49 protein-coding genes are annotated in these 52,756 nt (G+C 26.6%); 40 read left to right on the top strand and 9 right to left on the bottom strand.

The window, feature by feature from the left end:
* The first annotated feature begins 220 nt into the window (after positions 1–220).
* From nfo to CRU93_RS09520, 3 genes are all read left to right on the top strand, one after another.
* On the top strand, positions 221–1,066 hold the full coding sequence (gene nfo, locus CRU93_RS09510) for a deoxyribonuclease IV (protein WP_129103971.1): 846 nt from the start codon (positions 221–223) through the stop codon (positions 1,064–1,066).
* 371 nt (positions 1,067–1,437) lie between these two features.
* On the top strand, positions 1,438–3,267 hold the full coding sequence (locus CRU93_RS09515; RefSeq protein WP_129103972.1) for an ABC-F family ATP-binding cassette domain-containing protein: 1,830 nt from the start codon (positions 1,438–1,440) through the stop codon (positions 3,265–3,267).
* Between the two features lie 117 nt (positions 3,268–3,384).
* Complete coding sequence (locus tag CRU93_RS09520; protein WP_129103973.1) at positions 3,385–4,314, top strand: AEC family transporter; 930 nt, start codon at positions 3,385–3,387, stop codon at positions 4,312–4,314.
* Here CRU93_RS09520 and CRU93_RS09525 read toward each other — a convergent pair.
* From CRU93_RS09525 to CRU93_RS09535, 3 genes are all read right to left on the bottom strand, one after another.
* The gene (locus CRU93_RS09525) at positions 4,311–6,629 is read right to left on the bottom strand and encodes a tetratricopeptide repeat protein (protein ID WP_129103974.1); all 2,319 of its coding nucleotides are present in this window, start codon (positions 6,627–6,629) and stop codon (positions 4,311–4,313) included. The two genes, CRU93_RS09520 and CRU93_RS09525, sit on opposite strands and share 4 nt — an antisense overlap.
* Before the next feature lie 77 nt (positions 6,630–6,706).
* Entirely contained in the window at positions 6,707–8,236 is a 1,530-nt protein-coding gene (locus CRU93_RS09530; protein ID WP_129103975.1) for a hypothetical protein, read from the bottom strand.
* On the bottom strand, positions 8,233–10,650 hold the full coding sequence (locus CRU93_RS09535; protein ID WP_129103976.1) for a tetratricopeptide repeat protein: 2,418 nt from the start codon (positions 10,648–10,650) through the stop codon (positions 8,233–8,235). Before CRU93_RS09535 ends, CRU93_RS09530 begins: the two co-directional genes overlap by 4 nt.
* Before the next feature lie 236 nt (positions 10,651–10,886).
* On the opposite strand from CRU93_RS09535, the gene CRU93_RS09540 reads away from it, so the two are divergent.
* From CRU93_RS09540 to CRU93_RS09650, 23 genes are all read left to right on the top strand, one after another.
* On the top strand, positions 10,887–11,249 hold the full coding sequence (locus CRU93_RS09540; RefSeq protein ID WP_129103977.1) for a hypothetical protein: 363 nt from the start codon (positions 10,887–10,889) through the stop codon (positions 11,247–11,249).
* Positions 11,233–12,969 carry an ATP-binding protein gene (locus tag CRU93_RS09545; protein WP_129103978.1) on the top strand — a complete coding sequence of 579 codons (1,737 nt, stop codon included), beginning with the start codon at positions 11,233–11,235 and terminating at the stop codon, positions 12,967–12,969. Before CRU93_RS09540 ends, CRU93_RS09545 begins: the two co-directional genes overlap by 17 nt.
* A 419-nt stretch (positions 12,970–13,388) precedes the next feature.
* On the top strand, positions 13,389–13,778 hold the full coding sequence (locus CRU93_RS09550; RefSeq protein WP_129103979.1) for an NAD(P)H-quinone oxidoreductase subunit 3: 390 nt from the start codon (positions 13,389–13,391) through the stop codon (positions 13,776–13,778).
* Complete coding sequence (locus CRU93_RS09555; RefSeq protein ID WP_129103980.1) at positions 13,760–14,269, top strand: NADH-quinone oxidoreductase subunit B family protein; 510 nt, start codon at positions 13,760–13,762, stop codon at positions 14,267–14,269. The genes CRU93_RS09550 and CRU93_RS09555 overlap by 19 nt, the downstream gene beginning before the upstream one ends.
* Positions 14,266–15,072 carry an NADH-quinone oxidoreductase subunit C gene (locus tag CRU93_RS09560; protein ID WP_129103981.1) on the top strand — a complete coding sequence of 269 codons (807 nt, stop codon included), beginning with the start codon at positions 14,266–14,268 and terminating at the stop codon, positions 15,070–15,072. Before CRU93_RS09555 ends, CRU93_RS09560 begins: the two co-directional genes overlap by 4 nt.
* Positions 15,073–15,075: 3 nt before the next feature.
* Positions 15,076–16,308, top strand: coding sequence for an NADH dehydrogenase (quinone) subunit D (nuoD, locus tag CRU93_RS09565; RefSeq protein WP_129103982.1), 1,233 nt, complete (start codon positions 15,076–15,078; stop codon positions 16,306–16,308).
* Between the two features lie 24 nt (positions 16,309–16,332).
* Positions 16,333–16,590: an NADH-ubiquinone oxidoreductase subunit E family protein gene (locus CRU93_RS09570; RefSeq protein ID WP_129103983.1), complete on the top strand. Its 258-nt coding sequence runs from the start codon at positions 16,333–16,335 to the stop codon at positions 16,588–16,590.
* A 7-nt stretch (positions 16,591–16,597) separates the two neighbouring features.
* Positions 16,598–17,395, top strand: a complete 798-nt coding sequence (locus CRU93_RS09575) for a hypothetical protein (protein WP_258238884.1) — start codon at positions 16,598–16,600, stop codon at positions 17,393–17,395.
* A gap of 8 nt (positions 17,396–17,403) precedes the next feature.
* Positions 17,404–19,872 (top strand): NADH-quinone oxidoreductase subunit G, encoded by a 2,469-nt coding sequence (locus tag CRU93_RS09580; RefSeq protein ID WP_258238886.1) that lies wholly within the window; start codon positions 17,404–17,406, stop codon positions 19,870–19,872.
* A 1-nt stretch (position 19,873) separates the two neighbouring features.
* Positions 19,874–20,866: an NADH-quinone oxidoreductase subunit NuoH gene (gene nuoH, locus CRU93_RS09585; RefSeq protein ID WP_129103986.1), complete on the top strand. Its 993-nt coding sequence runs from the start codon at positions 19,874–19,876 to the stop codon at positions 20,864–20,866.
* Positions 20,867–20,875: 9 nt separating this feature from the next.
* Positions 20,876–21,499 carry an NADH-quinone oxidoreductase subunit NuoI gene (gene nuoI / locus CRU93_RS09590; RefSeq protein WP_129103987.1) on the top strand — a complete coding sequence of 208 codons (624 nt, stop codon included), beginning with the start codon at positions 20,876–20,878 and terminating at the stop codon, positions 21,497–21,499.
* 8 nt (positions 21,500–21,507) lie between these two features.
* Positions 21,508–22,068: an NADH-quinone oxidoreductase subunit J gene (locus tag CRU93_RS09595; protein ID WP_129103988.1), complete on the top strand. Its 561-nt coding sequence runs from the start codon at positions 21,508–21,510 to the stop codon at positions 22,066–22,068.
* Entirely contained in the window at positions 22,065–22,364 is a 300-nt protein-coding gene (gene nuoK / locus CRU93_RS09600) for an NADH-quinone oxidoreductase subunit NuoK (protein WP_129103989.1), read from the top strand. Before CRU93_RS09595 ends, nuoK begins: the two co-directional genes overlap by 4 nt.
* Before the next feature lie 3 nt (positions 22,365–22,367).
* On the top strand, positions 22,368–24,230 hold the full coding sequence (gene nuoL / locus CRU93_RS09605) for an NADH-quinone oxidoreductase subunit L (RefSeq protein WP_129103990.1): 1,863 nt from the start codon (positions 22,368–22,370) through the stop codon (positions 24,228–24,230).
* A gap of 11 nt (positions 24,231–24,241) precedes the next feature.
* Positions 24,242–25,768, top strand: coding sequence for an NADH-quinone oxidoreductase subunit M (locus CRU93_RS09610; RefSeq protein ID WP_129103991.1), 1,527 nt, complete (start codon positions 24,242–24,244; stop codon positions 25,766–25,768).
* Positions 25,765–27,246: an NADH-quinone oxidoreductase subunit NuoN gene (gene nuoN / locus CRU93_RS09615; protein ID WP_129103992.1), complete on the top strand. Its 1,482-nt coding sequence runs from the start codon at positions 25,765–25,767 to the stop codon at positions 27,244–27,246. Before CRU93_RS09610 ends, nuoN begins: the two co-directional genes overlap by 4 nt.
* Positions 27,247–27,319: 73 nt before the next feature.
* Entirely contained in the window at positions 27,320–28,501 is a 1,182-nt protein-coding gene (locus tag CRU93_RS09620) for a glucosaminidase domain-containing protein (protein ID WP_129103993.1), read from the top strand.
* 89 nt (positions 28,502–28,590) lie between these two features.
* The gene (locus tag CRU93_RS09625) at positions 28,591–29,457 is read left to right on the top strand and encodes a menaquinone biosynthesis family protein (RefSeq protein WP_129103994.1); all 867 of its coding nucleotides are present in this window, start codon (positions 28,591–28,593) and stop codon (positions 29,455–29,457) included.
* Positions 29,454–30,224: a UDP-N-acetylmuramate dehydrogenase gene (locus CRU93_RS09630; protein ID WP_129103995.1), complete on the top strand. Its 771-nt coding sequence runs from the start codon at positions 29,454–29,456 to the stop codon at positions 30,222–30,224. The genes CRU93_RS09625 and CRU93_RS09630 overlap by 4 nt, the downstream gene beginning before the upstream one ends.
* Positions 30,225–30,293: 69 nt before the next feature.
* The gene (gene topA / locus CRU93_RS09635) at positions 30,294–32,672 is read left to right on the top strand and encodes a type I DNA topoisomerase (protein WP_129103996.1); all 2,379 of its coding nucleotides are present in this window, start codon (positions 30,294–30,296) and stop codon (positions 32,670–32,672) included.
* Positions 32,673–33,185 carry a metallophosphoesterase gene (locus CRU93_RS09640; protein ID WP_129103997.1) on the top strand — a complete coding sequence of 171 codons (513 nt, stop codon included), beginning with the start codon at positions 32,673–32,675 and terminating at the stop codon, positions 33,183–33,185.
* A complete protein-coding gene (locus CRU93_RS09645; RefSeq protein ID WP_129103998.1) occupies positions 33,175–34,038 on the top strand; it encodes a biotin synthase in 864 nt (287 codons plus the stop codon). Before CRU93_RS09640 ends, CRU93_RS09645 begins: the two co-directional genes overlap by 11 nt.
* 14 nt (positions 34,039–34,052) lie before the next feature.
* On the top strand, positions 34,053–35,219 hold the full coding sequence (locus CRU93_RS09650) for a cation:proton antiporter (RefSeq protein WP_129103999.1): 1,167 nt from the start codon (positions 34,053–34,055) through the stop codon (positions 35,217–35,219).
* A gap of 12 nt (positions 35,220–35,231) precedes the next feature.
* Here the strand turns inward: CRU93_RS09650 and CRU93_RS09655 are convergent, their stop codons facing one another.
* From CRU93_RS09655 to recA, 4 genes are all read right to left on the bottom strand, one after another.
* Positions 35,232–35,936, bottom strand: coding sequence for an AMIN domain-containing protein (locus CRU93_RS09655; RefSeq protein ID WP_129104000.1), 705 nt, complete (start codon positions 35,934–35,936; stop codon positions 35,232–35,234).
* Positions 35,933–36,175: a septum formation initiator gene (locus CRU93_RS09660; RefSeq protein ID WP_129104001.1), complete on the bottom strand. Its 243-nt coding sequence runs from the start codon at positions 36,173–36,175 to the stop codon at positions 35,933–35,935. Before CRU93_RS09660 ends, CRU93_RS09655 begins: the two co-directional genes overlap by 4 nt.
* Positions 36,176–36,180: 5 nt before the next feature.
* On the bottom strand, positions 36,181–37,455 hold the full coding sequence (eno, locus tag CRU93_RS09665; protein WP_129104002.1) for a phosphopyruvate hydratase: 1,275 nt from the start codon (positions 37,453–37,455) through the stop codon (positions 36,181–36,183).
* A 146-nt stretch (positions 37,456–37,601) separates the two neighbouring features.
* The gene (gene recA, locus CRU93_RS09670; RefSeq protein ID WP_129104003.1) at positions 37,602–38,630 is read right to left on the bottom strand and encodes a recombinase RecA; all 1,029 of its coding nucleotides are present in this window, start codon (positions 38,628–38,630) and stop codon (positions 37,602–37,604) included.
* A 183-nt stretch (positions 38,631–38,813) separates the two neighbouring features.
* Here recA and pseB point away from each other — a divergent pair, with 183 nt between their 5' ends.
* The 14 genes from pseB (at position 38,814) to CRU93_RS09740 (ending at position 49,993) form a co-directional block, all read left to right on the top strand.
* Positions 38,814–39,809 carry a UDP-N-acetylglucosamine 4,6-dehydratase (inverting) gene (pseB, locus tag CRU93_RS09675; protein WP_129104004.1) on the top strand — a complete coding sequence of 332 codons (996 nt, stop codon included), beginning with the start codon at positions 38,814–38,816 and terminating at the stop codon, positions 39,807–39,809.
* Positions 39,806–40,939: a UDP-4-amino-4,6-dideoxy-N-acetyl-beta-L-altrosamine transaminase gene (gene pseC / locus CRU93_RS09680; RefSeq protein ID WP_129104005.1), complete on the top strand. Its 1,134-nt coding sequence runs from the start codon at positions 39,806–39,808 to the stop codon at positions 40,937–40,939. Before pseB ends, pseC begins: the two co-directional genes overlap by 4 nt.
* Before the next feature lie 3 nt (positions 40,940–40,942).
* Entirely contained in the window at positions 40,943–41,554 is a 612-nt protein-coding gene (locus CRU93_RS09685) for a pseudaminic acid biosynthesis-associated methylase (protein WP_258238885.1), read from the top strand.
* Positions 41,551–42,279, top strand: coding sequence for a cytidylyltransferase domain-containing protein (locus CRU93_RS09690; protein ID WP_129104007.1), 729 nt, complete (start codon positions 41,551–41,553; stop codon positions 42,277–42,279). Before CRU93_RS09685 ends, CRU93_RS09690 begins: the two co-directional genes overlap by 4 nt.
* 2 nt (positions 42,280–42,281) lie before the next feature.
* A complete protein-coding gene (gene pseG, locus CRU93_RS09695; protein ID WP_129104008.1) occupies positions 42,282–43,190 on the top strand; it encodes a UDP-2,4-diacetamido-2,4,6-trideoxy-beta-L-altropyranose hydrolase in 909 nt (302 codons plus the stop codon).
* A 3-nt stretch (positions 43,191–43,193) separates the two neighbouring features.
* A complete protein-coding gene (locus CRU93_RS09700) occupies positions 43,194–43,823 on the top strand; it encodes a formyltransferase family protein (RefSeq protein ID WP_099343234.1) in 630 nt (209 codons plus the stop codon).
* A gap of 38 nt (positions 43,824–43,861) precedes the next feature.
* Entirely contained in the window at positions 43,862–44,146 is a 285-nt protein-coding gene (locus CRU93_RS09705) for a methyltransferase domain-containing protein (RefSeq protein ID WP_129104009.1), read from the top strand.
* Positions 44,147–44,224: 78 nt separating this feature from the next.
* Positions 44,225–44,389, top strand: a complete 165-nt coding sequence (locus tag CRU93_RS09710; RefSeq protein ID WP_129104010.1) for a WbqC family protein — start codon at positions 44,225–44,227, stop codon at positions 44,387–44,389.
* A 51-nt stretch (positions 44,390–44,440) separates the two neighbouring features.
* Positions 44,441–45,469 carry a pseudaminic acid synthase gene (pseI, locus tag CRU93_RS09715; RefSeq protein ID WP_129104011.1) on the top strand — a complete coding sequence of 343 codons (1,029 nt, stop codon included), beginning with the start codon at positions 44,441–44,443 and terminating at the stop codon, positions 45,467–45,469.
* 105 nt (positions 45,470–45,574) lie between these two features.
* Positions 45,575–46,300 (top strand): cytidylyltransferase domain-containing protein, encoded by a 726-nt coding sequence (locus CRU93_RS09720; protein ID WP_129104012.1) that lies wholly within the window; start codon positions 45,575–45,577, stop codon positions 46,298–46,300.
* Positions 46,300–47,274, top strand: a complete 975-nt coding sequence (locus CRU93_RS09725; RefSeq protein WP_129104013.1) for a Gfo/Idh/MocA family protein — start codon at positions 46,300–46,302, stop codon at positions 47,272–47,274. Before CRU93_RS09720 ends, CRU93_RS09725 begins: the two co-directional genes overlap by 1 nt.
* 2 nt (positions 47,275–47,276) lie before the next feature.
* The gene (locus CRU93_RS09730; RefSeq protein ID WP_129104014.1) at positions 47,277–48,563 is read left to right on the top strand and encodes a DegT/DnrJ/EryC1/StrS aminotransferase family protein; all 1,287 of its coding nucleotides are present in this window, start codon (positions 47,277–47,279) and stop codon (positions 48,561–48,563) included.
* Positions 48,550–49,470 carry a hypothetical protein gene (locus tag CRU93_RS09735; RefSeq protein ID WP_129104015.1) on the top strand — a complete coding sequence of 307 codons (921 nt, stop codon included), beginning with the start codon at positions 48,550–48,552 and terminating at the stop codon, positions 49,468–49,470. Before CRU93_RS09730 ends, CRU93_RS09735 begins: the two co-directional genes overlap by 14 nt.
* On the top strand, positions 49,463–49,993 hold the full coding sequence (locus CRU93_RS09740; protein ID WP_129104016.1) for a GNAT family N-acetyltransferase: 531 nt from the start codon (positions 49,463–49,465) through the stop codon (positions 49,991–49,993). The genes CRU93_RS09735 and CRU93_RS09740 overlap by 8 nt, the downstream gene beginning before the upstream one ends.
* Before the next feature lie 2 nt (positions 49,994–49,995).
* Here the strand turns inward: CRU93_RS09740 and CRU93_RS09745 are convergent, their stop codons facing one another.
* Both CRU93_RS09745 and CRU93_RS09750 read right to left on the bottom strand, forming a co-directional pair.
* The gene (locus CRU93_RS09745) at positions 49,996–51,975 is read right to left on the bottom strand and encodes a 6-hydroxymethylpterin diphosphokinase MptE-like protein (RefSeq protein WP_129104017.1); all 1,980 of its coding nucleotides are present in this window, start codon (positions 51,973–51,975) and stop codon (positions 49,996–49,998) included.
* Positions 51,976–52,094: 119 nt separating this feature from the next.
* Positions 52,095–52,756: flagellin (locus tag CRU93_RS09750; RefSeq protein WP_129104018.1), on the bottom strand; the 662-nt coding region annotated here is incomplete at its 5' end.

Consider the following 52,756-nt stretch of genomic DNA (forward strand, 5'->3'; position numbering starts at 1 on the left):
TATATTAATAAAGTAATGAAAAAACATTTCAGATATTTATAAATTATGTAAAATAGCTATAATTTTAATGCTTCTTTAGATTAAGCTTGTATTTAAAGTATAATATTAAAACTTTAAGTGTAAAACTTTGATAAAATTTATAGATTTTTTCTTTGGTGAAAGTAAATTTACTTTAAAGATGCATTTTTGTATCATCACAAAAATTAAAATAGGAAATAAAATGAAATATGTTGGAGCTCATGTAAGTGCAAGTGGAGGTGTTTATAATGCCCCAATAAATGCAACACAAATAGGTGCAAAAGCTTTTGCTCTTTTTACAAAAAATCAAAGACAATGGAAAGCAAAAGAGTTAGATTCAAAAACTATTGATAAATGGTTTGAAGAATTAGAAAAAAGTGGTATTCAAACAAAACATATTTTACCACATGATAGTTACCTTATAAACTTAGGTCATCCAGAAGAAGAGAAAAGACAAAAATCACTAGATGGTTTTATTCATGAATTACAAAGATGTGAGATTCTTAAACTTGATAGATTGAATTTTCATCCAGGAAGTCACCTTAGAAAAATAAGTGAAGAAGAGTGCTTAGATAGAATTGCACTTTCAATGAATCAAGCAATTGATGCTACAAATGATGTAAAACTTGTAATAGAAAATACAGCAGGTCAAGGAAGTAACCTTGGATATAAATTTGAACATTTAGCTTATATCATTGATAAAATTGAAGATAAAAGTAGAGTGGGAGTATGTATTGATACATGTCATATGTTCACAGCAGGTTATGACATAAGAACAAAAGAAGCTTATGATAAAACTTGGGGTGAATTTGATGATATAGTTGGAAGACAATATCTTATGGGAATGCATATAAATGATTCAAAACCAGAACTTGGAAGTAGAGTAGATAGACATGATAGTTTAGGTCAAGGTAAAATAGGTTGGGATGCATTTAAATTCATTATGAATGATGAAAGAATGGATGATATTCCACTTGTACTTGAGACAATCGATGAGACAATTTGGGCTGAAGAGATACAAGCACTTTATGATTTAGTTGAGAAGTAAGAATTAGAAAAAGTTCAAAGTATACATTAATAGGAAAACTATGAAAATAAATGAAAAATATTTAGAAACATTAAAAAGTTTTGATGATTTTGTAACTGTTTCAGAATGGGCAGAAGAAGTTGTTAGAAAATATCCAGAAATTCTAAAAAAAAGCTGAAAAGAATGTTATTAATCAATTTAAAAGGCCATTGAATTACAAAGTTTAGTAGCTTCACGATTAGATATAGAAATTGATAAAGTTATATTAACCTCAATTCTTTCAAGATTAAAAGCAATTTACTAAAATTAAACTTGTAAAAGCACCATTTAGATAGAATACTATTTCTATTGATAAAAGCAATAAATATAAAAATATGAAAAAGAATATATAGATGATACAACTGTCAAACATAACAAAACATTTTGGAACAAAAGAGCTTTTTTCTGATTTGAGTTTTAGATTAAATGCTGGGAATAGGGTAGGTTTAGTAGGTAGAAATGGTTCTGGTAAATCTACTTTATTTAAACTTATTTTAGAAGAAGAGTCTTGTGATGCAGGGGAAATATCAATTCCTAAAGGCTATAAAATTGGTGCATTAAAGCAACATTTAGAATTTAGTGAAAAGACTTTAAGAGATGAAACAGCACTTGCTTTAAGTGAAGAGGATAAATATAGTATTTATAAGGTTGAAAAGATACTTTTTGGTTTAGGTTTTTCCAAAGAGGATTTAGAAAAAGATCCTTTATCTTTTTCGGGTGGTTATCAAATTAGAATAAATTTAGCAAAATTATTAATAACTGAACCAAATCTTTTACTTTTAGATGAACCTACTAACTACTTAGATATTTTGTCTTTAAGATGGTTAAAAAACTTTTTAAAAAACTTTGATGGTGAAGTTATTCTTATTACACATGATAGAGATTTTATGGATGCTATTACTACTCATACTATGGGTATTATTAGGAAAAGTCTTTTTATATTAGAAGGTAATACCCATAAGTTTTATGAACAATTAGAAGCAAATGATGAACACCATGAAAAGCAAAAAATTGCACAAGATAAAAAAAGAAAAGAGTTAGAAGAGTTTATTGCTAAAAATAAAGCAAGAGCTTCAACAGCAGCACAAGCACAATCAAAAGTAAAACTATTAGAAAAAATGGATGAGATGGATGATATAGTTAATGAAGGAACTATAGATTTTGATTTTAATTTTAAAGACACACCTGCAAAAGTATTATTAGATGTAAAAAACCTTAGTTTTGGATATACGCAAGATAATATATTATTTAAAGACATCTCTTTTACTTTAAATAAGTCAGAAACATTAGGGATTATAGGAAAAAATGGTAAAGGTAAATCAACTTTACTAAATACAATTGCACAAGAATTAAAACAATTAGAAGGAACAGTAAATTATCATACTTCTACTTCTTTTGCCCATTTTGGACAAACAAATATCTCGCAATTAAACCCTAAAAATACAATAATGGATGAGGTGTATCTTGGGAACTCAAAGTTACCAGAATCTACTGTTAGAAGTATTTGTGGTTCTATGCTATTTAGTGGAGATGATGTAAAGAAAAAAATATCATTACTTTCAGGTGGAGAAAAAAGTAGAGTTATGTTAGCTCAAATTTTAGCAAGAGATGTAAATCTTCTTTTTTTAGATGAACCAACAAACCACTTAGATATGCAATCAATTGACTCTTTGACAAAAGCAATTAAAAACTTTAAAGGTTCTTGTATTATTGTTACACATAGTGAAGAACTATTACGTCAAGTTTGTGATAGATTGATTGTATTTTCTAAAGACCAAGCTACATATTTTGATGGTACATATGATGAGTTCTTGGAAAAAATTGGCTGGGAAGATGAAGAAGTTGATGAAAAAGTAAAAAAAGCTCCTAAAATAAATAAAAAAGAGAATAAAAAAATAAGAGCAGCGCTTATTCAAGAAAGAAATAAGCAAACTAATCCTTTGAAAAAAGAAGTTGATAAATATGAGCAAAGAATTATTCAATTAGAAGACTTGATACAAAAAGAACAAGCAGAACTTATTCAAGCTTCTAATGTTGCAGATAATAGTAAGATAATTGAACTATCACAAATAATTTCAAAATATGAAAAAGAAGTTGAAGAAAAGTTTGAAAAACTTGAAGAATCGCAACTAAAACTTGATGAAATAATTCATGAATATGATATAAAACTAGAGGAAATTTAACTTTTTTATTTTCTCATAAATTAAATTTTCTTTATAAGAATATTGCTTAATTAAAAATAAAAATAAAGGTTGTATAATCAACTTATATTTTTATTTTTAATTATTTTGGGGAAACAAATGCAGACAATTCTATATGCACTATTACCAATCTCATTTTTGATTTTTTTAGGATATACTTTTAAAAGAATTGAATTTCCAAGTTTAGAGTTTTGGCATCATGCTGATAAGTTTACTTATTATGTACTGTTCCCTAGTTTACTTATATATAAGTTATCAACTGCTTCTTTAGATGATATTAATGGTTTTGCTTTTGTTTCTGCTGGTGTTATTACACTTCTTATTTTGACTTTATTATCTATGTTTTTATCAAAATTTATATTTTTATTTGAGGGAAAGGCTTTTACTTCTGTTTATCAAGGTGCAATTAGATTTAATTCATATGTATTTTTAGCATTAACTGCAACAATTTTAGGTGATAATGGACTTGTTCTTGCTGCTTTATTAATGACTTTTATGATTCCTGTGATAAATATTTTATGTATTCTTATTTTTTCAATGTATACATCAAATCAAAAAATTGATATTGTCTCTTTTTTTAAATCAATAATAAAAAATCCATTAATTATTGGATGTGTAGTTGGTGGTTTTCTTAACTATTTTGGAATTAGACTTTTTTTACCATTAGAAAAAACATTGGGAATTTTAAGTTCAGCAACTCTTCCTCTAGGTCTTTTATCCGTTGGCGTTGGATTGCATATTAAACATATAAATGAAGTTAAGATGGAACTATTTAGCTCTTTATTTATAAAACTTGCAATTTTCCCAGCATTTATATTTTTTATTGCAAGAGCTTTAAATGTAGAAGGTGATGCTTTAGCTGTATTAGTTATTTTTGGTTCAATGCCTACGGCTTCAAGTGCTTATATTTTAGCAAAGCAATTAGGAGGAGATACGAAACTAATGTCTGCAATTATTACTACAGAAACATTAGTTTCGATTCTTTCAATTTCAGCTATTTTAATGCTTTTTAATAGCTATTTTCATTAATTGTTTTCTAGTATTTTTAGTTGTTTTTTTGCTTCTTTTGTTCCAACAACTTTATACCATTGTTTAGCAAGATCTACTCTTTTAGGTACATTTCCCTTACCATAATGTAAGATTTCAGCTATTTTAAAAGCTGCTTGCTTATCTTTTGCAAGTGAATATGCTTTATCATAAAATTGAACTGCTTGTAAAACATCTTGTTTTACACCAAGACCATTTTCATATAAATATGCTAATTCAAAGTAACCTTTTCCTGTTTTTCTATTTAAAGACATACTGAAATATTTTGCTGCTTTTTTATAATCTTTTTTGTCATTAACATAATAATAAGCTACATAAAAAGCAAGATCTTTATTTAAGTATGCAATTTTTTCGTAATAAGAGATTGCTTTGCTTTTGCTCTTTTGTAAGTTAAGATATCCTTTTAAATAAATATCTCCCATTATCAAATTACAATCATAATTTTTAAGTTTTGCACCTTTTTTGAAGTATTCTAAGGCTTTTTTATTATCTACTTTAATTTTTACTTTACTATTTTTATAAAATAGCAAACCAAGTTCGTAGTATGCTCTTGGATTGTATAAGTTTGCAGATTTTTGGAAATATTCTTTTGCTTTATTTAAATCTTTTTTACCTGCTACACCATAATAATAAAATTTTCCTAACTCAAAATAACCTTTTGAAGATCCTTTTTGTGCTAATAATTCAGCATAATGTTTAGCTTTTTTTAAATCAAATAGATTTTCTTTACAACTTTTACAACTATAAATGTTATATAAGCTATTTAATGCACCAATTTCATCTCCTAAATTGATAGCTTTCTCAAAATATTTTATTCCTAGTTCAGGATTTTTCAATTGTTTATATTTATAACTTGGATAATAAAATATATCAGCTAGCTTCATTGTTGCTTTAATATTTCCATTATCAGACATTTCTTTAAGAGCTTCTATAGCTTTATTTAAAGTAGCATGTCTTCTTAAATAAATTAGATTAATTTGATCAAATTTACTTTTTATATCTCCTGCTTCAATAGCTTTAGTTAGATATTTTTGAGCTAATTTTTTATTTTTAAATTTATAATAATCAACTAATTTTCTAAAAATTATTATATTGTTTTGTTCAATATCTTTTTTAAATATTGTTTCTATAAAATTTGGAATAAACTTTTGTGTACTAGATTCAAAGAATTTTGCTTTTGCTTTTGTAAAAAGTTCTTTTGAAGGATTATTTATAATGTATTCTTGCCATTTTTTAGCTTCATTGTCTAATTTAGAAGAAAGAAAACCAAAATTAGATTTTGAAAATGCAAGTTTTACAATTGCATCAGCATCTTTGTTATTTGCAAGATCAATAAATATTTTGTTTGCTTGTTTTACTTTGTATGCTTTTGCTAATGCATTTGCAAAAAATCTTTTTCCCTCAATAGTTTTAAAATAATTATCTTTTAACTTTTTATACTCTTGTTTATAATCTTTATCTCTTAAATATTCTGAAATCAATCGATATTTAGCTTTTTCATAATCAAGTTTGGCACTTTTCTTTAGATACTCAATTGCTGTATCTTTGTCTTTTTTTAGAATATATTTATATGTAGCATACAATTGATAATATATTTCAGCTTGAAGTTTTTTATCTTTAGTTAATGTTTGAGCTTTTTTATAAAACTTAATAGCTTCAGGATTATTTTGTTCTTTTAATAAATCTGCACTATTTTTTATAACACTAAAATCATTTGAATTATATCTTTCTTCTAGATTAGAATATTCTTTTATATAACCCTTTTTTAACATTAATTGTTTTATCTCTTGGGCTTTATATTCATATCTTCCCGCTCTATTTTTATATTTATATATCTCATATTTATTATAAATTTTTTCTAAGTCATTTTTTGAAGCATTTTTTATAAGGGCATTTCTTGTTCTTACTGCATCATCTATTCTGTAGTTTTTAATATAGTAATCAAATAGCATAAATTTTGCTTGTTTATTATCAGCAAATTTTAATAGTTTTTCGTATTTTAAATTACCATTATTATACATATCTTTGTATTTTTTAAACATTTTTGCAAAACTAACAATATCTTCTTTATTTGAAGTTTTATTAATTGTTTTATACCATTTTTTATAGTAAGTAAGACCTTTTTTTGTTTGTGCAAAGTTGAACTTTTTATCTAAAGTAACCATTGCTTTAATATTGCCATTATCTGCTTGTTTTATTAGGTCTTGTTTAGATGCTTTATCTAAATTAGGAGTTCCTAAAGTTGTACAACCAGTTAATATTAATATAATAGTTAATGTTGAAATTAATAATTTCATTTTTCTCCTTTTTTAATATTAATTTTGTATAAAATAAGTTCTTATGAATTATTCATAAGAACTTTGAATAAAAAGAATTATTTTATATAATATCGTAATCTTTTCATATATGGATCAGATTTTTTAATACCTATATTTACTTCTTTTTTAATATCTTTGTAAATTGCAAAGTTAGGTCTATTTTTCAAAATATATCTATAAACTTCATATATTCCTTGTCTTGCTGCAGAAAATCCAAGTTCATTTAATTTTTTTAAATCTTTGATTATTACTTTAAACTGATCATTCGTTAGTTTATCTTTATCTCTTGGACTACCAATTTTTCGTAATTTATATCCAATTGCTTCGAAGTTATATTCTTTTGATAACTCTTTTGCAAGAGGAGCTATTTTATTATCGTATTTATCAAAGTTTTTTCTTTTTAGGTATAGACTTAGTAATAATCTTTTTGCCGGTTTATAATTTTTATTTGATAATTTTTCAAGAATACTAATAGCTGAATCTAAGTCTCTTCCCTTTGCTTCTGCACGAGCTAAAAGAAAAGATATTTTATTACTATTTAAACTTTTTAAATACTGTTTTGCTTTATTGGCTCTAGAATTTCCATAAGTAATAAAAGTAAGTAAAGTAGGAATATCTTTGTTTTTATAATAAGCTTCAAGTATAGCTTCTTGATATCTTCTATATTTATATGGAAGTCGTAATTCTAGAAATTTAGATGATGGATATTTTTTTACAATATTTTGAATTAGTTCATTAAATCCATATTTATGCATTTCAATAGAGTTAAGTTTTAGAAAAATACCTATAGGAGTTCCTTCTTTTAGAAGTTTATTTAAAATATACTTTTTATCATTGTATTTTAATAAAGCATTGTTTTTTTCATAAAATTTTATAAGCTTATCACTTTTTAATTTTTTTACTGTTGAAATTAGTTTATAATCTTTTTTAAAAAGTAAATCTAATGCTTTAAGATTACCAAGTTTTGCAGCTTTTTTTAGATAGTTTTTTGCTTGCTTACTTGATACATATGAGAAATATTTGTTAGTATATAATGTGTATGCTGCTTTTGCATTATTATTTTTTGCAGCAATTTTTAGAAGGTTATATGCTTTGTCTTTATCATTATAATATATAAGCTCTGCAAAATCTACATATTTATCATATCTTTTTGAAGATAATACTTTTTTATAATAATAGTTTAGTTCATCCGTTCCTCTTCTTATTTTATTTTTAATATATTTCATATCAAGAGATTTTGATTTCAAATCATTTAAAAGTTCTTTATTCTCTTTACTTAATCCATAAAGATATTTTAATGTGTCAAGTTTATTCTTTTTTTGTAAAATTTTTAGATATTTTTTTACTTTTTCGTTGTCATCATATCTTGATAAACCCTGAATAAGATCTTCTGCATGAGTAAAATTACCTTCTTTAAACTCTTTTTCGTAACAATATGTTCTAAATGCAGTAGCCGATTTTAGTGTACAATCCTCTTTTATCTTTATATTTGATATATTTGTAGTTGCAAAAACTGAAGATGTTAATAAAAAAGTAGATAAAACTACTTTTTTATAAGAAGATACAAAATTACTTTTTATTCTCATTTTTTAGCCTTTTGTAATTTTTTTAAATGCTCTTTTGCTTTTTTATAATTAGATCTTTTATACCATTTAATCGCTTTTTTATAGTCTTTTTTATATTCAGCTTTTCCATATTCATATACTAATCCTATGTTGTATGCTGCAACATCTTTATCTTCTGTATCATTTTTATTTGCATATGCATCTTGATAATATAAAATTGCTTTTTCAACATCTTTTGGTACTCCAAGACCTTTTTCATATAAAATACCTAATTCAATTTGTGATGAAGCTTTTCCTTGTTTTGCAGAATATTCAAAATATTTAGCAGCTTTTTTATACATTTTTTTATTTTCATAATATTTAGCTAAATGGTATCCTGCATATTTTTCATATTTAGCAATAGGTTTAAAATATTGCACTGCTTTTTCCATGTCTTTTTTTACACCAAGACCTTTTTTATAAAAAACACCAAGAAGATTCATACATTTTCTACTGTTATGTTTAACCCCTTCTTCTAAATATTTTTTTGCTTCTTTATAATCTAGTCTAATAATTGGATCATTATTGCCTTTTTCTTTATAGTAAAGCCATGCAAGATTATAATACATACCATAATTACCTAATTCTACTGCTTTTAAATAGTTCTCTTTTGCTTTTTGAAGATCAACTTTCACACCTTTACCATAGTGATACATCCAACCAAGATTTGCATAATCATAAGAATCATGTCTTAATTTAATTAATTTTTTAACATATTTATATGCTTTTTTATAATCTACTTTTTCTTCACTACAAGAACCACAAAGATAAATATCTTTAAGTTTATCTATTGAATTAATATCATCTTGTTTTGCATAATATTCATATATCTTTATTGCTTTTTTTAAATCTTTTTTATATAGATATGATGGATATCTATAAAGTCTTATTAGTTGTTGACCTGCTTTATAATCTCCTTGTTTCATTAAAGATGATAAAATCTCAACTGACTTATCATATTGTTGAAATTCTTTTCTAAGATAAATTTTTGCTAATTTTCTTTTACTATAAACATCTCCATAAGATGCTGCTTTTTCGTAGTATTCTATAGCTTTTTTAGGATCTCTATAAAGGTTTTTTTCACCCAATTTTCTTAAATCTAAGATATTAATTTCACTTTGATTTTTTTTAGAATTAAGTTGAGAATTAAGTTCTTCAATTATTTTTTTATTATTTTTTCTTGAGTAATATCTTTTATTAAACTCTTCTAGTAGTGCTTTTTTTAATTCTATATTATCACTATTTAGTACATAATCTCGCCATTTTTTTATAATTTTGTACTCTTCTGGGTTAAAATTATAAGATGATACTCTTTTTGATGCAAGTTCAATAATAGCTTCTTTATTATCATCTTTTGCAAGTTCATTATAAAGTTTACTTGATTTATCTTTTAAGCCTTTACTTTTATAAAAATTTGCAAGTATTAGTTTACCTTCTTGTGTTTTTGAAAGTGAGTTCTTTAGCTCTTCATAATCATCAATATAATCAAGTTTTTGTGAGTAGTACTGTAAAAGTTTTTTTGCTGCATCTTTGTTATTTAACTTAGCTGCTTTTTTAAGATATTTTAAACTTTTCTCTTTGTCTTTATTTATTTTTTGTCTATAATTTCCTCTTTTATATATGTCAGAAATATCATAGTATGCTTCTGCATTATCTTCTAATTTTATAATTTTATTGTATATATTTAATGCTTCTTTATATTTATATTTATTCTTTAAGAATTGAGCAATCTTAAGCATGTTTTTAACATCTTTTGATTCAATAACATCTTGCATAAATTTATCTGCACTATTTTTATTTTCAGTTCTATATGATCTATAATAATCTCTTTTGAATTTATTAAACTTTATATTAAATGGTTTTTTATATCCAGTTTTTTCTAAAATTTTAAATAGTTTTTCTTTTTGAGAATTACTATATTTTTTATCATAGTAATTGTATAAGCTAATTACTTGTTCTTTTGATAATTTATTAAGAACTTTATTTAATATTTCATTTGATTTATCTTTATCATACTTATTTGCATAAAATTTAATTAGTTCAATTGCAGCTTGCGTATCATTTAGTTTATAAGCTTTTTTGTATAAAGCTAAAGCTTTTTTTTCACCATCAATAAACATATCTTTATTTTCATAATATGCATTTGCAACTTTTACAATTTGTTTTGGCTCATCACTTTTTAATATAGTATCATACCATTTATTGAAAAGGTATAATCCTTCCTTTGTTTGTGGGAAGTTATAATATTTTGCAAGGTCAGCCATTGCACCAATGTCTGCATTATTTGCGTTTTCAATAAGGTTTTTCTTTGAGTCTATACTTGCTGTACCTAAGTTTAGATTTGAGCAACCAGTAAAAAACAAAAATACAATTATAAGGGGAGTTATGAATTTCATATATTTTTCCTATGTCTTTTTATTGTTAGAATCTATTGAAACACCAATTGCTTTTTAATTTTTTTATACTTAGTTCGAATAATAAGAAAATTAATCTTAAATCAAGATATAATTTATTATTTATTGATAAAAATTATTATTTTTTTATAGACCAGTAGGAATTTGATAAAAAAAAATAGTTCATTAATAGTTAAGAGTTATTAATGTATTATCCTGTTCAAAGTAAAAGGATTTAAATGATTTTTATTGTTATCATTTTATTTGTTATTATAGCAATAACAGCGTTAAATTTCTATGATAACTCAAATATTACAAAACTTGAAAACTATATAAAAACTCAAAATTGTATAGAATCAAATTATTCAAGGGGATATTATAAAGCTATTTGTCCTAAAAAGATTTTAAAATTAGAAAATAGTTTTACAATTAATATACAAAAGAATAAAAAAGAGATTTTATATGATAATATACGCAGCATAAAACACAAAAATAATATTATATATATAAATAAAGAAAAATTTGAATTCAAAAAAGATGAGAATGCAAAAAGATTTTACAAAATATTACAGGATAAGTTAAGCAATGACAGAAATAGTTGATTTTTTAAAAGCAAAAGATGTAAGTAAAGTTCCTTTTTTTTCACAATTAAAATGTACTTTAGAAGAAGCAAAAATTTTACAATTTTTAACAAAAGAGTATATAGTAGGAAGAGATTCTTTGGTTGTTGTTGATGTACTTAGTGAATTTTATGATGTTAAAAGTTATGAACATTTATACAAAGTACAAGATATTAAGTCATTACTTGAATTAGGTTGGTTGGCTCACAATAGTTTTGAACATGTGAAAATAAGTGAAATATCAAGATTAGAGTTATTAAATTCAAGTATTTCTTTATCTACTTCTTTTTTAAAATTATTAGAAGATGGTTCATTAGATTTCGTTCTTCCAGAGATTAAAAAATATAGCGATCATTTGGAGTATTTACAAGATCAATTTTTTAAAATTGATTTGGCTAAACAGCTAAATATGGTAAAAAGAAATTTTGATGAAAATTCACCTAATAGAAATAGATTAAAATCAAAACTTTTAATGCTTGAAAATAGAATTAAAGAGAGAGTAAAAGTCACTGAACATGAAATAATGTTAGAAGATTTTTTCAAAGAACACTCTTTAACTGAACAAGAACAGATGATATTTCTTGCTTTATTAAAAGAGGAATATTCAGGTGGAGATGGAACAATTAGAGATATGAATTATTTAATTGAATTAATTTCTAGTGATGATTATGAAAAGATAAAATTTAGGAGTTTACTAGAAGAGAGTTCAAAACTAGTTTCTAAAAATCTAATAGATTATGATGAGGTTTTAAGTGGATTTGGTGGAATTAATAGAAACTTCTTTATTCCAGATGATATATTGTATAAAATATCTCATCCTACAAAGAAAAAGAAAAGAACTCCAAAATTAAAATTAAATTCAGTAATAAAAGAACAAGAGATGTTTGAACTTGTTTCTACTACTAAAAGTTTAGATGATGTAGTTTTAAATGATAAAACAAGAGATACATTAAATGCATTATTAAAGCAAGTAGATAAAAATGTTTTAAATAAATTAAAACAGTGGGGAGTTAAGGAGAAAAAAAGAGGAATTGAAGCAAGAATTATTTTTTATGGTTTCGCAGGAACAGGAAAAACACTTACTGCGCTAGCTTTAGCCAAGTCTTTAAAAAGAGAAGTCCTTAGTTTTGACTGTAGTAAAATTTTATCTATGTATGTTGGAGAGAGTGAGAAAAATGTTAGAAATATTTTTGATACATATAAAGATTTAGTTCAAAGAACTAAAAGTGAACCAATTTTATTACTTAATGAAGCAGATCAATTTTTAAGTTCAAGAAGTACAGCTTCTAATAGTGGAAGTGAAAAGATGCATAATCAAATGCAAAATATATTTTTAGAACAAATAGAGAGATTTGATGGAATTTTGATTGCTACTACAAATCTTTTAGAATCAATAGATACTGCTTTTTCAAGAAGATTCAATTATAAAATTGAGTTTAATAAACCAAATATAAAACAAAGAAGAGAACTTTGGAAAAAACTTCTTCCTTCAGCACTTCCTTTAAGTGAAGATTTTGACTTAGAAGAGTTATTAACTTATGAATTAACTGGTGGACAAATTGAATTGATAATTAAAAATACAGCATATAAAGTTGCACTTGATGATGAACCTACTTTTACAGTTAATTCATTTAAAGATCAAATCGAAAAAGAGTTAAAAGGTAATTTTGACAGTGAAAATAAGATGGGATTTATGAGTTAAAAGAAAAGTTTTAAATAAATTATAATAAAATATTATAAACTTTTATAACTAATACTTATATTATGTAAAATATATTAAAAAAATGGCTACTTAATAATAAAAGTGGTCATTTTTTTTATATGAAATTTAGTAAAAAAAGATGTAAATATTTTTTGCTAAATAGGATAAAAAAAGTCTTATTTAAGTAATTGTTAAATAAAATACGATTTAAAATTATTATAAACAAACCCATCAAAAAGGGTTTTTTGCTTTAATTAACTAAGGCTTTAATTCTCAAGGCTATTTTTAGAAATTATTTTGGAATAGTTCTTGCATAAATATAATAAACTATGTAAATATGGTGTAAGTATAGCTTTAGTAGATATTAGATAATATTTAATGAAAGTTTAAGCAAAATATTTTGAAATTAAGGATACATAATGACACATATGGATTTTTCTCATCCGTATTTTGGTGTATTTGTTATGTTTGTTTTGACCTTTGTCGCTTTTATTTTGACAGTAGCTTTAGCAAGGTTTATTAGTCGAAAAATTGCTAGATTAAATACAGAGAAATTAAAAGTATCTTTGTACGAATGTGGACCAGAAGCTACAAAACAACCAAATACTATATCAGTGCAGTTTTATTTGATGGCATTACTTTTTATTTTATTTGATATTGAAATAATTTTTATGTTTCCATGGGCTGTTGATTTTATTATACTTGGATGGTTCGGTTTTATTGAAATGATTCTATTTATCGTTCTTTTAACAATCGGATTTATATATGCTTGGAAAAAAGGAGCACTTGAATGGCACAGCATAAAGTAGATTATTTCTCAAACGGTGGTGCACCAATTGCTTTAACAACTGTAGATAAACTAGTAAATTGGGGACGAAGTAACTCTTTGTGGCCTTTAACTTATGGTTTAGCCTGTTGCGCCATTGAGATGATGGCAGCAGGAGCATCAAGATATGACTTTGATAGATTCGGAACAATTTTCAGAGCAAGTCCAAGACAAGCTGATGTTCTTATTATTGCAGGAACTCTAACAAAAAAACACGCAGAATTTATGAGAAGACTATATGATCAAATGCCTGATCCTAAATGGGTAATCTCAATGGGTTCATGTGCAAATACAGGTGGAATGTTTAATACTTATGCAACTGTACAAGGTGCAGATAGAGTTATTCCAGTTGATATTTATCTTCCAGGTTGTGCACCAAGACCTGAAACACTTCAATACGCATTAATGATGTTACAAAAGAAAATAAGAAAAGAATCTATTTTTAGATCAATAAAGAAAAAGAGATTAGTATGAGAGAATATGTAAATAAACAAGATGTACAGAAAAAATCATATTTTAGTGATAGATTTTATGTAACTCCTACAATTTCTAGAATTGATGTTAATCAAGATGAAATTTTTGCAAATGATGTAAAATATTTATCTTCTAAAGTTGATATTTTAGATAAATATATACAAAAAGAACATTTAGTACTATATATAAATCCAAATGATAATTTAAAAGTTATAGAAATATTAAAAAATGAATTAGAATATGACATGATGATTGATATTTCTGCAATTGATTATTTAGCATCAAAAGATGGCTTTGAGATATTTTATGAATTGTTATCAATGAGTAAAAATAAAAGATTAAGACTAAAGTTTTTTATACAAGAGAAAGAATCAATTAATTCTGTTTATGGTCTATTTAAAATGGCTAACTGGGCAGAAAGAGAAATGTATGATATGTATGGAGTAAAAATACTTAATCACCCAAATATGAAAAGAATTCTTATGCCTAATGATTGGCAAGGACATCCTTTAAGAAAAACATATCCATTACAAGGTGATGAATTTGCAGCATGGTATGAAGTTGATAAAATTTTTGGCAAAGAAGCAAGAGATGTAATTGGGCCAGAAATAAGAGATGCTGCTGCAATTGATAGATATGATACAACAAGATTTTCAAGACTTGGTCATGAAGTTGCTTTTGGTGATGAAGTTACAAAAGATAATGAACAAAAAACATCAAAACAGTACTTAGAAGATGATGGAGTTAAATTTATCAAAAAATTTAAAGAAGAAGACTCTGTTACTTTGAAAGAGAGAAAGTAGATTATGCAAAGACAAACGCCAAATAGATTAAAACCATTTTTTGAAAATATAAATTTTGAAAGAGATGATAATGCAATGGTGGTTAACTTTGGGCCACAACATCCTTCTGCTCATGGACAAATGCGACTTATATTAGAACTTAAAGGTGAAGAAGTTATAAAAGCAAGACCGGATATTGGATATCTTCATAGAGGTATGGAGAAAATGGCAGAAAATATGATCTATAATGAATTTCTACCTACAACAGATAGAATGGATTATATTGCTGCAACTTCAAATAATTATGGATTTGCATTAGCAGTTGAAAAATTGTTAGATATTGAAGTTCCAAGACGAGCAGAAGTTATTAGAACAATGCTTTTAGAGCTAAATAGAATTGTTTCTCATCTATTTTGGTTAGCTACACATGCACTTGATGTTGGAGCAATGAGTGTATTTTTATATACATTTAGAGAAAGAGAATTTGCACTTGATTTAATTGAAGATTATTGTGGCGCAAGACTAACTCACAGTACAATAAGAATCGGAGGTGTTCCTTTAGATTTACCAAAATCATGGTGTGATGATTTAGAAAAATATTTAAAAATTCTTGAAGTAGAAATAGAAAAATATGAAGGTTTATTGACAGAAAATAGAATTTGGAAGATGAGACTTGAAAATGTTGGTGTTATTTCACAGGATTTGGCAAAAACATGGGGAGTTACTGGAATCGCACTAAGAGCAACTGGTATTAAATGGGATCTTAGAAAAGAGATGCCTTATGGATTATATCCTGAGTTGGATTTTGATATTCCAATTGCACAAACGGGTGATGCATATGGAAGATATAAGTGTTATTTACAAGAGATGAGAGAATCAATTAAAATGTTAAGACAGCTTACGTCTATGTATGAAGATAGTAAATGTGAATTAATGGCACATGCTCCTGAATATATATCTGCACCTAAAGAGCAAATTATGACACAAAATTACTCTTTAATGCAACATTTTGTTTTAGTTACACAAGGAATGAGACCACCAAAAGGTGAAGTTTATGTTGCAACTGAATCACCAAAAGGAGAATTAGGTTTTATGGTTGTAAGTGATGGAACTCCTTATGCATATAAACTTAAAGTAAGAGCTCCAAGTTTTTTCCATACAGGACTTTTAGAAGATTTACTTCCAGGGCATCAACTTGCCGATGTGGTTACTTTAGTTGGTAACTTAAATTTAGTATTTGGTGAAATAGATAGATAATAATTGTGACATGGAGGTAAAATAGTGAAAAGATATGACTTAAGACCCTTAAAAGATAACTTTTATGAACGAATGTTGCAGTTAATAAAAGATGATATCAAAGATGGTGAAAATGCGATTTTTTTATTTGAAATAGGAGATTTTTCACCTATACAAAAAAGTGCAGACTTGATATATGAAAATGGCTATACTTTAATGAATTCTATTAAATTTAATGAAGTAGATTGGACAATAGTTGTAAAAAAAGTAGAACCTGAAAAAAAAGAAATTGAAGATGAATAGGAAAAAAATGAGTAAATTAGAAGTTTTAAAAAATAGTGATTTTATTTTATGTTTTGGTCAATTCTTGGCTAATACTAATGAAAATATAGTTGATTTTATTAATTATGCAAAAAATACAAATGGTGCACAAGTTGTTTATATGCATGCTGTTGATAGTTTAGCATTAAAAGACTTTTATACTCAGTTTATTAAATATGAAGCAGGTAGTGAAGAGGGTGTTAGTGCATTACTTTTAGATACTTTAGTTCAAAATCCAAGTGATAAAATTAAAGCATATATTGATGATTTGGATATTGGTTATATCTCTGCTGAATCAAGTGCTGGTGAAGAAGAGTTTGAAGAAATTTTAGAAAAATCTAAAAATAGTAAATCAAAAGTTTTATTTGTTGGTGATGATATTTTTTCTCATGGTAGAGTTGAAAATATTAAAAAAATGTTAACAGCAATTGATAAATATAGTGATTTTGAAGTTGTATGTGAATCTGAATTTAGATTAGATAATGAAGAGCTTGAAGAAGTAGAAGAGTTACTTCCTTATAATGGAACAGTTATTTACTCTTATGTTGATAAACAAAAAGATGAGAGTATAGTTTATGCAAGTGCATCTTTTATAAGAATTGCAAAAGTAAATGATAAAGATAAAATTAAATTAATATCTTCTAATGATGAAACTGTTAAAACTATTAAATTAGATGATACTTTACAAAGTACAATTGCAATTTGTTCAACAAAAGAAAAAGGTGATGATTTCTTATCATGTGGGTATATTTATAAACCCGTAAAAATAGAAAGGCTAGAAGATTGAGTGATTTAATATCTTTAAATATTGATGGAAAACTTTGTAAAGCAAAAGAGGGTGAATCTTTATTAAATATAGCAAGAGCAAATGGAATATTTATTCCTGCTGTTTGTTATTTGACAAGATGTAGTCCAACTTTAGCATGTAGATTGTGTCTTGTAGAAGCTGATGGTAAACAAGTATATGCATGTAATGCAAAAGCTAAAGAGGGCATGGATATTAAAACTACTACTGAAAATATTGCAAAAGAAAGAAGAGCAATAATGGAAGTATATGACGTAAATCATCCTCTGCAGTGTGGTGTTTGTGACCAAAGTGGAGAGTGTGAATTACAAAATTATAGTTTATATATGAAAGTTGATTCTCAAAGTTATTCAATTAAAGATGTTCCAAGACCAGCTCAACATTGGGGAGTTATGAATTATGACCCAGGGTTATGTATTGTTTGTGAGAAATGTGTAACTGTATGTAAAGATATGATAGGTTCAAATGCTTTAAGTACAGTAAAAAGAGGTTCAGAAGCAATTGAAAAAACATTTAAAGATAGTATGCCAAAAGATGCTTATTCAATGTGGAATAAGCTTAATAAATCGTTGATTGGATTTGATGAAAACTCATGTACAGATTGTGGGGAATGTATTTCTGTTTGCCCTGTTGGTGCATTGGTTTCAAATGATTTTCAATATAAATCAAATGCTTGGGAATTAACAAAAATTCCTGCTTCAAATCCACATTCAAGTGACTGTGCATTAATGTATTATGAAAAAAAACATGAATCAATTGAGAAACATAGTACTCAGAAAATTTATAGAGTAACAAATGATCATCACTATGTATCTTTAAATGGTGCAGCAAGATTTGCTTATGATTTTGAAAATAAAGTCGAATCAAAAGATAATAAAGCATTTCAAGAAGCAATAGAAGCATTTAAAAAAGCAAATAGTGTGAAATTTAATTCTTACATTACAAATGAAGAGGCTTTAATTTTACAAAAACTAAAAGAAAAGTTAGGTTTTAAACTTGTAAATGATGATGCTTTTAAATATCAAAGATTTTTAAAAGAGTATTCAAAAAATACAGGTAAATCTCTTTATAGTGCAGATTTAAAAGATATACATGAATCAAACTTTGTAATTTCAGTTGGGTCATTTTTAAAACATGATTTACCAAATGCAAGATATGCATTTAATAATTCAGTTGTTTTAAATAAAGGAAGTGCTTTATATTTTCATCCTTTAGAAGATACCGCTATGCAAAAAGTTGGTAAAAAAGGGAAAACTACAGATTTTATTTTTCATAAGCCATTAAAAGAAGAGTCAATCTTATATTTTATTCTTGATGTTTTTGCAAATGAAAACTTACCTGAAAATATTAAACAATATTTAAAATCACTAGAAGAGCAAAGAGTTAAAGTTGTTCTTGAAAATAAAAAAGAAGAAATAGTTGAAAATATAGTTGATGAAAATTCAGGTGAAAAAAAAGAAGTAAAAAAAATGGTTACTAAAAAAGTTGAGACAGAGGTGAAATATGTCTACTCAAAACTTCTTGATGAAATAGGAAAAGATGAAACTTTTTATGAATTAATTGATTCAATGTTATTGAAAAAAGATAAGTTTACATTAATTATTGGTGAGGATTTGATATTTCATCCTAACTGGAAAAACCTTGCAAAATTAACTGCATTAATAGAAAAATATACAAAATTTGATGTAGTAATTCTTCCTACAAAAACAAATACCTTAGGAGTTAGCTTAATTTGTGAACTTGATGAAAAAGAAGAGGGCTTTACTGTTGGATATAACGAAAAAGCTCAATTTCAATTAAGTGCTTTAGGTGATGGTGATTTAGATATCCCTGCATTAAATCAGCAAGAAGGAACTTTTGTAAATATAGATAAAAAAGTGGTACCAACGAATGCAGCACTTCCTTATAATGGATATGTATTAAACGATATTGCAAATGAATTATTAGATGAACAAAAAGAGTTTACTATTGAATATACAAAACAACTTCCTATATCAAAAGGGTTTAAGGAAATTGAGTTTGATTCTTTAACTAACTATTTTTCAAATGATAGGCAAGAATATAGAGGTTATGTACTTGATAATTTAGTATCTGATCAAATAAGTGAATTAAATCATATTTCTGATTTTAAAGATTTTATTGTTGATAATGATGAAATAATTATTTATAGAGCAAATCCAATTAATATATTTAATGAATTTGTTGCAATTTCACATGAGTTTAAAAATAAAGCAAAAACTGGAATGTATGTTTCAAAATCACTTCTTGATGAGTTAGGAATTATTGAAAATAGTAGCGTGATTGTTAGTGCAAAAACTAAAACATTGGAACTCAATGTATATGTAGATAAACAACTTGAAGGAAAAATAGCATATATTTCGACATTTGACAAATCTATAGATACAAAAGAGTTTTTTGATTCATATAGATATTCAAAAGCTAAGATTGTAAAGGCATAGAATGCAAACAAGTATTATTATTGAAACTATTATAAAAGCAATTGTTATATTAGCAGTATTTTCTGCGTTAGCAGGTTTTACTACTTATATCGAAAGAAAAGTTTTAGCTTTTATGCAAAGAAGATTAGGACCTACAAATGTAGGACCTTATGGTCTTTTACAAATTGTTGCAGATGGTATTAAATTATTTACAAAAGAGGACTTTGTTCCTCAAAATGCAGCACGACCTGTATTTATGATAGCTCCAATTATTACAGCTGCAACTGCATTTATTGCTATGAGTGCAGTTCCTTTTCTTCCAGAGTTTGAAATGTTTGGATATACAGTAAGACCAATTTTATCTGATATAAATGTAGGGATTTTATTTGTAATGGGAGTAGCCTCTGTTGGATTATATGGACCTTTATTAGGAGGTATGAGTAGTGCAAATAAGTGGTCACTATTAGGGGGAGCAAGAACTGCTATTCAACTTCTATCTTATGAGGTAGTATCTGGTTTAGCTTTACTTGCACCTCTTATGTTGGTGGGAAGTCTTTCTTTAATCGATATAAATAATTATCAAAGTGGTGGTTTTACTTCATGGCTAGTTTGGACTCAACCTTTAGCATTTATTTTATTTGTTATAGCAGGTTTTGCAGAAACAAATAGAACACCATTTGATTTATTAGAGCATGAAGCTGAAATTGTTGCAGGTTATGCAACAGAATATTCAGGTCTTAGATGGGGAATGTTCTTTATAGGTGAATATGCAAATCTATTTACAATTTGCTTTATAGTTTCATTAGTCTTTCTTGGGGGATTTAATGATTTATGGTTTATTCCTGGAGGATTAGCAATCATTTTAAAAGTAATGTTTTTAATCTTCTTTTTCTTGTGGACAAGAGCTTCTTGGCCTCATATTAGACCTGATCAATTGATGTGGCTTTGTTGGAAAATCTTAATGCCACTTGCAGTAATAAATATTGTTATTACTGGTTTTGTTATGATGTTTTAGGAGCAAAAAATGCAGATGAAAGATTTTAAAAATAGAAATGTAGGACAACAAAACTATATAACTGTTCAAGAAGATAATTATCCTAAAACAAATGGTGAAGTTTTTAAACAAGTTGTAAAAAGAAGTTTAAAAGGTGAACTATTTACAGGATTGAAAATTACTTTTAATATGATGAAAGAAGCACTTTTTAAAGGACAAATGCATACAGTTCAATATCCAGCTGAAAAATTACCTATTGGTCCTAGATATAGAGCAGTACATAAATTACTTGCATTACTTGAATCAGGTGAAAATAGATGTATAGGATGTGGACTTTGTGAAAAAATTTGTATTTCAAATTGTATAAAAATGGATACAAAAATAGATGAAAACTCTAGAAAAGAGGTTTTAGAATACACAATTAATCTTGGAAGGTGCATCTTTTGTGGATACTGTGCTGAGGTTTGTCCTGAATTGGCAATTGTTCATGGAAGTGAATATGAGAATGCAAGTGAACAAAGAGCTCACTTTGGTTTAAAAGAGGACTTTTTAACACCTCTTGATAAATTACATTTACAAAAAGAGTATGAAGGTTTTGGTTCAGTTTCTCCTGATGCTGATGAAAAAATCAAAAAGACTCCATTACAGTACTAGGAGACAGAATGTTTGAAATAGTTGCTTTTTATCTATTTGCTTTTTTAACTATTGCAATGTTTAGTATTACTGTTTTTACAAATAATGCTTTATATGCATTAAGTACATTAGCAGCAGGAATGATTTTTATTTCGGCATTTTTCTTTTTACTTGATGCTCAATTTTTAGGAGCAGTACAAATAGTTGTATATACAGGTGCTGTAATGGCTTTATATGCATTTGGTATGATGTTTTTTGATTCTTTATCTGTTGTTGATGAGCAGATTAAAAATCCTAGATTAGTATTTTTATTAAGTGGGATTATTGCATTGATTATTGTTTTGATTTTTATATTTCCTATAATTGGAGAAAATATACAAGCAAATTTACCAATTCATCACGAGTGGGGTAATACGCAAGATGTAGGAGTTGTTCTTTTTACTAAGTATTTAGTTCCTTTTGAAGTTGCTGCAATTATGCTACTTGTTGCAATGATTGGTGGGATTATATTAGCAAGTAAGAAAATGGATATTTCATATTCTGAATTATCAGAAGAGGAAATTGAAAATTTAGAAAAGGAAGAGTTATGAGTTTAAATGCTTATCTAGTTTTATCAACTCTTATATTTTGTATCGGGCTTTTTGGAGTTATTAGAAGAAAAAATCTTATAATGCTTTTTTTCTCAACAGAGATAATGCTAAATTCTGTAAATATTGCACTTGCAGCTATATCAAAATTTCATAATGACTTAACTGGGCAAATGTTTGCATTTTTTATTATAGCTATTGCTGCAAGTGAAGTTGCAATAGGACTTGGATTACTGATTTTATGGTATAAAAAAACTGGTACCATAAATTTAGATAGCATGCAAAGATTAAAGGGATAAATCATGGAAAAATATTTATATATAGCATTATTTGCTCCTTTAGTTGGCTCTATATTTGCTGCACTATTTTCTATGAGTAAAAAAAATATTATTACAGGAGTAGTAACATCATTAATGTTATTTATTTCTATGATAGCCTCACTTAACTTACTTTATTATATTTATACAACTGATAGTATAGTTCATGTGAGGATGCTTGATTGGATAAAAGTTGGAAATATTGATATTCCTTTTGGTTTTGTTGTTGATCATATAAGTATTGTAATGATGAGTGTGGTTACTATTGTTTCAACAATGGTTCATATTCATTCAATTGGGTATATGGATCATGACAAAGGATTTAATAGATATTTTTCATATTTAAGTGGATTTGTTTTTTCTATGATGATTCTAGTAATGTCAGATAACTTTGCTGGATTATTTATTGGTTGGGAAGGTGTTGGACTTTGCTCATGGTTACTAATTGGATTTTGGTATCATAAAAACTCAGCAGCTTGGGCAGCAAATGAAGCTTTTATTATGAATAGAATTGCTGATTTAGGTATGTTAGTTGGAATTTTCTTTATATATTGGAATATTGGAAGTTTACAATATGAAATTGTATTTGCAAATATAGACTCTTTACCAATGTCTTTGATTGTTACTATTGCAATCTTTTTATTTATTGGGGCTATGGGAAAATCTGCGCAATTTCCTTTTCATACATGGCTTGCTGATGCAATGGAAGGACCAACGCCAGTTTCTGCATTAATTCATGCAGCAACAATGGTAACAGCTGGTGTTTATTTACTTGTAAGAACAAATGAAATTTATACAACTGTTCCTCAAGTTGGATATGTTATTGCTTGTTTAGGAGCCTTTGTTGCTATTTTTGCAGCTAGTATGGCTTTAGTAAATAATGATATGAAAAAAATCATTGCATATTCAACTTTATCTCAATTAGGATATATGTTTGTTGCAGCTGGTCTTGGAGCATATTGGGTTGCTCTTTTCCATCTTGCTACTCACGCATTTTTCAAATCGGTATTATTTTTAGGTGCAGGTAATGTAATGCATGCTATGAATAATGAACTTGATATTAGAAAAATGGGTGGATTGTATAAAAAAATGAAAGCAACAGCAATTATTATGATAATTGCATCAATAGCACTTTCAGGTATATTCCCTTTTGCAGGTTTTTTCTCTAAAGACAAGATTTTAGAAGTAGCATTTGATCAAAATGCAATTTTTTTATGGGGGATTTTACTTATTACTGCAGGCCTTACATCTTTTTATTCATTTAGACTTATAATGAGAGTTTTCTTTATGAAGCCAACTTATGAAGAGTATGGCTATCATCCACATGAAACTTATCCATTTGTTATTGCAGCAATGATTCCTCTTGGTATCTTAGCTTCAATTGCAGGTTGGTTTGAACACTATTTTGTAAGATTAGTAACTTATTTATTACCAAATTGGGAATCAACAACTATTGTTCATTCAACAGAATATATTCTAATTGCATTAACAAGTTTAGTTGCTATTGGTGGAATATTACTTGCAGTTTATAAATACAATAAAGGTGGTTTTTCTAAATCATGGGAAGAGACTTTTTCTTATAAAGTATTAACAAATCAATATTTTATTCCATTATTTTATGACAAAGTCATTTGTAAAGCATATTTTTTAATTTCAAAATTTGCATTTAAAGTAGTAGATGTAAAAATTATTGATGCTATAGTTGATTTTATTGCTAAGTTTATTTATAAAACAGGTGAAAATTCTGTTGTTATTCAATCAAGTAATTTATCTCAAAGTCTGAAAATTATGACAGCAGGTGTTTTATTTATTTTAATATTAATTGCATCGCTTGCAATTTTTAAATAAAAGGTTTTTTTATGGATTATATTTTATCGATTTTGATATTTTTTCCTCTTTTTGCAGCATTTATAGGTTTTATGGTAAATAGTAATTCTATAAGAGTTTATGGAATTATTGTTACTCTTATAGAATTTATTATTAGTATAATTATGTATGTAAATTTTGACGTACAAAACCCAAACATGCAATTTACTCAAAATATACCAATTATTCCATCGTATGGGATAAATTATATTGTTGGAATTGATGGGATATCACTATTTTTAATATTGATGACAACATTCATGTCGATGATTGCATTAATTGCATTAAGTGAAAAAAGAGCTATAAAAAATCTTATTATTACAATTTTGTTTTTAGAAATGACAATGGTGGGTGTATTTGTTGTTTTAGATGCAATTATTTTTTACTTATTTTGGGAATTATCACTAATACCTATGCTTTATATTATTGGAGCATGGGGTGGAAACCTTAGAATTTATGCTTCAATTAAATTCTTTTTATATACATTTCTGGGATCTTTAATTATGTTAGTTGGTATGCTATATTTAGGTTATGTATATTACCAAACTACTGGAAATTGGAGTTTTAATATTCAAGATTGGAACATGCTAATTTTGCCATTTGATTTACAAATGTGGTTATTTATTGCATTTTTTATTGGTTTTGCAGTTAAAGTACCAATGTTCCCATTTCATACATGGTTACCATATGCCCATGGGCAAGCGCCAACAGTTGGTTCAGTTATTCTAGCAGCCGTTCTTTTAAAAATGGGTACATATGGATTTGTGAGATTTTCTCTACCACTTTTTCCTGATGCAAGTTCTTTTTTTGTGATACCAGTTGCAATATTATCATTAATTGCAATTATATATACTGCAATGGTGGCTTATGCACAAGAAGATATGAAACAAGTAATTGCATATTCTTCTGTTTCACATATGGGTGTTATTATTTTAGGTATTTTTGCTTTAAATGTAGAGGGAATTAGTGGTGCAATTTTTCTTATGATCTCACATGGAATTGTATCTGGTGGATTATTCTTACTTGTGGGAGTAATTTATGATAGACGACATACTAAATTAATTTGTGATTTTGGTGGATTAGCAAAAGTGATGCCAAAATATGCAACCATGTTTGCATTTGTAATGATGGGAGCAATTGGACTTCCTTTAACTATAGGTTTTGTTGGTGAATTTTTATCTTTATTAGGATTTTTTAGAACTTCGCCAGTCTTAGCATTGGTAGCTGGAATGACAATAATTTTAGGTGCAGTTTATATGTTAGTAATGTATAAAAAAGTGTTTTTCGGTGAAGTAACGAATGAAGAGAATAAGAAATTATTAGATTTAAATAAAAAAGAGTTAACTGCCTTAATTCCTTTAGTTATTTTAATTATTTTCTTAGGGGTTTATCCAAAACCAATATTAGAACCAGCAAATAATTCTGTATCTAAAATGGTTAAGATTATGCATGCAAAGGTATTAGATAATGATACAGCAGTCAAGCTAGTAAATGTAAATAGCATAGGAGTGCAAAAATGAGTGAAATGCCAAAAATAACAATTGATTTTTTAAGTTTAAATTTTGCTACAATCTCTCCTATGATTGTAGCTATTATTGCAGGATTATTAATCTTATGTATTGATTTATCAAATAAAAAACTTGATAAATCACTTTACATAATGTTAACAGTATTAGCTTTACTTATTGATTTAGGGTTTGTTTTAGGTTTTGATTCTGATACAAGAGGATTTTTTGACTTATTATTATTTGATGGAGTTGCAACTTTAGGACAAATTATTATAATTGTAGGTTCAATATTTTTTGTTTTATTATATTTTAATAAGCTTAGATTTCAAGAGTTGAGATATCCCGAATATTTTGCATTATATTTATTTGTAGTTGCAGGTTTTCAGTTTATGGTAACTTCAGATAGTCTTATTTTGATTTTTGTTTCTCTTGAAACATCTTCAATGGCTTTATATACTATGATTGCAATGCATAATAGATTAACTGCAATAGAAGCAGCAATTAAATATTTTACAATGGGTGCTTTAAGTACTGCCTTTTTTGCATTTGGTTCAATGGTTTTTTATGCCCAAACGGGAAGTGTAGAATTATCTGAAATTTCACAAGTATTGACTGCAAATAATTTTTCAAACTATTTTATTACTTTAGTAGGGGCTTGTTTTATTATTGCAGCATTAGGATTTAAGTTATCACTTTTTCCTTTTCATCTTTGGGTTGCAGATGTTTATGAAGGTTCAACTTCAGCTTTAGCTGGTTTTATTTCAGTTGTTCCAAAAATTGCTGGATTTATAGTTGCATTAAGATTTTTTGAGATTTTTATTATTCATGATGATAAGTTTATTGAATTAATTTTATATGTTATTGTAGTTCTTACAATGACAATTCCAAATGTAATTGCACTGTTACAAAATGATATAAAAAGAATGTTAGCTTATTCTTCAGTGTCAAATGCAGGTTTTGCAATGAGTGCAATACTTATAGGTACAACACAAGCAACTGAGTCACTTTTTTTATATTGGATAATGTTTTTTCTTGCTAATTTAGGAGCATTTTCAATTCTTTGGTTAAAAAGAACAAAAGATTATAATAATGGAAGTGACCATACTTTAGAAAAATATAAAGGATTAATTAAAACTTCACCATTAATTGCTTGTTTGATGGGTGTATTTATGATTACTTTAGCTGGACTTCCACCATTTTCTTTATTTTGGGGTAAACTTTATTTAATAGGAAATGCTGTAAATGCAGGACATATTATTTTAGCTATTATAATGATTCTAAATTCAGCTATTGCTGCATTTTATTACTTAAAACCAGTGGTGGCAATATTTTTAAAACAACCAGATGAAAATACAATTCAATTAGTAAATATGACGCAAATGATAAAATTTGTTGCAATAATAAGTGCAATTTTTACAATTTGTGCTATTTTTATAGTTGAACCACTACTTCAAATAATCTCTTTTTATACTCAAATATCGGGGTTTTAATATAAAAAATATCAATAAAAATTAGTTTTATTGATATTTTGATACACTTATATAAACACATATAGGAAATATTATGAAAAAAAATTACTTAGTTGGTATGAGTATAATTGTACTTTTTTTATTTGGGTATTTTTTTCAACTTCAAAATAAGCAAATTAATCAGTTAAAAAAAGAAGTTGTAAAACTAAATAAAAAAATAGAAATACTACAAAAAAGCGAAAATAAACTAAAAATACAATTAGTAAAATATACAAAGAAAAAACAGGTTCCTGTTTCTGTTAAGAAAAAAAGATTTATTTCTATGATGTTACCTCCATTAAAAGAGGTTTATAATGATTTAAAAACTAGATATTTGAGAGTTAAAAAATTAATTGATAATAAAGAAACTAGTGATGAAATAAAAAAATTAAAAGAGTATTATGATACTAATTCAGATCAAGAACTTTTATATGCATTAAAACCTCACCCAATGTCAATTGCTCTAGCGCAAGGTGCAATGGAGAGTGCTTGGGGTCAGTCAAGATTCTTTAAAGAAGCAAATAATATGTTTGGTGTGTGGTCATTTAATAAAAATGAGCCTAGAATTGCTGCAAATAGTAAAAGAGGTTCAAAAACAATTTGGCTTAAAAAGTATGCAACTGTAAAAGATGCAATAAGAGATTATTATGAAACATTATCAAAAAGTGCTGCATTTGAAGCTTTTAGAAAACAAAACTTTGAAAATCCAAATCCTTATTTATTAGTAAAAAAACTAAATAGATACTCAGAAAAGAAAGCTTTATATGGTAAAGAGTTGGCTTCTGTAATAAAATATAATGATTTTACAAAATATGATGATAAAGAGTTTGTAACTCAAAAAGAAGATGTAAAATTGACAAAAGAAGAGCAAAAAGAAGAAGAAGATTTAGAAAAAAAATCTATAGAACAAGCTGGCAATGAAGATATTACTACTTCTGAAGATATACAAAAAGAAGAGGTTATGCAAAAACAAAAAGAATCTGATGAATCAACTGCAGATGAGAAAAAAGAACAATTAGTAACAAAAGAAGCCAAAGAAGAAAAAAACTCTACAGAAAAAACTGATACAAAAGAAGTGAAAGAAGAAAAAAACTCTACAGAAAAAACTAATACAAAAGAACAAAAAGACACTGTAGAAAAAACTAACATAAAAGAAGAAAAAAAGTCTACAATTAAAAAAATAGAACCTAAAGAAAAATTAGATACTAAAAATATTGAAGATAAACAAACAAAGTAGAAATCTCTACTTTGTTTACAACTAACCTAAAGATAAACCATAACTTGGTAAAATCGTTTTTTGATAAATATACAATAAATTAAGGAAATATTTTGAAAACAATAAGCGTTGCACACTCACCAGATGCTGATGATATTTTTATGTACTATGCAATTAAATTTGGTTGGGTTACTGCAAAAGATGCAAAATTTGAAAATATAGCAGCTGATATTGAAACATTAAATCAAGCTACATTAAAAGGTGAATATGATATTTGTGCTATTTCTTTTGCTTTATATCCATTTGTAAAAGATGATTATGCACTATTAAAAACTGCTGTATCTTTTGGTCAAGGGTATGGACCAAAACTAATAAAGAAAAAAGACGCAAAATTAAAGAAAAACTTTAAAGTTGCACTTAGCGGAGAATACACTACAAATGCACTTCTATTTAAAATAGCATATCCTGATGCAAGAATAACATATATGAATTTTCTTGATATTGAAAAAGCTGTTTTAGATGGAACTGTTGATGCTGGGGTATTAATTCATGAATCTATATTAAATTATAGTGAAGAGTTAGAAGTACAAAGAGAAATCTGGGATATTTGGGAAGAACTAAGTGGAGGGGGACTTCCATTACCTTTAGGTGGAATGTGTATTAGAAGATCACTTCCTTTACATAGTGCTATTGATTATGAAAATACACTAATAAAAGCTGTTGATGTTGCAAATAAAAATAGAAAAGTATTAGCAACAATGCTTTTAGAAAAAGGTCTTATACGAGTTGATGCTCCTACGCTTGATACATATTTAGATTTATATGCAAATGATGAATCTATCAATTTAAGTGAAGTTCAATATGAAGCTTTAGATAAGTTATTTGAACTTGGATATAAACATGGTTTTTACGAAAATTTAGTAAAAGCAAAAGAGTTTTTAATTCCAAGTGAATATGAGGACTTAAGAAACAAGTGATTAAACAAATAGATTTTTCAAGATACTCTTCAATCAAAATTGGACCAATTGTTGATGTACAAGTAATCGATGAAATTGGCGATTTTGATGATCATACTATTATTGGCAAAGCAAATAATATTTTAGTCTCTAATAGCGATAAAAAGTTTGCAATTTTAGGTTCAAATTTTGATTATATAAAACAAGAAGGTAATAAACTTTTTATTGGATGTGCTACAAGTACAGGAAAAGTTTTAAGTTACTGTAGAAAAAATGATATTGCAAACTTAGAATTTTTAGCAAAGCTTCCAGGAACTATGGGTGGTGTTGCTAAAATGAATGCAGGATTGAAATCTTGGGAGATTTTTAATCATATAATTAGTATAAAAACTAAAGATGGGTATATTAAAAAACAGGATATTTCATATTCGTATCGAGATACAAAAATAGATACTATAATATATGAAGTAGTATTAGAAATAGAAAGTGGATTTAGTAAAGATAAATTAAAACAGTTTAATAAAATGAGAGATAATCAACCACAAATTCCCAGTGCTGGGAGTTGTTTTAAAAATCCAAAGGGTGATTTTGCAGGTAGGTTAATTGAAGAAGTTGGATTGAAAGGTTTCGAAAAAGGTGGAATGTCTTTTTCTAATAAACATGCAAACTTTTTAGTAAATAATCAAAAAGGAACTTTTGAAGATGCTATTTATTTAATAAACTTAGCAAAAAAGAGAGTTAAAGAAAAATTTGGTATAAATTTAGAAGAAGAGATTGTAATTTATTAAGCTTTATTTTTTATTAGAATAATTTATGATACACTTTGCACTTTAAAAAATGGCTAAGGGTTAAAAAAATTGAAGAATTTAGTAATAGTGGAGTCACCAGCAAAAGCAAAAACAATATCAAAGTTTTTAGATAAAAGTTATACCGTAATGGCGTCAATGGGGCATGTAAGAGATTTGCCAAAATCAAAACTTGGTTTTGATCCAGATGATAATTTTAAACCCCAATATTTAGTCTCTACGGATAAAAGAAAAGTAATAGCAGATTTAAAAAAACAAATAACAAAAGATACAGTTATTTACCTAGCGGCCGATGAGGATAGGGAAGGAGAAGCTATTGCATGGCATCTAATTCCTGCACTTAAAATAGAGAAAAATCCTATAAAAAGAATTGTTTTTCATGAAATTACAAAAGATGCAATTTTAAAAGCAATCCAAAACCCAAGAGATGTTGACAAAAACTTAGTTGATGCACAACAAGCAAGAAGAATTTTAGATAGAGCTGTTGGTTATGAGTTATCACCTTTATTATGGAAAAAAGTAAGATATGGACTTAGTGCTGGTAGAGTTCAATCTGTTGCAGTTAAAATTATTGTAGATAGAGAAAATGAGATTAGAAAATTTATACCAGAAGAGTTTTGGAAAATAAAAGCTGATTATAAAGACCCTAGCTTTAAAGCTGAACTTGCAAAACACAATGGCAAAAATATAAAAGTTAAAAATGAACAAGAAGCAAAGGCTATTGAGTCTTCAATTAATCAAGGTAATTTTAAATTAGCAGATATTGAAGAAAAAGAGTCTTCAAGAAATCCTGCAGCACCATTTACAACTTCAACTTTACAACAAGAAGCAAGTAGAAAAATTGGACTTTCAGTAAAACAAACAATGGTAATAGCACAGCAATTATATGAAGGTAATGTTGGCAATATCCCAAATCATACTGGTGGTTTAATTACTTATATGAGAACAGATTCTTTAAATCTTTCAACGGTTGCAACAACAGCAGCTAAAAAAGTTATTGAACAAGAATATGGCAAAGAATACTCTTTAAGTAAGCCAAGAGCATATAAGTCTAAAGCAAAGGGTGCACAAGAAGCCCATGAAGCTATTAGACCTGTTAATTTAGCTTTAAAACCAAGTGATATTAAACCTTATGTTGAAAATGCACAATATAGATTATATTCATTAATTTGGAAAAGAACTTTAGCCACACAAATGAGTGCAGCAAAAATTGCAAATACAACTTATAAAATAAGTGCTGGAAAAGATGAAGAGTATGAGTTTCAATCAAAGGGACAAAGAATTATTTTTGCAGGATTTATGAAAGCATACACAGAAGGTAGTGATAACCCAGAAAATGCTTTAGAAAGTAATGAAAAAATCTTACCAACAGTTAAAGTTGGAACTATCTTAAATCTTGAAAAATTAGATTTAGAACAAAATTTTACAAAACCACCTGCAAGATATACTGAAGCTAGTTTAGTAAAAAAATTAGAGAGTGAAGGAATTGGTAGACCTTCAACTTATGCTCCAACTATTTCTACAATTCAACAAAGAGAATATGTTGTAAAAACTGAAGATAAAAAATTAGCTCCTACTCCTACAGGAGAAGTTGTAAATAGTTTTTTAAATGACCATTTTTCAGAGATTATTGATCTAGGGTTTACAGCAAAAATAGAAGAAGATTTTGATGAAATTGCTGAAGGAAAAATTGCATGGGAACAAGTGATGCAAGATTTTTATGGAGATTTCAAAAAAAGAATTAATGATAAAGAAACAAGTGTAAATAAAGAAGATTATGCCCAAGTAAGAGAAATTGGAACAGATCCAAAATCAGGAAAACCAGTGAGTGCAAGAGTTGGAAGATTTGGTCCTTTTGTTCAAATAGGAACAAAAGATGATGAAGAGAAACCAAAATTTGTAGCGATTCCAGAACATTTAAATATGGATACAATAACTTTAGATGAAGCATTGTATTTATTTAATCTACCAAGAGTTGTAGGACAAGATGAAAATGGTGGAGATGTTGTAGCAAATATAGGAAGATTTGGTCCTTATTTACAAGCAAAAGGTAAATTTTATTCATTAAAAGATGATGATCCTTATACAATTGAAATACCAAGAGCATTAGAAGTTATTAAAGAGCTTGATGAAGCAAAAGCAAAAGCAACAATAAAAGAGTTTGAAAAAGAGAAAATACAAGTTTTAAATGGTCGATATGGAGCATATATAAAACAAGGAAGAAAAAATTTCAAAATACCAAAAGGCAAAGTTGCGGAGGATTTAACACTTGAAGAGTGCCAAGAAATAATTGAAAAAGACCCTAAATCTAAAGGGACTAAAAAAACTGCAGCAAAAAAGACAACAGCTAAGAAAACAACAGCAAAAAAAACTACAACAAAAAAAACTACAACAACTAAAAAAAGTACGAGCAGTACTACAAAAAAATAGATGAAAATAGGAATTTTATCAGATAGTCACACAAGAAGTGACTATACTGAGCTTGTAATTAATCACTTAAAAGAAAGTGGTGCACAATATTTAATTCATGCAGGTGACTTATGTATTGAAGATAATTTAAAGTTATTACAAAATTCAAAGTTAGTATATGTTACTGTTTTTGGAAATAATGATAATGCTCTAATTTCATTATCAAGTAAGTATAAAATCAAAAAAGAGCCATATTACTTTAAAATAAAAGATGTGAAATTTAAATTGATGCATCTTCCATTTTATTTAAATGCAGATAGTGATATTGTAATTTTTGGTCATACACATAAGTTTGAGTGTAGTTATAATAATGGTACTTTATTTATTAATCCAGGTGAAGTCTGTGCAAGAGAGAAACCTCTAAGTGAGGCTGTATTGCTAGAAATTAATGAAAATGAGTATATAATTAACTACTATTATAAAGATATAAATACTAATAATTTTAAGAAAGAAGAGTTTAAATATGAGCGATAATAAGAGTATATTTTTATGTGCTATTTGTAATATAGAGAGTGGTACATGTAATGAAGACTGTAAATTTTGTACACAAAGTGTAAAATATAAAGCAGATATTGAAAGATATAAAAGAAAAGATATTGAACAAATTGTTAAAGAAGCAAAAAAAGCTAGAGAAAATCATGCAAATGGGTTTTGTTTAGTAACTGCTGGAAAAGGTTTAACTCAAAAAAGATTAGAATTTGTATGTGAAGCTGCACGTGCAGTTAAAAAAGAGAATTTAGGTTTAGTTTTAATTGCATGTAATGGAACTGCTACAATCGAGCAATTACAGACTTTAAAAGCAGCTGGAATTGATGCTTATAATCATAACCTTGAAACAGCTAGAGATTTTTATCCAACAATTTGTACAACACATACATGGGATGAAAGATATGAAACATGTAAAAATGTTAAAGAAGTAGGATTAAGACTTATTTGTGGTGGAATCTTTGGAATGGGTGAGACTCAAGAGCAAAGAGAATCTATGCTAGAATCAATAGCTTCTTTAGAACCTATGAATGTTCCTTTGAACTTTTTTCATCCTAATGAAGCTTTACCATTAGTTGAAAATACAATTAATAGACAACAAGCATTTGAGCTTATTACTTTAGCTAGAAAAATGATTCCTAATGCAAAGAAAATTATGGTTGCAGGTGGAAGAGAACTTATGTTTGGTGAAGAAGAGTATAAAATTTTTGAAAAAGGTGCAAATGCATTTGTAATTGGAAATTATCTAACTACACAAGGTAAAACACCAAAAGATGACATTGCTGCACTTGAAAAATTAGGTTTTTCAATTACTAAAGAATTTGAAACAAAAACTAAATAATATAGGAATTATTAATGGGTGATGAAATTTTAATTATTATATCTTTGTCTGTAATTATTTTTACATCGCCTCTTTTATCAAAGGCATTAAAAATACCTACAATTCCCATCGAAATAATGATGGGGTCACTTGCTGTATATTTTTCTTTTATACATGAAAACACAATTTTTGAATTAGTCGCGGAACTTGGATTTTTATACTTAATGTTTTTAGCAGGATTAGAAGTTGATTTAAGAAAACTTATTCATGCTCCCCCAAATATTTTAAAAAAAGCATTAGTATATAATGTGATACTATTTTCACTTTCAGCTTTAATTACTTTTTATTTTAAATTGGGGAATATATTTATTGTTACATTACCTTTAATCTCAATAGGTTTACTTGCTGCACTGAAAAAAGAGTATGGAAATACAGATTGGATTAGAATGTCAATAGTTGTTGGGCTTATTGGTGAAATAGTATCAATTATTGCCTTGACAACAGTTTCTGCAATTTTAGAGTTTGGCGTTACTTGGCAATTTTATAAAACGATGTTATTATTTACTGGTTTTATGGTATTAATGGCAATTATTTATAGACTGTTTAATAATGTGATATGGTGGTACCCAGAAATAAAAACATATTTAATGCCTACACAAGATCATCAAGAACAAGATATTAGAGTATCTATGGCTATATTCTTTGTTATGATTGCAGTTATGCTTTATTTGCAATTAGAAGTTGCTTTTGGTGCATTTATAGCAGGTACATTTATTACTACTTTCTTTGAGCATAATAAATTACTTCCACATAAATTGGAACACTTTGGTTTTGGATGGTTAGTGCCAATATTTTTTATATATGTAGGTTCATCTTTTGAATTACATGAATTATTCCAAGATGGTTTGATTAAGACTGCATTATTGATTGTATTAGCGATGGTTATTATTAGAGTTGTTGCTTCATTACTATTTATTAAAGAAATGGGTTTAAATAGATTTTTTATGTTAGGTTTATCTCATGCTATGCCATTAACACTTTTAATTGCAGTTACAACATTAGCATACCACAATCATGCAATTACACAGTTTTATTATTATGCATTTATTTTAGCATCAATATTAGAAGTATTACTTGTAATGATATTTATTAGAGTTTTGGTAAGTGTATTGAAAATAAAAGATGAAGTTGTAGCAGATTGATAAGAGCAAATATTACATTTGCTCTAATCTATAAATTGTAACGTGTCCATCACTATATGTAACTTCATAATTATCAGGAGTACTTGTAAGTTCAATTACAACTCTAAAAAATTTGTCTTTTTGATGATTTCCTACTGTAACTTTTGTGAAATTTGTAGAGTTTAAATCTTCTCTTTTTGTATAAAAATTCTTTTTAGCATAAAAATCCAAAATGATTTTATTTTGATTTGGAAGTGTAAATTTTTTAAATACTTTATATTTAGAGTATAAATCAAGTTTTTGATTTGTATATTCAATTTTTACAAAAGGAAGAATTTGTTTTTCCATAGTAACATCTGTTCTTGGTTTAACATAAATAATCTCTTCTTTTTTTTGTTTTTTTAGTTCTTGAACAATCTTTTTTGTCTCTTTAACAGTTTTTTCTTGTGCTTGAGTGATAAGATTTTTGATTTTATCTTCTGTTAATTCTTTAGCTTTTTTAGCCTTTTGATTACTTTTAGTATCTTTATTTATACTATCAGCGTTTTTCATTTTGTTTTGAATTTCTTCAATATACTGTTTTTCTTGACCGTCAAATTCATCTGGATATGTGTCACTTATTTCATTTAGTCTTGCAACTTCTTCATTGTATGACTGTGTTGCTACAAAGGGATTCTCTCTTGCATAAAGATTTGATGAGATAATTAGTAATGTTATAAATAAAGATAGCTTTTTCATTGTTCTGGCTCCAAGTTTTTTAATTCAAAATACTCTTTTTGTAAATGGGCATTTTCTTCTTGTAATCTTTTTATTTCATTGATTAAATATACCCTTTTATCTTTTAAAGAGTTATAAACATCTAATGAATTACTTCCAAACAAAAGTATTGCAACATGATAACTAAGAAATAGCGTAACAACAATAGAACCTATTGCTATTACACTAAATCTTTTTATTTCATGAATGTTACGCTTCATTTAAATTATTTAGAAAAAGGAGCTTTTCCTAAATATTCCGCATATGCAACTTCTGCACCAATTTCTAATAATCTATTATATTTTGCATTTCTTTCACCTCTTGAAGTCGCACCAGTTTTGATTTGACCACAATTTAAAGCAACTGCAAAATCTGAAATAAATGCATCTTCTGATTCCCCTGATCTATGTGACATTACACAATTATAATTATTTCTTTGTGCTAATCTAACAGTTAACATAGTTTCACTAACACTTCCAATTTGATTTGGTTTAATTAGTACAGAGTTTGCAATATTTTTAGAGATACCTTCTGCAACAATAGATGCATTTGTAACAAATAAATCATCACCAACAAGTTGAATTTTATTGCCTAACTTTTCAGTTAATACTTTCCATCCATCCCAGTCATCTTCACTTAATCCATCTTCAATAGAAACAATTGGATATTTTGAACAAAGGTTTTCATAGTATGCAACCATCTGTTCAGAAGTTAACTCTTTATTCTCTGATTTAAGTACATATTTACCTTCATCATTTACCAGCTCAGATGCAGCCACATCCAATGCAATAGCAATTTGATTTCCAGCTTTATATCCAGCTTTTTCAATTGCTTTTAGTATAACTTGAATAGGTTCTTCATTTGATTTTAAATTTGGAGCAAATCCACCTTCATCACCAACTGCTGTACTTTCACCCATTTCATTAATGATATTTTTAAGATTGTGATAAACTTCACAAGTTGCTCTTAATCCATCATTAAAGTTTTCAAATCCCACAGGCATAATCATATATTCTTGAAAGTCAACAGAGTTATTTGCATGTTCTCCACCATTTATGATATTAAACATAGGTACAGGCATAGTCATTGCATTTGCTCCACCTAAATATCTATATAATGGAATTTGTAAAGATGCTGCAGCAGCTCTTGCAGTTGCCATTGATACACCTAGTACTGCATTAGCTCCAAGTTTAGAGTAGTTGCTTGTACCATCAATGTCTTTCATTGTAGCATCAACTTCTGCTTGATTATATGGACTTAAACCAATCAATTCATCCGCAATTAATGTATTTACATTTTCAATTGCTTTTAAAACACCTTTCCCTAAAAATCTGCCATCACCATCTCTTAGTTCTAATGCTTCTCTTTTCCCTGTACTAGCACCACTTGGAACAATTGCAGATTGTTTTGTTCCATCACTTAAGATTACTGTTGCTCTTACTGTTGGGTTTCCTCTTGAATCTAAAACTTCGTCAGCGTAAACGTTATCAATATATACCACTGTGTCTCCTAATTAAGTTACAAAATTTTAGATATTATATAAAAAAGTTAATTGATAATTGCTTTGATAAGTATATTTATAGTTTTTTATTTAGTAAGAAATACCAAAAAAGTAGTTACTTTTTTGGTATTGAGATTTTAAAAGTATTAATCTTCGTTTGATTCTTCTTCAACTTTTTCTTCATCATCTATTCCCATAGCTTGAAGAATTTTTGCTTCAATTTCATTTGCAATTTCTGGATTATCTTTTAAAAATTGTTTTGAATTCTCTTTTCCTTGACCAATTTTAGAATCACCATAACTAAACCAAGCTCCTGCTTTATCAACTATATCAAGTTTTACACCGTAGTCGATTAATTCACCCATTTTAGAGATACCTTCTCCAAACATTACATCAAATTCTGCAATTTTGAATGGAGGTGCAACTTTATTTTTTACAACTTTTACTTTAACTCTATTTCCAATACTCTCTTCAGCTTGTTTAAGAGTAGCAATTCTTCTAATATCAAGTCTTACAGAAGAGTAGAATTTAAGTGCATTCCCACCAGTAGTTGTTTCTGGACTTCCATAACCTGTCATTCCAATTTTCATTCTAATTTGGTTAATAAAAATTACAGTTGTTCCCATTTTGTTCATAATACTTGTAACTTTTCTAAGAGCTTTACTCATAAGTCTTGCTTGGACACCAACTTGTTGGTCATCCATGTCTCCATCAATTTCTACTTTTGGAGTAAGTGCTGCAACTGAGTCGATTACTACTAAATCAACAGCACCACTTCTTACTACAGTTTCAAGAATTTCTAATGCTTGTTCACCATAATCTGGTTGAGAAACAAGTAAGTTATCGATATCAACACCCAAGTTTCTTGCATACATAGTATCTAAAGCATGCTCTGCATCAATAAATGCACAAACTCCACCAGCTTTTTGACACTCTGCAATTGCATGTAATGTTAAAGTTGTTTTACCAGAACTTTCAGGTCCATAAATCTCAATCACTCTACCTTGTGGAAGACCACCAACACCTAAAGCTAAATCAAGTCCTAATGAACCTGTCGAAATTGCTTCAGTAGGAACAACTTCTTTATCTCCAAGTCTGATAAGAGTACCTTTTCCAAAGGCTTTGTCAATTTGTTTTATTGCTAAATCAAGTGATTTTTTTTGATTCTCATCCATTTCTTTTCCTAATTTTTTTGGTTTATTTATTTTATTTGTGAATTCTAGCGAAAAAAATATAAATTATAAGTTTTTATTGCATTTTGTAATGTTTTTATTTTTGCTAGGTAATAATTATAAGTAAGATTAACTATTATAAAGAGAATATGATGTAAAATAGAACAAAAAATTAAGGTTTGTATTATGTTTAATGGAAAAAATATTTTAATTACTGGTGGAACTGGAAGTTTTGGTAAAAAATATACTAAAACAATTTTGAAAAGATATAAGCCTAATAAGATAATTATTTATTCTCGAGATGAACTTAAACAGTACGAAATGGAACAAGAATTTAATGATAAATGCATGCGTTATTTTATTGGAGATGTAAGAGATGTAGAGAGATTAAAAAAAGCATTTAAAGGTGTAGATTATGTTATACATGCGGCTGCATTAAAGCATGTTCCAATTGCAGAATATAATCCAATGGAATGTATTAAAACAAATATAAATGGAGCACAAAATGTCATTGATGCTGCGATTGAAAATAAAGTTAAAAAAGTAATCGCACTTTCAACTGATAAAGCTGCAAATCCTGTAAATTTATACGGTGCTACAAAATTAGCAAGTGATAAATTATTTGTTGCTGCTAATAATTTAGTTGGCGATCAAGATACAAAATTTTCGGTTGTAAGATATGGGAATGTAATTTGTAGTAGAGGTTCTGTAATCCCATATTTTCAAAAATTGATAGCTTCAGATGCAACTGAAATACCAATAACAGATGAAAGAATGACTAGATTTATAATTACCCTGCAAAGTGGAGTTGATTTTGTACTTAAAAATTTTAAAAGAATGCATGGGGGAGAAATTTTTGTTCCTAAAATTCCTTCAATTAAAATAGTAGATTTAGCTAAATTTCTAGCTCCTAGCTTGCCACATAAAATAATTGGAATTAGACCAGGTGAAAAACTTCATGAAATAATGTGTCCTGCAGATGATTCACATTTGACTTATGAGTTTGATGACCATTATGTAATAGCTCCCACAATTAAGTTTACTAATCAAGTTGATTTTAGTAAAAATAAAATTGGTGAAGTTGGGAAACATGTTAGTCAAGGATTTGAGTATAATTCAGGTAATAATAGTAAATGGCTGGAAAAAGATGAATTTTTAAAATTAGTAAAAGAAATACAATGAAAAATATTCCTTATGGTAAACAATCAATTACAAAAGAAGATATTAAAGCAGTAAAAGATGTATTAAAAAGTGATTTTTTAACAACAGGACCTAAAGTTCAAGAGTTTGAAAATGCTTTATGTGAATATACAGGTGCAAAATATTGTGTAAGTGTATCAAATGCAACTGCAGCATTACATTTAAGTTCTTTAATACTTTTAGATGAGGGTGATTTAGTTCTTACAACAGTTAACTCTTTTTTAGCAACTTCAAATTCAATTCTTTATGCAAAAGCAAAACCTATTTTTGTTGATATACAAAGTGATGGAAATATTGATTTAGATTTATGTGAAGAAGAGCTTTTAAAAAATAATAAGATCAAAGCAATTTATGTTGTTCATTTTTCAGGAAATCCAGTAAATCAAGAAAAACTTGCTTTTTTAAAAAAGAGTTATAATATTAAAATTTTAGAAGATTGTGCACATTCAATTGGAGCATCACAAAATAAAGTAAAAGCAGGCAGTTGCAAAAATAGTAATATAAGTGTTTTCTCTTTTCATCCTGTAAAACAGTTAACTACAGGTGAAGGTGGTGCAATTTTAACAAATGAAAAAAAAATATATAAAAAAGCATTGAAATTAAGAAACCACGGTATGGTATCAAAAACAGAAATAGCACCATGGTTTTATGAAATGAATGAATTGGGATTTAATTATAGATTAACTGATATTGCTTGTGCCTTAGGTCTTTCTCAAATAGAAAAATTAGATAAGTTTTTAGAAAAAAGAAGAAAAATAGCCAAAAAATATGATGAGTTTTTTGAAAAAATTGAGTATATAAAACCTTTATATGCATATACAAAAAATAGTTCATATCATTTATATGTGATTTTAATTGATTTTGACAAATGTAATATTACAAAAAAAGAGTTATTTTTAAAACTTAGAGAAAAATGTATTTATTTACAATATCACTATATTCCTATAAATCAACAGCCATATTATAAACAATTAGGTTATGGTGATGAAGAAACACCTGTAATGAATAACTATTACAAAAAAGCAATATCTTTACCAATTTTCCCAAAATTGAGTAAAGAAGATCAAAAATATGTTTTGCATAATTTGATAGAAATTTTAGAAAAAGGTTAAATTGTGGAATATAAAACAGAACAAGAAAAATTTTGGGCAGAAGAGTTTGGAGATGAGTATTCTTGTAGAAATACTTCAATTATAAAAAGTAACATAAACTTTTTTTCCAAAGTTTTTAGTAGAGTTGATAATGTAAATTCAGTAATAGAGTTTGGTTCAAATATTGGTATGAATTTGCATGCATTAAGCACAATTTCAAATTTAGAAATATCTGCAATAGAGATAAATAAAACAGCAGTTAATGAGCTAAAAAAATTAAATTTTCTTAAAAAAGTATATAATGAATCATTACTTGATATAAATTTAGATGAGAAGTTTGATATGACTTTGATAAAAGGTGTATTAATTCATATTAATCCAGAATATTTAGATGTTGTATATGAGAAACTATATAACTATTCAAATAGATATATTTTAGTTGCAGAATATTATAACCCAACTCCTGTAGAAATACCATATAGAGGAAATGAAGGTAAACTATTTAAAAGAGATTTTGCAGGTGAGATGCTTGATAAATATAATGATTTAAAACTGGTTGATTATGGTTTTTTATATCATAGAGATAATAACTTTCCTCAAGATGATATTAGTTGGTTTTTATTGGAAAAAAGATGAATACATATATAGTTATTCAAGCAAGAACTACAAGTACAAGACTTCCTAAAAAAGTTTTATTACCTTTAGGAGATAAAACAGTTTTGGAAACAATGCTTAAAAGACTTGAAGAATTTAAAGATAATATTATTATTGCTACAACAAATGATGGAACTCAAGAAGAGATTGTAAATATATGTAAAAAACATAAAATAAAATATTATGAAGGTGATACAAATAATGTACTAAGTAGATATTATGAATCTTGTCTTAAATATGAGCTAAAAGATGATGATATTGTAATAAGATGTACAAGTGATTGCCCTTTTATTGATGCTAAACTAATCCAAAAAGCCATAAATTTATATAAAACTTCAAAAGCTGATTATGTTAGTTTAGGAGTTCATAGTGGATTTCCAAGAGGTTTGGACACTGAAGTTTTTTCTTTTAAATTACTAACACAAGCTTATAATAATGCAACTACAGATTATGAAAAAGAGCATGTGACTATTTATATGCATACAACAATAAAAGATAAATTGAAAATAGAGTTTTTAAAAAGTTTTGAAGATAATTCAAAATATAGAATTACTTTAGATGAAATTGCTGATTATGAAGCTATTAAAAAACTATATGAAAAATTTGGAAATAAAGAAGAATTCTCTTATGAAAAACTTATTTCAACACTAAAAGATAATCCAGAGATTTTCGAGATAAATAAATTTGTAGAACAAAAGAAAAGATAATTATGAAAAGAGTTCTTATTCGAGCAGATGCTTCTTTTAGTATAGGTCATGGTCATATAATGAGAACTTTTGTTTTGGCAAAAGAGTATGAGCAAAAAGGTTTTGAAGTAAGTTTTGCAACTTTGAACTTAGAAGGTAATCTAAATAAAAAAATTCTTGATAATAAATTTGGTTTATATAATCTAAATACTAAAAATATTCAAGAACTTATTTATTTAATAAAAAAACAAAATATAGATATTTTAATAATTGATAATTATGAAATTGATTATAAAAGTGAAAAATCAATTAAAGAAAAAACAAATGTGAAAATAGTATGTCTTGATGATACTTATGAAAAACACTATTGTGATGTTTTAATAAATCATAATATTAGTGCAAATGAAAAAAAATATAAAAACTTAGTTCCTAAAAACTGCAAATTGAAGTGTGGATCTAAATATACTCTTTTAAGAGAAGAATTTTACAAATATAAAAATAAAAAAATAAAAAAGAGTGATGAAAAAAAAAGAGTATTTGTAGCAATTGGAGGAACTGATCATAGTAATATAAATATTGATATATTAAAAGTATTAGAGTTGTTTGAAAATCTAAAAGTTTATATAGTTACTACAAGTGCAAATAAAAATTTGAAACAATTAAAAGAATATTGTAAAAATAAAGATTTTATAAATTTATATATAGATACTAAAAAAATTGCGAAACTTATGGCAAAAAGTGATTTTGCAGTAGTTAGTGCTAGTGTAATTTTAAATGAAGTCTACTTTATGCAGTTACCTTTTATTGCAATAAAAACTGCAAATAACCAAAAAGAAATATATAAATATTTAAATAAGAAAAAATATCTTACAATAAGATCTTTTAATAAAAAAATTTTAAGAGAATATATAGAAGAATTAATAAGAGGTTAAAAAATGAAAATTGCAATATTAACATCTCCTAATCAATGGTTCATTGATTACGCAAAAGAACTAGCAAAAGAGTTAAGTAATTGTGAGTTATTTTTTGATCATAAAAAAATGGCAAGTAATTATAAAATAGTATTTATTTTAAGTTATCATAAGATTATAGAAGAAGAATACTTAAAAAAGAATGAACATAATATAGTGGTACATGCAAGTGCTTTACCTAAAGGTAAAGGTTGGTCTCCTCTTTTTTGGCAAGTTTTAGAGGGTAAAAATGATATACCTTTTACTATGTTTGAAGCTTCTTGTGATGTAGATGAGGGGAGTATCTATATGCAAAAGATACTTAATCTTGATGGAACTGAATTGAATCCTTTATTAAGACATAAACAAGCTCAATTGGTAAATAGTATGTGTAAAGAGTTTGTATCAAATTATGAAAAATATAATGTCTTAACCGAACAAATAGGTAAAGAAAGTTTTTATAAAAAAAGGACACCTTTAAATAGTCAATTAGATATTAATAAAACAATAAATGAGCAGTTTAATTTATTAAGAGTAGTTGATAATGAAGAATATCCTGCATTCTTTTATAAAAATGATAAAAAATATATTTTAAAAATTGAACTAAGTGAATAAATGTAGTATAATAAAATTAATAATATTTTGAGGTATTTATGAAAATAAAAGAAATAAGAGGTTTGAAATATCCAGATGAGTATTTTATAAAATACTTTTTTAAAAATAGTTTTCATCAAAAAAAAGGATTGAAATTTTTTGAATTTGGATGTTCTAGTGGAAATAATTTAATGCTTCCATATCAATATGAATTTGATATTGTAGGAGTAGATATAAATGAAGATGCAATTGAAAATGCTAAATTTAATTTTAGTCACACTAAATCATCTTCTTTATATGAATTTCATAAAAGAAATCTCAAAGCTTTTAAACATAAATACTAATTTTAGTTTATCTTCAAATTTAAAAAATATTCAAGGTAATAAAGGTGATTTAATCTTAAATATTTAAAAAAATTTAATATGAAAAATATAGATATAGTTTATCAATATTATAAACATCCTATTTATAATCAAGTAGGAGAAAACTTTATTTATCAACTTGGAATACTTGATTTATTATTTAATGAAGGATTAGAATCTTCAAAAGAGATAATGTTAAAAGGAAGATATTTTATTGATTGTTGATACAAAAATTTATTTATAAAAATAAGTTAAAAAAGAAAAAGAGAATTTAATATGAAAATAGGAAAATTTGATTTACAAAAAGATGGAACATTTATAATTGCAGAGTTAAGTGCAAATCATAATGGCAGTTTACAAAATGCATTAGATACCATAAAAGCCGCAAAAGAGGTTGGGGCAAATGCTATAAAACTTCAAACATATACTGCTGATACTTTAACACTAGATTCTAATAAAGAGGATTTTGTTATTAAAGGTGGTACTTTGTGGGATGATAAGACTTTATATAAGTTATATGAAGAGGCTTATACTCCTTGGCAATGGCATAAAGAGCTATTTGATTATGCAAGAAGTTTAGATTTAGATATTTTTTCATCTCCTTTTGATAAAAGTGCAGTTGATTTTCTTGAACAATTTAATCCAAGCGCTTATAAAATTGCATCATTTGAAATAACAGATTATGATTTGGTTGAATATACGGCAAAAAAAGGTAAGCCAATTATAATTTCAACAGGAATTGCAACATTACAAGAGATTCAAGATATTGTTGATATTTGTAGAAGTGTAGGAAATGAAGATATTATTTTATTAAAATGCACAAGTGCTTATCCTGCTGCTTTAGAAGATGCAAATTTAAATACAATACCCAATATGGCTGAAACTTTTGGAGTAGAAGTTGGTTTCTCTGATCATACTATAGGTTCAACTGCACCAATCATAGCAGTAACTTTAGGTGCAAAAGTTATTGAAAAACATTTTATACTAGATAAAAGTATAGGTGGACCAGATGCACAATTTTCTATGCAAAAAGATGAGTTTAAAGATATGGTAAAAGCTATAAGAGATAGTGAAAAGCTATTAGGTAAAGTAAGCTATGAGATGACAGAAAAGAAAAGAAAAAATCGAGTATTCTCAAGAAGTTTATATGTATCAAAAGATATAAAAAAAGGTGAAGAGTTTACTTTAGAAAATATAAGAAGTGTAAGACCTGGGTATGGACTTCATCCAAAATATTTAAAACAGATATTAGGTCAAAAATCAAAAAAAGATTATAAATTTGCAGATAGATTAGAGTTTAATTAAATATAATATTAATATAGGAAGAAGTATGAAAAAAACTTATCAAAGAAAGACTTGGAAAGCAAATTTTATACAGCTTTTTAAACAAAAGAAAAAATAGGAGCTTTTATGAAAGTTAGTGTATCAATTGAAGCTAGAATGACATCTTCAAGGCTTCCTAAAAAAGTCTTAAAACCACTTGGAAATAGTACTGTTTTAGAACTAATGATAAATAGAGTTTTAAAATGTGAGTTAGTTGATGAAATAATTGTTGCAACTACAATAAATGAAGATGATGATGATATTGTAAAACTTTGTGAAAAAAAAGGTATTAAACATTTTAGAGGAAGTGAAGATAATGTTTTTCAAAGGGTTTTACAAGCACATCAGAAGTTTAATACAGATGTAATTGTTGAACTTACAGGAGATTGTCCTTTTATTGATTCTAAATTAATAGATGAAGCAATAAAAATATATTTAGACAATGACTATGAATATGTAAGTAATAGTATAAAAAGTACATTTCCTATTGGAATGGCTATTCAAGTTTATTCATTAAAATCTTTAGAACGGATTGAAGAGTATGGTTTAGATAATATGGATAAAGAGCATGTAACTCCTCAATTTTATACTACAAATAGATTTAAAACTTTTAATATTTATGCTCCTAAGGAATTGGAATTCCCAGAACTGTCAGTGACTTTGGATACAAAAGAAGATTATGAAATGATTACTAAAATAATGAATCATTTTAATGATGAGTATTTTTCAATAGAGCAATTAGTTAAATATGTAAGAGAAAACCCTAGCTTACTACAGATTAATGGAAGTATAAAAAGAAAAGGTCTTAGTTAATGTTAAATGTTGCAGTAATTGGAATAGGAAATATCTCTTTACTTTTTGATTATGATAAAAATACAAATAGTGCAAATTCTCATATAAAAGCTATATATTTACATAAAGAGTTTAATTTAAAATATATAGCAGATATTGATGATAGAAATTTATCAAAAGTTCAAAAACTTTTTTCTGATGTGATTTTTTATAATGATTATAAAAAACTAATTGATAAAAAAGATATTGATATTTTAGTTATTGCTACTCCAACAAATATGCATTTTGAAGTTTTAAGTAGTTTTAAAAATAGTAATCATATTAAAAAGTTTTTAGTTGAAAAGCCACTTTTTTCAACTAAAGATGAGTATGAAAATTTAGACTCTTTTTTTAAAGATAAAATAGTAGTAAATTATATAAGAAGATTTCAAAAACCAATAAAAAATTTAAAAGAGAATATAGAAAATAAGAGTTTAGAAAATCTACAAAAAATAACACTTAATTATGTAAAGGGTTTGAAAAATAATGGTTCACATTTTATTGATTTGATTAATTATCTATTTTCTAATCCAAAAATAGAAGATATAAAAATACTTGATGAAACTATTGGTTTTAATGATGAAGATAAATCTTATGATTTATTTTTTAAAATACAATACAATAACAAATTAATACCTGTATATTTTATTGCTTTAGATCATACTAAATATAATATTATAGAACTAAATTTATATTTTGATAATCAAGTAGTAAGTTATATAAATAGTGAACGAACGATTTTTTATAAAGAGATAGTTGAAAAAAAAGAGTTTAAAGGTTATAAGTTTATTAATAAAGTATCTACTAAAAAAGATAAGATATCAAATAAATTAATTTATAATGTATATGATGAGATATTTTTACAAATAAATGAAAAAAAAGATAACTGTGCCTCTTTTGAAAATGAGTTAAAAAACTTAGAATTTTTAACAAAAATATTAAATAGTAAGGAATAAAAATGCCTAATTTAGCTATTAATGGTGGGAATAAAGTAAGAAAAGAGTTATTTGGAAGATATAATAATATTGATCAAAAAGAGATAGATGAAGTTGTAAAAGTTATGAAAAAAGGTGTTCTCTCAAAATATTTAGGTGCATGGCATGAGGATTTTTATGGAGGGGAAAAAGTTCAAGAGTTTGAAAAAGCATGGAGTGATTATTTTGGTGTAAAACACTCAATTTCTGTAAATTCAAATACTTCTGGTTTAATAACAGCCTTAGGTGCTTGTGGAATTGGTCTTGGTGATGAGGTTATTGTTTCACCTTACTCAATGTCAATTTCTGCAAGTGCTCCTTTATTTTGGAATGCAACACCAGTTTTTTGTGATTTAGAGCCAAATACTTATGGCTTTTGTATAGATTCATTAAAAAAATCTATAACAAAAAATACAAAAGCAATAGTAGTTGTTCATATTTTTGGCTGTCCTTCAAATATGAAAGAGATAATGCAAGTAGCAAAAGAGAATAATCTTTATGTTATAGAAGATTGTGCTCAAGCACCAGGCGCAAAATATGATGATGAATTTGTTGGAACTATAGGTGATATTGGAGTTTTTAGTTTAAACTATCATAAGCATATTCATACAGGTGAGGGTGGAGTTTGTACAACAAATGATGATGCTTTAGCTAATAGAATGCAATTAATTAGAAATCATGCAGAATCAGTAGTTGAAAATAAAGGCGAAACACAATTTGTAAATATGTTGGGCTTTAATTTTAGACTTACTGAAATTCAAGCAGCTATAGGAATAGAACAGTTAAAAAAACTTGATGAAGAGTTAAAAGTTAGACAAGAATATGCAAAAATGTATGATGAAGCATTAAGTAAGTACCCTTTTATACGAACAACTAAACTAGAAAATAGAACACACTCTTATTATATACAAGCTTTTGAGTTTTTAGAAGATATTGCAAAAGTATCAAGAGATAAATTTATAAGTGCAGTAAAAGAAGAGTTAGTAGCAGTAGAAGGTAGAGAGAATGAAGGAGTACCAATAGGACAAGGATATGTAAAACCTATTTATATGTTACCTATGTTTCAAAATAAAATTGCATACAATAAACAAAACTTTGCATTTAAAGATGAGATTTCTTATGAAAAAGGAACTTGTCCTAATGTAGAAAATTTTCACTACCATACTTTATGGACTCATGATTTTACAAGAAGTCCTTTAAGCAAAGATGATGTAAATGATGTGATAAATGCATATATTAAAGTATGTGAAAATTTAGATGAGCTTAGATAAAAAAATAAAACTATTCTCTTATGATGCAGGTGGTGCAAATTTAGTTATGGCATATGCATATTTTATGCATAAAAAAGGCTTTAACATTCTTTGTTACCCTAAAGGTCCTGCATTAAAAACTTTTCAAAAGCATATTCCTTATTTAATATGCAAAGAAAAATTAGTTTTAGAAAATAGTGATATTATTGTTATTGGAACATCAGGAATTCACTCTGATTATGAGATTGAAATACTTATAGAAGCTAAGAAAAAAGGCTTAGAAGTTAGATGTTTTTTAGATTCTGTGTTAAATCTTGATAAAAGATTTTTTATAAAAAATCAACCTTTAGATAGTAACTATTTACCTGATATAATTTATTGTGAAGATATAGAAAAAATAGAAAATGATGATATTAAGAAAAAAGCTATTTTTAAAAAAGATTTATATTTAAAGTATATAAAAGAAGTATTTTACCCACAACTAATCACTAAAGATGAATTGATTTTAAAAAATAGAGGTAAATATATTTTATTTTTATCTGAATATATAAAAGAGTTATATGGAAATAAATTTGGTTTTGATGAGTATGATGTTTTAAAATTTATTTTATCTTCTATGCAAGAAGAAAATTTTTTAATACCTTTTTTTATAAAACTGCATCCAGCTGAGGAAAAATCAAAATTTGATGATATAATAAAAGAGTATAAAGATTTAAATATCGTTATTCAAGAGTTTGATATTAATGAAGTGTTATATAATTGTAAATGTGTATTTGGTATAAACTCTTCTGTATTTAAAGAATCAACTCTTTTAAATATTGATACTTATAGTATTCAATTATCAAAAAATATTGATGTTATTGAAGGTGTTGAAGTTATAAGTACTAAAGATAGATTAAAAAAATTATTAAGGAAATTAGATGAATAAATTTTTGGAATCAAGTAGAATATATTTAAGACCTCTTTGTTTAGAAGATGCAAAGTCAAACTATGTAAATTGGCTAAATGATGAGCAAATATGTAAATTCAATGCACACCATAGATTTGTAAATACTATAGAAAAAACACAAGATTATATTTTAAATGTAAATGCATCTAATAACTGTTTAGTTCTTGCTATTTGTAGTAAAGAAGATGATACTCATATAGGAAATGTAAGTATTCAAAATATTAATTACATAGATTCAAATGCAGAGTTCGCCATAATTATGGGAGAGAAAGATTATCATGGTAAAGGGTTTGCTTTTGATGCGGCATCATTAGTTATAAAACATGCTTTTAATAGTTTAAATCTTCATAGAATTTATTGTGGAACAAGTAGTGAAAATATCTCAATGCAAAAACTTGCATTAAAACTAGGTATGCAAGAAGAGGGTACTTTAAAACAAGCAATCTTTAAAGATGGGAAATATGTTGATATTAAATTATATGGAATAATAAATCAAAAATAAGATTACTTTTGATTTATTATTCGCTTTAGATTTTTTAATACATAAATTGTTGAATCACACCAATAAGACTTAATTTCCATTAAATTCTTTTTATCATAAAGCCCATTTTGTCTAAGGTTTAGGAAGAAATTAATATAAATATCAATAAGTTCTATAAATTTTAAAAAGACATTTCCAAATATTTCACTACTCATAATTTTCTTTTGTTCAAGAATCCAAATCATAATATCAAGCTTTTTAGCCAAAAGGTCATCTTTTGAACTTACTCTAATTTTTTTGAATTTGTTTACTCTTGTAATCATTTTAGTTAATATTTTTACATCATCTTTAAAGTCTAAATCTTTTACAACACAAGATATATTTTTAAGTATTTCGTTTGCATCAAAATCTTTTTTTGTAAATTTCGATATGTTAATATCATCTTTTTTTAAAGGAATTAGACCTTCCATATATGCACCATCTGACAAGTTATATGCTTTAAGAGATTTTTTTACATCTTCTGTTAATGCAAATAAATATGACTCATAATCTTTCTTAAATGTTAATAGTGTTCTGTTTGATTTGATTTTATCTTGAAAGTTACCTTTTACTTCAATAATATCATATGAAGAAACTAAGTTATTGTCTTTTTCCTCATTGTTGTCTTGTAGTGCAAAATCTTTAACCTCATGTGAACTATCTGAAGCATATCTACTTCCTGTTTCTTGGTTAAATGCAGCATCATTTCCAACTAAGTAAATCTCATTTGCTTTTAAAAATACTGCTATTGCAAATGAAAATGTTCCTACATTTGGCAGTGAGAAAGAGTATCCTAAATCCATTGATACTGGAAAAACTTGTGAAAAGTAATAATTTAAATCTTTAACTTTTTCTAAAACACTATCTTCTTGTTGAGAAAGAAAAATTATTGCACTATCTTTTAAAAAATCCTTATCTTCAGTTGTTAAATATTTTCCACAAAGGTGAGAAGGGTCAATAGATACTACTATATCAGGAATTATAGAATTTTTTTCTAATTTTCTTAATATTACATCTACACATATAATTATAAATTTATCTTGATTTTGTTTTATCCACTCTAAATTTTTATCAAGAGATGGTCCTGCACTAATGATTAATACTTTTTTATCTTTTAATGGAGCATATTTGTCAATTAAATCTTTTTTTAGAAATAACTCTTTATTTCTCATAAATTTAGTTGTTTGTTCAAGCACATTTAAAACTGCACCAAAAGGGAATGAAGCCGCATCATGTGATCCAAAAAAATCAATTATTTGATCTAATATATATTTATACTCTATAGAAAATACATGATGTTTTATATTGTAATTCATATAGTTATGATAGTAACTAAAATCTGCAAGAGTTTGTTCTCTTTGTATCTCATCTTCAGCAATTGAAAAAAATAGTTTTTTATTCCCTTGTTCTAGTAGTGAATAATCAGCAGTAAATAAAGATATTCTAAATAATTCTATATCAGGTTCAATAATTAAAGTATTCATTGAATCAACTTTTTTATATACTTCGTTTAGATGAACCCCTGAACCAACCCCAATAAATATAAATTTAAAAATTTTAGAAAAAGTTACATTCGAGAAATCTACCTTGTGATTTATATAATTTACTAATGTAGATATAACTCCTAGTGAACCCATTAATGCTAATTTATTAGTATTTGTATCAATTCTTAGTAAGTTTAATGAACTATCCCTTGTGAAGTTAGTTATTTGGGCTCTTTTATCTGCTTCTTGATAGCTATTAAAACCATAAATAAATTTATTTTTTGTATGGTCTAAAACATCAAAATATCCCCCATCTTCTATATATTCAAGAGAGTATCTTTCTTCAATTTTTTTATTATCTAGATCATTTGATAGTTTTTGTACTTTCTCATATATATCAGGATGATTATTTTCTAAAAAATTTAAATTTTTTTTATATAAATTAAAAAGTAGTTGAGTTAATTCATCAAGTTCTTGCATGTAAAACCTTATCTTTAGATATTCTATTTTACATAAAAGATTCTTAGGTTTTTATTTTTAAAGGGAACTAGAGTAATTCTAGCCCTTTAAAAGTTTAAAAATATTAAAAGGTTCAAAGACTATTGAAGAAGTCTAAGAACATTTTGTTGAATAGAGTTCGCTTGACTCATAGCATAAGTACCAGCTTGCGAAATAATATTTTGTTTATTAAAATTAGCACTTTCTTGTGCATAATCAACATCTCTAATTACAGATTCAGCAGATTTAATATTAGTTTGCTGAGTCATTTGGTTTCTGATAGCAGATTCTAATTGATTTTGAGTAGAACCGAAGTCTGCTCTCCAACCATTTAGTGTGTTAATCGCACTATCTACGTTTTTCATTAAACTTCTAGCACTTCCAGCAGAAGTAAATCCTGCATCAGCAGAAGCTTTTAATCCACTTAGTGTTAATCCAGCAACATTTGCTTGTACACCTGCTGTTGTTTTAATAGTATCAGCATCAGTTTCACCCATTTGAAATGTTAATGAACTTGCTGCTGCACCAGCACTAGCACCCTGTAAAAGAGTTGTACCATTATAATTAGTTTGGCTAGCAATGTTATTTAATTGGTCAAGAAGTTTACTAACATCTTTACCAATAGCTTCTCTACCCTGATCTGAAGTAGTATCAGTTGCAGCTTGAACTAATTTCGTTTTAATAGTATCCAAAATATTAGATTGCTCAGACATAGCCTTATCAGCAATTTGAGTTAAAGAAACAGCAGAGTTTCCATTCGAAA

Source organism: Arcobacter sp. CECT 8985 (assembly GCF_004116495.1).
Lineage (GTDB): Bacteria > Campylobacterota > Campylobacteria > Campylobacterales > Arcobacteraceae > Malaciobacter.

Excerpts from the sequence above, each read along its gene's own strand:
- CRU93_RS09535 (WP_129103976.1), bottom strand. The coding sequence starts at position 10,650 with ATGAAATTCATAACTCCCCTTATAATTGTATTTTTGTTTTTTACTGGT.
- CRU93_RS09545 (WP_129103978.1), top strand. The coding sequence starts at position 11,233 with ATGACAGAAATAGTTGATTTTTTAAAAGCAAAAGATGTAAGTAAAGTT.
- nuoD (WP_129103982.1), top strand. The coding sequence starts at position 15,076 with ATGCAAAGACAAACGCCAAATAGATTAAAACCATTTTTTGAAAATATA.
- nuoI (WP_129103987.1), top strand. The coding sequence starts at position 20,876 with ATGCAGATGAAAGATTTTAAAAATAGAAATGTAGGACAACAAAACTAT.
- CRU93_RS09550 (WP_129103979.1), top strand. The coding sequence starts at position 13,389 with ATGACACATATGGATTTTTCTCATCCGTATTTTGGTGTATTTGTTATG.
- CRU93_RS09575 (WP_258238884.1), top strand. The coding sequence starts at position 16,598 with ATGAGTAAATTAGAAGTTTTAAAAAATAGTGATTTTATTTTATGTTTT.
- CRU93_RS09525 (WP_129103974.1), bottom strand. The coding sequence starts at position 6,629 with ATGAAATTATTAATTTCAACATTAACTATTATATTAATATTAACTGGT.
- nuoK (WP_129103989.1), top strand. The coding sequence starts at position 22,065 with ATGAGTTTAAATGCTTATCTAGTTTTATCAACTCTTATATTTTGTATC.
- CRU93_RS09540 (WP_129103977.1), top strand. The coding sequence starts at position 10,887 with ATGATTTTTATTGTTATCATTTTATTTGTTATTATAGCAATAACAGCG.
- CRU93_RS09515 (WP_129103972.1), top strand. The coding sequence starts at position 1,438 with ATGATACAACTGTCAAACATAACAAAACATTTTGGAACAAAAGAGCTT.
- recA (WP_129104003.1), bottom strand. The coding sequence starts at position 38,630 with ATGGATGAGAATCAAAAAAAATCACTTGATTTAGCAATAAAACAAATT.
- pseC (WP_129104005.1), top strand. The coding sequence starts at position 39,806 with ATGAAAAATATTCCTTATGGTAAACAATCAATTACAAAAGAAGATATT.
- CRU93_RS09735 (WP_129104015.1), top strand. The coding sequence starts at position 48,550 with ATGAGCTTAGATAAAAAAATAAAACTATTCTCTTATGATGCAGGTGGT.
- pseB (WP_129104004.1), top strand. The coding sequence starts at position 38,814 with ATGTTTAATGGAAAAAATATTTTAATTACTGGTGGAACTGGAAGTTTT.
- CRU93_RS09645 (WP_129103998.1), top strand. The coding sequence starts at position 33,175 with ATGAGCGATAATAAGAGTATATTTTTATGTGCTATTTGTAATATAGAG.
- CRU93_RS09690 (WP_129104007.1), top strand. The coding sequence starts at position 41,551 with ATGAATACATATATAGTTATTCAAGCAAGAACTACAAGTACAAGACTT.
- CRU93_RS09620 (WP_129103993.1), top strand. The coding sequence starts at position 27,320 with ATGAAAAAAAATTACTTAGTTGGTATGAGTATAATTGTACTTTTTTTA.
- CRU93_RS09520 (WP_129103973.1), top strand. The coding sequence starts at position 3,385 with ATGCAGACAATTCTATATGCACTATTACCAATCTCATTTTTGATTTTT.
- CRU93_RS09740 (WP_129104016.1), top strand. The coding sequence starts at position 49,463 with ATGAATAAATTTTTGGAATCAAGTAGAATATATTTAAGACCTCTTTGT.
- CRU93_RS09730 (WP_129104014.1), top strand. The coding sequence starts at position 47,277 with ATGCCTAATTTAGCTATTAATGGTGGGAATAAAGTAAGAAAAGAGTTA.
- CRU93_RS09555 (WP_129103980.1), top strand. The coding sequence starts at position 13,760 with ATGGCACAGCATAAAGTAGATTATTTCTCAAACGGTGGTGCACCAATT.
- CRU93_RS09655 (WP_129104000.1), bottom strand. The coding sequence starts at position 35,936 with ATGAAAAAGCTATCTTTATTTATAACATTACTAATTATCTCATCAAAT.
- nuoN (WP_129103992.1), top strand. The coding sequence starts at position 25,765 with ATGAGTGAAATGCCAAAAATAACAATTGATTTTTTAAGTTTAAATTTT.
- CRU93_RS09725 (WP_129104013.1), top strand. The coding sequence starts at position 46,300 with ATGTTAAATGTTGCAGTAATTGGAATAGGAAATATCTCTTTACTTTTT.
- CRU93_RS09710 (WP_129104010.1), top strand. The coding sequence starts at position 44,225 with ATGAAAAATATAGATATAGTTTATCAATATTATAAACATCCTATTTAT.
- CRU93_RS09745 (WP_129104017.1), bottom strand. The coding sequence starts at position 51,975 with ATGCAAGAACTTGATGAATTAACTCAACTACTTTTTAATTTATATAAA.
- CRU93_RS09610 (WP_129103991.1), top strand. The coding sequence starts at position 24,242 with ATGGATTATATTTTATCGATTTTGATATTTTTTCCTCTTTTTGCAGCA.
- CRU93_RS09660 (WP_129104001.1), bottom strand. The coding sequence starts at position 36,175 with ATGAAGCGTAACATTCATGAAATAAAAAGATTTAGTGTAATAGCAATA.
- CRU93_RS09530 (WP_129103975.1), bottom strand. The coding sequence starts at position 8,236 with ATGAGAATAAAAAGTAATTTTGTATCTTCTTATAAAAAAGTAGTTTTA.
- CRU93_RS09650 (WP_129103999.1), top strand. The coding sequence starts at position 34,053 with ATGGGTGATGAAATTTTAATTATTATATCTTTGTCTGTAATTATTTTT.
- CRU93_RS09595 (WP_129103988.1), top strand. The coding sequence starts at position 21,508 with ATGTTTGAAATAGTTGCTTTTTATCTATTTGCTTTTTTAACTATTGCA.
- nfo (WP_129103971.1), top strand. The coding sequence starts at position 221 with ATGAAATATGTTGGAGCTCATGTAAGTGCAAGTGGAGGTGTTTATAAT.
- CRU93_RS09720 (WP_129104012.1), top strand. The coding sequence starts at position 45,575 with ATGAAAGTTAGTGTATCAATTGAAGCTAGAATGACATCTTCAAGGCTT.
- pseG (WP_129104008.1), top strand. The coding sequence starts at position 42,282 with ATGAAAAGAGTTCTTATTCGAGCAGATGCTTCTTTTAGTATAGGTCAT.
- CRU93_RS09705 (WP_129104009.1), top strand. The coding sequence starts at position 43,862 with ATGAAAATAAAAGAAATAAGAGGTTTGAAATATCCAGATGAGTATTTT.
- CRU93_RS09700 (WP_099343234.1), top strand. The coding sequence starts at position 43,194 with ATGAAAATTGCAATATTAACATCTCCTAATCAATGGTTCATTGATTAC.
- CRU93_RS09560 (WP_129103981.1), top strand. The coding sequence starts at position 14,266 with ATGAGAGAATATGTAAATAAACAAGATGTACAGAAAAAATCATATTTT.
- nuoH (WP_129103986.1), top strand. The coding sequence starts at position 19,874 with ATGCAAACAAGTATTATTATTGAAACTATTATAAAAGCAATTGTTATA.
- CRU93_RS09640 (WP_129103997.1), top strand. The coding sequence starts at position 32,673 with ATGAAAATAGGAATTTTATCAGATAGTCACACAAGAAGTGACTATACT.
- pseI (WP_129104011.1), top strand. The coding sequence starts at position 44,441 with ATGAAAATAGGAAAATTTGATTTACAAAAAGATGGAACATTTATAATT.
- nuoL (WP_129103990.1), top strand. The coding sequence starts at position 22,368 with ATGGAAAAATATTTATATATAGCATTATTTGCTCCTTTAGTTGGCTCT.